This is a genomic window from Streptomyces sp. NPDC090022 (assembly GCF_044748145.1).
GTDB lineage: Bacteria > Actinomycetota > Actinomycetes > Streptomycetales > Streptomycetaceae > Streptomyces.
Map to the genome: position 1 here is coordinate 1 of NZ_JBIVFN010000008.1, position 57,230 is coordinate 57,230.

At 73.1% G+C, this 57,230-nt stretch carries 49 protein-coding genes and 1 pseudogene (1 of these 50 running past the window's edge); 29 read left to right on the forward strand and 21 right to left on the reverse strand.

The window, feature by feature from the left end:
- The 6 genes from ACIPXB_RS17150 to ACIPXB_RS17175 all read left to right on the forward strand — a co-directional run.
- On the forward strand, positions 1-234 hold a 234-nt coding region (locus tag ACIPXB_RS17150; protein WP_401450228.1), incomplete at its 5' end, for a potassium-transporting ATPase subunit KdpA.
- Positions 231-2,342 (forward strand): potassium-transporting ATPase subunit KdpB, encoded by a 2,112-nt coding sequence (gene kdpB, locus ACIPXB_RS17155; RefSeq protein ID WP_401450230.1) that lies wholly within the window; start codon positions 231-233, stop codon positions 2,340-2,342. The genes ACIPXB_RS17150 and kdpB, both read left to right, overlap by 4 nt.
- A gap of 6 nt (positions 2,343-2,348) precedes the next feature.
- Positions 2,349-3,065: a potassium-transporting ATPase subunit C gene (locus ACIPXB_RS17160; RefSeq protein ID WP_401450233.1), complete on the forward strand. Its 717-nt coding sequence runs from the start codon at positions 2,349-2,351 to the stop codon at positions 3,063-3,065.
- 67 nt (positions 3,066-3,132) lie between these two features.
- On the forward strand, positions 3,133-3,840 hold the full coding sequence (locus ACIPXB_RS17165; RefSeq protein WP_401450235.1) for a response regulator: 708 nt from the start codon (positions 3,133-3,135) through the stop codon (positions 3,838-3,840).
- A gap of 54 nt (positions 3,841-3,894) precedes the next feature.
- Complete coding sequence (locus tag ACIPXB_RS17170) at positions 3,895-6,438, forward strand: ATP-binding protein (RefSeq protein WP_401450238.1); 2,544 nt, start codon at positions 3,895-3,897, stop codon at positions 6,436-6,438.
- 59 nt (positions 6,439-6,497) lie between these two features.
- Positions 6,498-7,034, forward strand: coding sequence for a DUF4240 domain-containing protein (locus tag ACIPXB_RS17175; protein ID WP_401450240.1), 537 nt, complete (start codon positions 6,498-6,500; stop codon positions 7,032-7,034).
- A gap of 66 nt (positions 7,035-7,100) precedes the next feature.
- Here the strand turns inward: ACIPXB_RS17175 and ACIPXB_RS17180 are convergent, their stop codons facing one another.
- Positions 7,101-7,574, reverse strand: a complete 474-nt coding sequence (locus ACIPXB_RS17180) for a phospholipase (RefSeq protein ID WP_401450243.1) — start codon at positions 7,572-7,574, stop codon at positions 7,101-7,103.
- Between the two features lie 328 nt (positions 7,575-7,902).
- Between ACIPXB_RS17180 and ACIPXB_RS17185 the strand changes: the two genes are divergently transcribed.
- From ACIPXB_RS17185 to ACIPXB_RS17210, 6 genes are all read left to right on the forward strand, one after another.
- Entirely contained in the window at positions 7,903-8,397 is a 495-nt protein-coding gene (locus tag ACIPXB_RS17185; RefSeq protein WP_401450246.1) for a hypothetical protein, read from the forward strand.
- 115 nt (positions 8,398-8,512) lie between these two features.
- Positions 8,513-9,214, forward strand: coding sequence for a 4'-phosphopantetheinyl transferase family protein (locus ACIPXB_RS17190; RefSeq protein WP_401450247.1), 702 nt, complete (start codon positions 8,513-8,515; stop codon positions 9,212-9,214).
- Positions 9,215-9,242: 28 nt separating this feature from the next.
- Entirely contained in the window at positions 9,243-9,395 is a 153-nt protein-coding gene (locus ACIPXB_RS17195; protein ID WP_401450250.1) for a hypothetical protein, read from the forward strand.
- Between the two features lie 154 nt (positions 9,396-9,549).
- Entirely contained in the window at positions 9,550-10,818 is a 1,269-nt protein-coding gene (locus tag ACIPXB_RS17200) for a S8 family serine peptidase (RefSeq protein ID WP_401450253.1), read from the forward strand.
- 234 nt (positions 10,819-11,052) lie between these two features.
- Positions 11,053-12,348: a hypothetical protein gene (locus ACIPXB_RS17205; RefSeq protein WP_401450256.1), complete on the forward strand. Its 1,296-nt coding sequence runs from the start codon at positions 11,053-11,055 to the stop codon at positions 12,346-12,348.
- A 380-nt stretch (positions 12,349-12,728) separates the two neighbouring features.
- Complete coding sequence (locus ACIPXB_RS17210; RefSeq protein ID WP_401450259.1) at positions 12,729-13,775, forward strand: WxL protein peptidoglycan domain-containing protein; 1,047 nt, start codon at positions 12,729-12,731, stop codon at positions 13,773-13,775.
- A gap of 190 nt (positions 13,776-13,965) precedes the next feature.
- On the opposite strand, the gene ACIPXB_RS17215 is transcribed toward ACIPXB_RS17210, so the two are convergent.
- The 4 genes from ACIPXB_RS17215 to iolC are packed head-to-tail and all read right to left on the reverse strand — an operon-like array spanning position 13,966 to position 19,121.
- Entirely contained in the window at positions 13,966-15,465 is a 1,500-nt protein-coding gene (locus ACIPXB_RS17215; protein ID WP_401450261.1) for a CoA-acylating methylmalonate-semialdehyde dehydrogenase, read from the reverse strand.
- A gap of 10 nt (positions 15,466-15,475) precedes the next feature.
- A complete protein-coding gene (iolD, locus tag ACIPXB_RS17220; RefSeq protein WP_401450263.1) occupies positions 15,476-17,335 on the reverse strand; it encodes a 3D-(3,5/4)-trihydroxycyclohexane-1,2-dione acylhydrolase (decyclizing) in 1,860 nt (619 codons plus the stop codon).
- A complete protein-coding gene (iolB, locus tag ACIPXB_RS17225) occupies positions 17,323-18,186 on the reverse strand; it encodes a 5-deoxy-glucuronate isomerase (protein WP_401450265.1) in 864 nt (287 codons plus the stop codon). Before iolB ends, iolD begins: the two co-directional genes overlap by 13 nt.
- Positions 18,177-19,121: a 5-dehydro-2-deoxygluconokinase gene (gene iolC / locus ACIPXB_RS17230; RefSeq protein ID WP_401450777.1), complete on the reverse strand. Its 945-nt coding sequence runs from the start codon at positions 19,119-19,121 to the stop codon at positions 18,177-18,179. The genes iolB and iolC overlap by 10 nt, the downstream gene beginning before the upstream one ends.
- A gap of 78 nt (positions 19,122-19,199) precedes the next feature.
- Between iolC and ACIPXB_RS17235 the strand changes: the two genes are divergently transcribed.
- From ACIPXB_RS17235 to ACIPXB_RS17245, 3 genes are all read left to right on the forward strand, one after another.
- A complete protein-coding gene (locus ACIPXB_RS17235) occupies positions 19,200-20,111 on the forward strand; it encodes a sugar phosphate isomerase/epimerase family protein (protein ID WP_401450267.1) in 912 nt (303 codons plus the stop codon).
- Positions 20,112-20,189: 78 nt separating this feature from the next.
- The gene (locus ACIPXB_RS17240; protein WP_401450269.1) at positions 20,190-21,203 is read left to right on the forward strand and encodes a Gfo/Idh/MocA family protein; all 1,014 of its coding nucleotides are present in this window, start codon (positions 20,190-20,192) and stop codon (positions 21,201-21,203) included.
- Positions 21,204-21,420: 217 nt separating this feature from the next.
- On the forward strand, positions 21,421-21,621 hold the full coding sequence (locus ACIPXB_RS17245; protein ID WP_401450272.1) for a helix-turn-helix transcriptional regulator: 201 nt from the start codon (positions 21,421-21,423) through the stop codon (positions 21,619-21,621).
- 26 nt (positions 21,622-21,647) lie between these two features.
- On the opposite strand, the gene ACIPXB_RS17250 is transcribed toward ACIPXB_RS17245, so the two are convergent.
- Positions 21,648-24,002: an MMPL family transporter gene (locus tag ACIPXB_RS17250; protein WP_401450275.1), complete on the reverse strand. Its 2,355-nt coding sequence runs from the start codon at positions 24,000-24,002 to the stop codon at positions 21,648-21,650.
- 229 nt (positions 24,003-24,231) lie between these two features.
- Between ACIPXB_RS17250 and ACIPXB_RS17255 the strand changes: the two genes are divergently transcribed.
- The 3 genes from ACIPXB_RS17255 (at position 24,232) to ACIPXB_RS17265 (ending at position 27,617) form a co-directional block, all read left to right on the forward strand.
- Entirely contained in the window at positions 24,232-24,900 is a 669-nt protein-coding gene (locus ACIPXB_RS17255) for a TetR/AcrR family transcriptional regulator (RefSeq protein WP_401450780.1), read from the forward strand.
- Between the two features lie 102 nt (positions 24,901-25,002).
- Positions 25,003-25,236, forward strand: coding sequence for a heavy-metal-associated domain-containing protein (locus ACIPXB_RS17260; protein ID WP_401450278.1), 234 nt, complete (start codon positions 25,003-25,005; stop codon positions 25,234-25,236).
- A gap of 92 nt (positions 25,237-25,328) precedes the next feature.
- Entirely contained in the window at positions 25,329-27,617 is a 2,289-nt protein-coding gene (locus ACIPXB_RS17265; RefSeq protein WP_401450281.1) for a heavy metal translocating P-type ATPase, read from the forward strand.
- 341 nt (positions 27,618-27,958) lie between these two features.
- Here the strand turns inward: ACIPXB_RS17265 and ACIPXB_RS17270 are convergent, their stop codons facing one another.
- Both ACIPXB_RS17270 and ACIPXB_RS17275 read right to left on the reverse strand, forming a co-directional pair.
- Positions 27,959-29,248, reverse strand: a complete 1,290-nt coding sequence (locus ACIPXB_RS17270) for a citrate synthase (protein ID WP_401450783.1) — start codon at positions 29,246-29,248, stop codon at positions 27,959-27,961.
- A gap of 182 nt (positions 29,249-29,430) precedes the next feature.
- Positions 29,431-31,674, reverse strand: coding sequence for an ATP-dependent RecD-like DNA helicase (locus ACIPXB_RS17275; RefSeq protein ID WP_401450284.1), 2,244 nt, complete (start codon positions 31,672-31,674; stop codon positions 29,431-29,433).
- Positions 31,675-31,964: 290 nt separating this feature from the next.
- Here ACIPXB_RS17275 and ACIPXB_RS17280 point away from each other — a divergent pair, with 290 nt between their 5' ends.
- Both ACIPXB_RS17280 and ACIPXB_RS17285 read left to right on the forward strand, forming a co-directional pair.
- Entirely contained in the window at positions 31,965-32,504 is a 540-nt protein-coding gene (locus ACIPXB_RS17280; RefSeq protein ID WP_401450286.1) for a DUF937 domain-containing protein, read from the forward strand.
- 96 nt (positions 32,505-32,600) lie between these two features.
- Positions 32,601-33,104 (forward strand): annotated as a pseudogene (locus ACIPXB_RS17285) (GNAT family N-acetyltransferase); the annotation flags it as partial.
- Here ACIPXB_RS17285 and ACIPXB_RS17290 read toward each other — a convergent pair.
- The gene (locus tag ACIPXB_RS17290) at positions 33,010-33,990 is read right to left on the reverse strand and encodes an EamA family transporter (protein WP_401450287.1); all 981 of its coding nucleotides are present in this window, start codon (positions 33,988-33,990) and stop codon (positions 33,010-33,012) included. The pseudogene ACIPXB_RS17285 and the gene ACIPXB_RS17290 overlap by 95 nt on opposite strands.
- An 82-nt stretch (positions 33,991-34,072) precedes the next feature.
- On the opposite strand from ACIPXB_RS17290, the gene ACIPXB_RS17295 reads away from it, so the two are divergent.
- Both ACIPXB_RS17295 and ACIPXB_RS17300 read left to right on the forward strand, forming a co-directional pair.
- Positions 34,073-35,023 carry a LysR family transcriptional regulator gene (locus tag ACIPXB_RS17295; protein WP_401450290.1) on the forward strand — a complete coding sequence of 317 codons (951 nt, stop codon included), beginning with the start codon at positions 34,073-34,075 and terminating at the stop codon, positions 35,021-35,023.
- Between the two features lie 9 nt (positions 35,024-35,032).
- Complete coding sequence (locus tag ACIPXB_RS17300) at positions 35,033-36,829, forward strand: glycoside hydrolase family 3 protein (protein ID WP_401450292.1); 1,797 nt, start codon at positions 35,033-35,035, stop codon at positions 36,827-36,829.
- A gap of 115 nt (positions 36,830-36,944) precedes the next feature.
- Here ACIPXB_RS17300 and ACIPXB_RS17305 read toward each other — a convergent pair whose 3' ends face one another.
- The 3 genes from ACIPXB_RS17305 to ACIPXB_RS17315 all read right to left on the reverse strand — a co-directional run bounded on the left by ACIPXB_RS17305 (position 36,945) and on the right by ACIPXB_RS17315 (position 43,012).
- Positions 36,945-38,378 carry a S28 family serine protease gene (locus ACIPXB_RS17305; RefSeq protein ID WP_401450295.1) on the reverse strand — a complete coding sequence of 478 codons (1,434 nt, stop codon included), beginning with the start codon at positions 38,376-38,378 and terminating at the stop codon, positions 36,945-36,947.
- Positions 38,379-38,497: 119 nt separating this feature from the next.
- Positions 38,498-38,878 (reverse strand): hypothetical protein, encoded by a 381-nt coding sequence (locus tag ACIPXB_RS17310; RefSeq protein WP_401450297.1) that lies wholly within the window; start codon positions 38,876-38,878, stop codon positions 38,498-38,500.
- 264 nt (positions 38,879-39,142) lie between these two features.
- A complete protein-coding gene (locus tag ACIPXB_RS17315) occupies positions 39,143-43,012 on the reverse strand; it encodes an ABC transporter ATP-binding protein (RefSeq protein WP_401450299.1) in 3,870 nt (1,289 codons plus the stop codon).
- A 245-nt stretch (positions 43,013-43,257) separates the two neighbouring features.
- On the opposite strand from ACIPXB_RS17315, the gene ACIPXB_RS17320 reads away from it, so the two are divergent.
- Positions 43,258-43,413 carry a hypothetical protein gene (locus tag ACIPXB_RS17320; RefSeq protein ID WP_401450302.1) on the forward strand — a complete coding sequence of 52 codons (156 nt, stop codon included), beginning with the start codon at positions 43,258-43,260 and terminating at the stop codon, positions 43,411-43,413.
- On the opposite strand, the gene ACIPXB_RS17325 is transcribed toward ACIPXB_RS17320, so the two are convergent.
- Positions 43,410-44,171 carry a GntR family transcriptional regulator gene (locus ACIPXB_RS17325; protein WP_401450305.1) on the reverse strand — a complete coding sequence of 254 codons (762 nt, stop codon included), beginning with the start codon at positions 44,169-44,171 and terminating at the stop codon, positions 43,410-43,412. The two genes, ACIPXB_RS17320 and ACIPXB_RS17325, sit on opposite strands and share 4 nt — an antisense overlap.
- 172 nt (positions 44,172-44,343) lie before the next feature.
- Between ACIPXB_RS17325 and ACIPXB_RS17330 the strand changes: the two genes are divergently transcribed.
- A complete protein-coding gene (locus tag ACIPXB_RS17330) occupies positions 44,344-44,745 on the forward strand; it encodes an ATP-binding protein (RefSeq protein WP_401450785.1) in 402 nt (133 codons plus the stop codon).
- A 15-nt stretch (positions 44,746-44,760) separates the two neighbouring features.
- On the opposite strand, the gene ACIPXB_RS17335 is transcribed toward ACIPXB_RS17330, so the two are convergent.
- Genes ACIPXB_RS17335 through speB form a run of 4 tightly spaced genes read right to left on the reverse strand, consistent with a single transcriptional unit; the run spans position 44,761 to position 48,100 of the window.
- On the reverse strand, positions 44,761-45,180 hold the full coding sequence (locus tag ACIPXB_RS17335; RefSeq protein ID WP_401450307.1) for a PIN domain nuclease: 420 nt from the start codon (positions 45,178-45,180) through the stop codon (positions 44,761-44,763).
- Positions 45,177-45,386, reverse strand: a complete 210-nt coding sequence (locus tag ACIPXB_RS17340; protein ID WP_401450310.1) for a type II toxin-antitoxin system VapB family antitoxin — start codon at positions 45,384-45,386, stop codon at positions 45,177-45,179. Before ACIPXB_RS17340 ends, ACIPXB_RS17335 begins: the two co-directional genes overlap by 4 nt.
- A 56-nt stretch (positions 45,387-45,442) precedes the next feature.
- Positions 45,443-47,113: a thiamine pyrophosphate-binding protein gene (locus tag ACIPXB_RS17345; protein WP_401450313.1), complete on the reverse strand. Its 1,671-nt coding sequence runs from the start codon at positions 47,111-47,113 to the stop codon at positions 45,443-45,445.
- A 6-nt stretch (positions 47,114-47,119) separates the two neighbouring features.
- Positions 47,120-48,100, reverse strand: a complete 981-nt coding sequence (gene speB / locus ACIPXB_RS17350) for an agmatinase (RefSeq protein WP_401450316.1) — start codon at positions 48,098-48,100, stop codon at positions 47,120-47,122.
- 113 nt (positions 48,101-48,213) lie between these two features.
- On the opposite strand from speB, the gene ACIPXB_RS17355 reads away from it, so the two are divergent.
- Positions 48,214-49,674, forward strand: coding sequence for a helix-turn-helix domain-containing protein (locus tag ACIPXB_RS17355; RefSeq protein WP_401450318.1), 1,461 nt, complete (start codon positions 48,214-48,216; stop codon positions 49,672-49,674).
- A gap of 325 nt (positions 49,675-49,999) precedes the next feature.
- On the forward strand, positions 50,000-50,614 hold the full coding sequence (locus ACIPXB_RS17360; protein WP_401450321.1) for a hypothetical protein: 615 nt from the start codon (positions 50,000-50,002) through the stop codon (positions 50,612-50,614).
- 26 nt (positions 50,615-50,640) lie between these two features.
- Here ACIPXB_RS17360 and ACIPXB_RS17365 read toward each other — a convergent pair whose 3' ends face one another.
- Both ACIPXB_RS17365 and ACIPXB_RS17370 read right to left on the reverse strand, forming a co-directional pair.
- Positions 50,641-51,450, reverse strand: a complete 810-nt coding sequence (locus tag ACIPXB_RS17365) for an IS5 family transposase (RefSeq protein ID WP_401450323.1) — start codon at positions 51,448-51,450, stop codon at positions 50,641-50,643.
- Between the two features lie 378 nt (positions 51,451-51,828).
- Positions 51,829-53,022, reverse strand: a complete 1,194-nt coding sequence (locus tag ACIPXB_RS17370; RefSeq protein ID WP_401450326.1) for a serine hydrolase domain-containing protein — start codon at positions 53,020-53,022, stop codon at positions 51,829-51,831.
- Positions 53,023-53,299: 277 nt separating this feature from the next.
- Here ACIPXB_RS17370 and ACIPXB_RS17375 point away from each other — a divergent pair, with 277 nt between their 5' ends.
- Both ACIPXB_RS17375 and ACIPXB_RS17380 read left to right on the forward strand, forming a co-directional pair.
- The gene (locus tag ACIPXB_RS17375; RefSeq protein WP_401450329.1) at positions 53,300-54,457 is read left to right on the forward strand and encodes an acyl-CoA dehydrogenase family protein; all 1,158 of its coding nucleotides are present in this window, start codon (positions 53,300-53,302) and stop codon (positions 54,455-54,457) included.
- 6 nt (positions 54,458-54,463) lie between these two features.
- A complete protein-coding gene (locus ACIPXB_RS17380; RefSeq protein ID WP_401450331.1) occupies positions 54,464-55,339 on the forward strand; it encodes an acyl-CoA thioesterase in 876 nt (291 codons plus the stop codon).
- A 34-nt stretch (positions 55,340-55,373) separates the two neighbouring features.
- On the opposite strand, the gene ACIPXB_RS17385 is transcribed toward ACIPXB_RS17380, so the two are convergent.
- Both ACIPXB_RS17385 and ACIPXB_RS17390 read right to left on the reverse strand, forming a co-directional pair.
- Entirely contained in the window at positions 55,374-56,234 is an 861-nt protein-coding gene (locus ACIPXB_RS17385) for a DUF4253 domain-containing protein (RefSeq protein ID WP_401450334.1), read from the reverse strand.
- A gap of 100 nt (positions 56,235-56,334) precedes the next feature.
- A complete protein-coding gene (locus tag ACIPXB_RS17390) occupies positions 56,335-56,796 on the reverse strand; it encodes a MarR family winged helix-turn-helix transcriptional regulator (protein WP_401450337.1) in 462 nt (153 codons plus the stop codon).
- A 78-nt stretch (positions 56,797-56,874) separates the two neighbouring features.
- On the opposite strand from ACIPXB_RS17390, the gene ACIPXB_RS17395 reads away from it, so the two are divergent.
- A protein-coding gene (locus tag ACIPXB_RS17395; RefSeq protein WP_401450340.1) for an SDR family NAD(P)-dependent oxidoreductase crosses the window boundary here: on the forward strand, positions 56,875-57,230 show its 5' end (the start). The gene runs 511 nt beyond the window's last position; only the first 356 of its 867 coding nucleotides appear in the window; it begins with the start codon at positions 56,875-56,877; its stop codon lies off the right edge, out of view.

The following is a 57,230-nucleotide window of genomic DNA, read 5'->3' on the forward strand; positions in this document are numbered from 1 at the left end:
AACAGCACCATCGGCATCGCCATGCTGCTGGGCCGCTTCCTGCCCATGGTGTTCGTCCTCGCGCTGGCCGGCTCGCTGGCCGAGCAGAAGCCCGTTCCCGAGACCGCGGGCACGCTGCGCACCGACAAGCCGCTCTACACCGGCCTGCTCGTCGGCACCATCCTCATCGTCACCGGTCTGACCTACTTCCCCGCCCTCGCGCTGGGCCCGCTTGCCGAAGGGCTCGCCTCATGAGCACCATCACCCCCACCCGTGCTCCGCACGACGACCTGCCCACCGGGCACAAGCCCCCGGCCGGGCGTGTCGGCGGAGGGCTCTTCGACCCCAAGCAGCTCATCAAGTCCTTCCCCGACGCGATCCGCAAGCTCGACCCGCGCATCATGATCAAGTCGCCGGTCATGTTCGTGGTCCTCGTCGGCTCCGTGGTCACGACCGTGCTGGCCTGTCTGGACCCGACGGACTGGTTCGGCTGGGCGATCACCGCCTGGCTGTGGCTGACCACGATCTTCGCCAACCTGGCCGAGGCCGTCGCCGAGGGCCGCGGCAAGGCGCAGGCCGACACCCTGCGCAAGGCCAAGACCGATTCCGTCGCCCGCCGCCTGACCAAGGACGGCAAGGGTGAGGAGCAGGTCCCCGGCACCGACCTCAGGATCGGTGACCTGGTGGTCTGCGAGGCCGGCGACATCATCCCCGGCGACGGTGACGTCGTCGAGGGTGTCGCCTCCGTGGACGAGTCCGCGATCACCGGCGAGTCCGCCCCGGTGATCCGCGAGTCCGGCGGCGACCGCAGCGCGGTCACCGGCGGTACGAAGGTCCTCTCCGACCGGATCGTCATCAAGATCACGACGAAGCCCGGTGAGACCTTCATCGACCGGATGATCAGCCTGGTCGAGGGCGCGGCCCGGCAGAAGACCCCGAACGAGATCGCCCTCAACATCCTGCTGGCGTCCCTCACCATCGTCTTCCTGCTGGCCGTCGTCACCCTCAAGCCGTTCGCGATCTACGCGGGCGCCGACGACCAGACCTCGCTCATCGTCCTGGCGGCCCTGCTGGTCTGCCTGATCCCGACCACGATCGGCGCGCTGCTCTCCGCGATCGGCATCGCCGGCATGGACCGCCTGGTCCAGCGCAACGTCCTGGCCATGTCCGGCCGGGCCGTCGAGGCCGCCGGTGACGTCTCCACGCTGCTGCTCGACAAGACCGGCACCATCACCCTCGGCAACCGCCAGGCCGCCGAGTTCCTCCCCGTCAAGGGCACCACGGAGGCCGAGGTCGCCAACGCCGCCCAGCTCTCCTCCCTGGCCGACGAGACCCCCGAGGGCCGTTCCATCGTCGTCCTGGCGAAGGAGAAGTACGGGCTGCGCGAACGCCACCAGGGCGAGCTCGAGCATGCCACCTGGGTCGCCTTCACCGCCCAGACCCGCATGTCGGGCGTGGACGTCGACGGCAGGAAGATCCGCAAGGGCGCGGCCGGATCCGTCATCACCTGGGTCGAGGAGCAGGGCGGCCAGGTCTCCGACGACGCCGACCTCCTCGCCAACAAGATCTCCGAGGCCGGCGGCACGCCGCTGCTGGTCGCGGTCGAGGACGCCAAGGGTGCGCGCGTCCTGGGTGTCATCCACCTCAAGGACGTCGTCAAGGAGGGCATGCGGGAGCGGTTCGACGAGCTGCGCCGCATGGGCATCAAGACGGTCATGATCACGGGTGACAACCCGCTGACCGCCAAGGCGATCGCCGAGGAGGCGGGCGTCGACGACTTCCTCGCCGAGGCCACCCCCGAGGACAAGATGGCCCTCATCAAGCGGGAGCAGGCCGGCGGCAAGCTGGTCGCGATGACCGGTGACGGCACCAACGACGCCCCCGCCCTGGCCCAGGCCGACGTGGGCGTGGCCATGAACACCGGCACCTCGGCCGCCAAGGAGGCCGGGAACATGGTGGACCTGGACTCCAACCCCACCAAGCTCATCGAGATCGTCGAGATCGGCAAGCAGCTCCTCATCACCCGGGGCGCGCTCACCACCTTCTCGATCGCCAACGACGTCGCGAAGTACTTCGCGATCATCCCGGCGATGTTCGCGGTGGCGTACCCGGGCCTGGACAAGCTCAACATCATGGCGCTGTCCTCGCCGGAGTCCGCGATCCTCTCCGCCGTCATCTTCAACGCGCTGATCATCATCGCGCTCGTACCGCTCGCCCTCAAGGGCGTCCAGTACAAGCCGTCCAGCGCCGACAAGATGCTGCGCCGCAACCTCGGCCTCTACGGACTGGGCGGCCTGATCGCCCCGTTCATCGGCATCAAGCTCATCGACATGATCATCTCCCTCATCCCCGGAATCGGCTGATCGCCAGTGAACACTTCCGTATCCAGCACCTTGCGTCTGATCGGCGCGGGCCTGCGAGCCCTCCTCGTTCTGACCGTGATCTGCGGGGTCCTCTACCCGCTCGCCGTCACCGGGATCGCCCAGGCCCTGTTCAACGACAAGGCCAACGGGTCCGAGATCAAGGACAAGAGCGGCCAGGTCGTCGGCTCCGAGCTGATCGGGCAGACGTACAACCTGCCCAAGCAGAACCCGGACGACGCGGAGGAGGCAGCCCGGCCGGACCTGAAGTGGTTCCAGCCGCGCCCCTCCAACGGCCTGGGCAGCAACAGCGTCAACACCCAGTACTCCCTGATCCTCTCCGGTGCCACCAACCGCTCCGGTGACAACGGCGCCGTGAACGGCCAGTGCACCAAGGACGCCGAGGAAGGCACCCTCTGCGCCCAGGTCATCGCCGCCAAGGACGCGGTCGTCGCCGACAACTCCACCGCGACCTACCAGGTCAAGCCCGAGGACGTACCGGCCGACGCCGTCACCTCCTCCGGCTCCGGCCTCGACCCGCACATCTCCCCCGAGTACGCCGAGCTCCAGGTCCACCGGGTCGCCGAGCAGAACGGCCTCGACGTCAAGCAGGTCGAGAAGCTCGTCGAGGACAGCACCGAGAGCCGCACGCTGGGCTTCATCGGCGAACCCCGCGTCAACGTCCTCAAGCTGAACACCGCTCTCAGGGACCTGGTCAAGGGGTGAACCCCGGGCTGTTACGCACCAGGCCGCCCTCTGTCGTGCCCCGCACCGAAGAAAGGCTGCACACCCCATGACCCGGGTGCTCGTGGTGGAAGACGACCATCAGCTCGTGCGCGCGCTCAGGATCAACCTGCAGGCGCGCAAGTTCGAGGTCGAGGAGGCCGCCGACGGCGGGGCGGCCCTGCGCAGCATCGTCGCCCGCAAGCCGGACGTCATCCTCCTCGACCTCGGCCTGCCGGACATGGACGGCGTCGATGTGATCAAAAGTGTGCGCGGCTGGAGCCGGGTACCGATCCTGGTCCTGTCCGCCCGGCACACCTCCGAGGAGAAGATCAGGGCGCTGGACGCCGGCGCGGACGACTACGTGACCAAGCCGTTCAGCATGGACGAGCTGCTGGCCCGGCTGCGCGCCGCCACCCGGCGCCAGGAGGAGCCGGTCCGCTCCGACGCCCCGCCCCTGATCACGACCGACGATTTCACCATCGACCTGGTCGCCAAGAAGGTGCTGCGCGGCAACCGCCCCGTACGTCTGACCCCGACCGAGTGGCATCTGCTGGAGATCCTGACCGCCGCCCCCGGACACCTGGTCAGCCAGCGCCGGCTGCTGCTGGAGGTCTGGGGTCCGACGTACGCGGAACACACCAACTACCTGCGGGTCTACATGGCCCAGCTGCGCCGCAAGCTGGAGCCCGACCCGTCCCGGCCGCGGTACCTGATCACCGAGCCGGGCATGGGATACCGCTTCGAGCTCTCACCGGGCCCGGCCGTCCCTGGCTGACGGACCCCGCTCCCCCCACACACGAACCCCCACGAAGGAAGAGAAGCCGGCGGCATGGGACGCGGAAAGCTCCGGATCTACCTCGGCGCGGCACCGGGCGTCGGCAAGACGTACGCCATGCTCTCCGAGGCGCACCGCAGGGTCGAGCGCGGCACGGACTGCGTCGTCGGCTTCGTCGAGCACCACAGCAGGCCGCGCACCGAGGTGATGCTGCACGGCCTGGAGCTCGTGGGGCGCCGGGAGATCGAGTACCGGGGCGGCACGTTCACCGAGATGGACGTGGACGCCCTGCTCGCCCGGCGTCCCGCCGTCGCGCTGGTGGACGAGCTGGCGCACACGAATGTGCCGGGCTCGCGCAACACCAAGCGCTGGCAGGACGTGGAGGAGCTGCTCCAGGCCGGTATCGACGTGGTGTCCACGGTCAACATCCAGCATCTGGAGTCGCTGGGGGACGTGGTCGAGACGATCACGGGGGTGCGTCAGCGCGAGACGGTGCCGGACGAGGTCGTACGGCGTGCCGACCAGATCGAGCTGGTGGACATGTCGCCGCAGGCGCTGCGTCGGCGGATGGCCCACGGCAACATCTACAAGCCGGACAAGGTCGACGCGGCCCTGTCGAACTACTTCCGCCCCGGCAACCTGACGGCCCTGCGCGAGCTGGCCCTGCTCTGGGTCGCCGACCGGGTCGACGAGTACCTCCAGGAGTACCGGGGCGAGCACAACATCCGCACCACCTGGCAGGCCCGCGAACGCATCGTGGTGGGCCTGACCGGCGGCCCCGAGGGCCGTACCCTCATCCGCCGGGCCGCGCGCCTGGCGGAGAAGGGCGCCGGCGGCGAGGTCCTGGCCGTCTACATCGCGGCGAGCGACGGACTCTCCTCCGCCTCGCCCAAGGAACTGGCCGTCCAGCGGACCCTGGTCGAGGACCTCGGCGGCACCTTCCACCACGTCATAGGCGATGACGTCTCGCACTCCCTGCTGGAGTTCGCGCGCGGGGTCAACGCCACCCAGATCGTCCTCGGCGTCAGCCGCCGCAAGAGCTGGCAGTACGCCTTCGGGCCCGGCGTGAGCGCGACCGTGGCCCGGGAGTCCGGCCCGGACCTCGACGTCCACATGGTCACCCACGACGCGGTGGCGAAGGGGCGCGGGCTGCCGATCGCTCGGGGCGCGCGGCTGGGGCGGTCGCGGATCATCTGGGGCTGGCTGACCGGAGTCGTCGGGCCGGGGCTGCTGACGCTGCTGCTCAGCCAGGTGGTGCCCGGCCTCGGGCTCGCAAACGACATGCTGCTCTTCCTGGCGCTGACGGTCGCCGCCGCCCTGCTGGGCGGGCTGCTGCCGGCGCTGGCGTCGGCGGCGGTCGGCTCGCTGGTGCTCAACTTCTTCTTCACGCCGCCCCTGTACCAGCTGACGATCTCCGATCCGCGCAACATGGTCGCCCTCGCCATCTTCGTGGGCGTGGCCGTCTCGGTGGCGTCGGTGGTGGACCTGGCGGCGCGCCGCACCCACCAGGCGGCCCGGCTGCGCGCCGAGTCGGAGATCCTCTCCTTCCTCGCGGGCAGCGTGCTGCGCGGCGAGAACTCCCTGGACGCCCTGCTGGAGCGGCTGCGCGAGACGTTCTCGATGGACTCGGTGGCGCTGCTGGAACGGGCGAGCGAGGTCGACGCCTGGAGCACGGCCGCGTCCGTGGGCCCGCACCCCGTGGGCCGGCCCGAGGACGCGGACGTCGACATGCCGATGGGCGACACCATGGCCCTCGCGCTCTCGGGGCGGGTGCTGCCCGCCGAGGACCGGCGCGTGCTGGGTGCCTTCGCCGCGCAGGCGGCGGTGGTCCTGGACCGCCAGCGCCTGGTGGACGAGGCGGAGAAGGCCCGCGAGCTCGCCGAGGGCAACCGGATCCGCACCGCCCTCCTCGCGGCCGTCAGCCACGATCTGCGGACCCCGCTCGCCGGGATCAAGGCGTCGGTGACCTCGCTGCGCTCCGACGACGTCGAGTGGTCCGAGACCGACCGCGCCGACCTGCTGGAGGGCATCGAGGAGGGCGCCGACCGGCTGGCCGCGCTGATCGGCAACCTGCTCGACATGTCCCGGCTGAACACGGGCACCGTCGTTCCGCTGATCCGCGAGACCGACCTCGACGAGGTCGTGCCCATGGCCCTGGGCGGGGTCCCCGAGGACAGCGTCGACCTCGACATTCCCGAGACCCTGCCGATGGTCGCCGTGGACCGGGGGCTGCTGGAGCGGGCGGTGGCCAACATCGTGGAGAACGCCGTCAAGTACAGCCCCGACGGCCAGTGCGTGCACGTGTCGGCCAGTGCTCTGCGCGACCGGGTGGAACTGCGGGTCGTGGACCGCGGGCCCGGCGTCCCCGACGAGGCCAAGGGGCGCATATTCGAACCGTTCCAGCGGTACGGCGACGCCCCGCGCGGCGCGGGCGTCGGCCTCGGCCTCGCGGTCGCCCGCGGGTTCACCGAGGCCATCGGCGGCACCCTCACCGCCGAGGACACCCCCGGTGGCGGCCTCACCATGGTCCTCACCCTGCCGACGGCGGGCGGCGCCGCTCCGGTGACGCCGGAACTGCCGACGTCGGCGGTCACGTGAGCGCGGCGGCGCCGCCGTCCTCGGCGGCACTGTCAGACCCCACTGCCACCATCTGGCGTATGGACACGCAGCAGTTCTGGCAGCTGATCGAGGACGCCCGCGCCGAGGCCGGGGGCGGGGCCGGCGGGGAGGAGATCGCCGAGCGCGCGAGCGCGCTGCTCGCGGGGCGGACGGTGCCGGAGATACTCGGGGCCCAGCAGGTGCTGTGGGACCTGCTGGCCGTCTCCTACACCCACCCGCTGTGGGCCGCCGCCCACCTGGTCAACGGCGGCTGTTCGGACGACGGCTTCGACTACTTCCGGGGCTGGCTGATCACCCAGGGGCGGGAGGTCTTCGAGCGGGCCGTGGCCGATCCGGATTCGCTGGCCGGGCTCGCGGGCGTGGTGGAGAGCCTTGCCGGGGGCGGCGAACTGGAGTGCGAGGACACCCTGGGGATCGCCTGGGCGGCGTACCGGTCGGCGACGGGGCAGCAGATACCCGACGGGGCGTTCGGCATCAGCTATCCGGCGCTCGACCCCGACTGGGGCTTCGACTTCGACGACGAGCGGGAGATGGCGCGGCGACTGCCCCGCCTGGCCGCGCTCGCGCACGGCTGAGGCGGGCGCGAGGGGGAGGCGGGCGGGCGGGGCAGCAGGGACAGCCGCGGCGGGGGCCGCCGGCCGTCAGCCGGCCGGGGCGTTCTCCGGGGAGACGCCGAGGACGCGCACGGCCTGGTAGTAGGTCCAGGCGGTGGCGTCGCAGGAGCTCTTCTTCGCGCCCGAGTACTGCGCGCAGATCCGCTTGAGGTCGGCGTAGAAGGCGTCGTCGAGGCGGTTCTTGTGGGCGCTGAAGGTGCCCGCCGCCTTGTAGTTGCGGTAGCCGAAGTCGTGGCGGGCGCAGGAGGTCTGGAAGGGGAACCCGAACGGGTTGTCCGGGGAGCTGGAGCAGTAGTCGGTGCTCCAGTTGAAGTGGTAGGCGGCCCAGCGGGCCTGGTTCCCCCGCGCGGCGGCCCAGGCGTTGAAGCTGGCGGAGCTGGTCTGCGTCCAGCTGCTCAGCACCGTCGGTTTGTCCGCGGGGACCGCCGACGCCGGGGTGGCGAGGGCGAGGACACCGGCCATGGCGGCGGCCGTCAGTGCGGGGGCCAGATGGCGACGCATCGAGTTCCTCCTCGTGTCGGGTGAGTGCTCACCGTCGGAGGAAGGGATATCGCGGATCGACAGCGCAGTTGTATGGCCCGGCTAAAGCATCGGTTACGGCTGCGTGACCCCTCGGCTCGATGGCTACGAGCCGTCAACTCATGCAGGGGTATGGGCTGTTGATGGGTCACTGATGGATCCGGGCGCGAGGCCGGACGCTGCCGGGGCCGGACGGGGGCGGCCGGCCGGCGTCCACCTGTAGGGGGATCCGTGTGCTACTTGAGGCAGAGTTCGGGTTGGCTCCGTGGAGCGATGCGCCGGAGGGGGCCCGCGGGTCACTCTGGGAGACATGAAGCGTCCTTTCGTCATCGCAGCCGCCACCGTCGGGGTCCTCGCGACCGCCGGGTTCGCCCTGCCCAACCTGCCGCCGAACGCACTGACGCAGACCGTCCACGACCGCCTGTTCCAGGAGAAGGAGCGGTCCTTCGCCTCCGCTGCCGACGCGCACGGCCGCGGCGACGGGGCGTTCGCGCTGCCGGAGTGGATACCCGAGGACGCCAAGAACGTGAAGGTGAAGGTCCGTACGAGCGGCGAGGGCAAGCTGATCCGCTTCACGCTCGGCAGGACCCCGCTGGAGGCGCCGCACTGCGCCGCGCGGCCCAAGCCGGTCGGGGCGCCGGAGCTCGCCGCGAAGTGGTGGCCGTCCGACGCCCGGCACGACGGGCGGGCGGAGTGCCGGGACGCCCTGCAGTACCAGGTGGTCGTCAAGGGCCGGCGGGTCTACGCGTGGACGAACGGCGACGCGTCCCCCGACGCACCGCCCGGCGCGAAGTTCCGGGGCTAGGGTCTGTCGGTGTCCCGGCGGTCTTGGGGCACGTGGGGCACGTGGGGCACGTGGGCCCCATGGGGCACCTGGGCCCCGCGGGCCCGTTGCGGACCGGCTCCACTACGCTCGTCGGATGATCGAGTACGTGAACCAACTCGGCGCCGCTGCCCCGCGATCCGGTGCGCTCCCCGCCGGCCGGGCCGTGTCCGTGTGGTCGCTGGACACCACGCTCGACGTCGTCGGCGGGCACCCGGTCGCCGACGCCCTGCCGCTGCTGGACGGCGCCGAACGCACCCGGGCCGGGAAGCTGCTGCGCGTCGGTGACCGGCACCGTTACCTGGCCTCGCACCTGGGCCTGCGACTGCTGCTCGGCGGTTTCCTGGGCCTGGCCCCCGAGCGGGTGGAACTGACCCGCGAGGACTGCCCGTGCTGCGGCGAGCCGCACGGCCGCCCCGCCGTCGTCGGCGGCGCGGCCCACTTCTCGCTCTCGCACAGCGGGGACCTCGCCTACCTCGCCTTCGCCCGGGTGCCGGTCGGGGTCGACGTGGAGGCCGTACCGGGCCCGGACGCCGTCGCGGACGTCCTGACCAGCCTGCACCCGGACGAGAGCGCCGAACTGCGGGCGCTGTCCGACGCCGACAGGCCTGCCGCCCTGGCCCGCCTGTGGTCCCGCAAGGAGGCCTACCTCAAGGGCACCGGCACGGGCCTCGCCCTGGGGCTGGCCGATCCGTACGTCGGCTCCGCGCCCGACCCGGCGCCGGTCACCGGCTGGACCCTGTCGGACCTGCCCGCCCCGGCGGGCTACGCGGCGGCTCTGGCGGTTCGCGACGCCTGAGGGCCCCGCGCGGCCTACGCCGGCCGCCATGGACGTCCGCCCCGCGCGCACACCCGCCGAACTCGCGGCGGCATGGGTGGGCGTCGACACGGGCAACGAGGCGGCGCTGGCCACGTACGCGGCGGCCGGGGCACAGGACGAGGGCGAGTTCACGATGCGGGGCTGGCCCCTGGCACCGTAGGCCGGGCACGGCCGATCGCCGCCGTTCGGGGCCTCCGACCGGGGTGGATCGGGGCCGGGGCGGCTCCTCGGGAAACCACCCCCCGGCCGCGTGTCGTGCGGCCACTCGGCGCACCCTCCGCGCGCCCGGACGGACGCTCGCCGAGCATCTCGGCATGACCTCACTCACCGCACTGCTCCCCGCTGCCGCCCTGCTGGCGACGGCCGCCCTGGGCACCGCCCCGGGCCTGTCCCCCGGCCGTCCGGACGACGGCCGGCCGGCGGCCGGGAAGGACACCGCGCCGTACGTCGTCGTGCTCAAGGAGACCGTCGCCCCGCGCGCCCTCACCCGGGCGCTCGCGACCGAGGCCGCCGAGGCGGGCGACGACGTCGGGCACGTCTACCGGACCGTGCTCGACGGCTTCGCGGTCCGCACCACTGCCGCCCGGGCCGCCGAACTCGCCGCCGATCCACGGGTGGCGTACGTCGAGCCGGACACCGAGTACCGGATCAGCGACACCCAGCCGACCGCGCCCTGGCCGCTGGACCGGCTGGACCAGCGGGGGCTCCCGCTCGACTCGGCCTACACGTACGGGCAGACGGGCACGGGCGTCACCGTGTACGTCGTGGACACCGGGATCAACACCTACCACCGGGAGTTCGGCGGCCGGGCCCGGGCGGGCGCGAACGCCGTGTTCCTGGAGGGCCCGGACGACTGCAACGGGCACGGCACGCACGTCGCGGGAAGCGTCGGCGGCGCGACGTACGGCGTGGCCAAGGGGGTACAGCTGGTCGGCGTGAAGGTGGCCGACTGCCGTGGTTCGGCGCGCCTTTCGTCGATCCTGCGGGGCCTGGACTGGATGGTCGACGACGCGACCGCCCGCCGCGCGCTGCCGGCGGTGGCCAACATGAGCCTGGGCGGCGACCGCAGCCAGAGCATGGACAGCGCGGTGCAGCGGGCGATCCGGGCCGGTTTCACCGTGACGGCGGCCGCCGGGAACGCCGGTACCGACGCGTGCGGGTCCTCGCCGGGGCGGGTCGCGGAGGTGGTCACGGTGGGCGCGAGCGACCGCGAGGACCGGCGGGCCGCGTACTCCAACCACGGGCCGTGCGTGGACCTCTTCGCCCCGGGGAGCCGGGTCACCTCGGCGTGGATGGGGCTGCCGAGCGCGGTCCGGTCGATGTCCGGGACCTCGATGGCCGCCCCGCACGTGGCGGGCGTGGCGGCCCTGCTGCTGGCCGCGCACCCGGGCGCCACGCCGGCCCAGGTGAGCGGGGGGCTGCTGCGTGACGCCCTGCCGGACGCGCTGACCGGCGTCCCGGCGAACACCCGCAACCTCCTCCTCCACCACCCGGCTCCGGCCCCGGCCCCGCTCCCGGCCACGGACCCGACTCCGGCCCCGACTCCGACTCCGACTCCGGCCCCGGCCCCGGCAACCCCGTAGCCACCCCGCTCGGGCGCGGCGCCCGGGTTCACCGACCGGTCGGTATTCATGGGGATACACCCCTGTAACCGCCCCGGCCTGATGGGACATCAATTTCTGTGTGCTTCGGGCGAAAGGAAGTCATTGACTTCTCATCACGGCGACGCGTCAATGGCCGCCACCGCACCGGCTCGGCCGTCCCCGCACACACGGGTGGGGGGAGGGGATTCGTCATGACGAAGGAGTCGCGACCCAGTGAGTACCAGAACGTTCCGACGAAGAGTGCTGGCCGGGGCGGGAGCCCTCTCCCTGGCCCTGACGGGTGGCGTGGTGGGCCTGGCGGGGACGGCGCAGGCGGCGACCAGGACCACTCCGGTCTACGTGAAGTGCGATGCCCCCGCTCCCCAGCCGGACGCGGAGGGCAGCCAGGACTTCACGGTCACGCTGCCGGACGGCGCCAAGGCCGGTGACACGGTACCGATCACGATCGACCCCGGTCTGTCGCCGATCGTGCCGATCCTGACCATCGACAGCGTCAACGTCATGAAGGCCAAGCTGCTGGTCGGCGGCGCCGCCCAGACCGTCACGAGCGCGGCGATACCCAGCCACCAGGAGGGCGGCGTCAAGGCCGATCCGCCCGCGTTCAGCGGCACCATCACGATCCCGGACGGCACCGAGGGCACCACGGTGCAGGTGGCGCTCGACCAGTTCATCACCGACGCGGACATCGGCGGAGCCGTCTACACCACGACGTGCACCCCCTCTCCGCGGCCCAGCGCCTCGATCGGCTCGGTGGCGGTCGAGGCCCTGCCCAAGGACCCGGTCACCACGAAGGTGACGCCCAACAGCGGCAAGGCGGGCACCGCCGTCGTCGCCACCGGCGCCAACTTCCCGGCCGGCCCCGTCACCTGCTCCGCGCTGCTGGCGGGTGCGGCGACCGGTGACACCGGATCCGGCAGCGCCGACGCCTCCGGCGCCGCCAACTGCTCCCTCACGGTCACCAAGAAGGCCGACGAGATCAAGATCAACGGATCGGCCGGCGCCGGCCGCGCCTTCGTCTTCGTCGAGGACGTGCCGGGCGTGAAGAACCCGGTCGACGTCGAGGTCCTCCCCGGCCCGCTCGGGATCGGCCCGCAGGCCGGCAACCCTCCGGTGGACTTCGGCAAGGTCACCATCAACGGCAAGCCGCAGTCGGTCGTCGGGCAGTTCAACGCCATGGCCGTGCACGACTTCCGCGGCGGCTCGCTCGGCTGGGACGTGACGGCGACCCGTACCCCGTTCCTGAACGAGACCACCGGGCACGCGATGACCACGGCGCAGATCGGCATCCAGCCGGCCTGCACGGTCACCAACGCGGACAGCCCGAGCACCTGCACCGCCGGTGCGCCCGGTGCGATCACGGACACCCCGATGAAGATCGCCTCCCAGGCGGCCGGCGGGGACCAGCTGACGGGCGGCGAGTTCGCGATCGGCGGCGCGGGGATGATCCAGCTCCCGCCGTTCATGTTCGCCGACACGTACCAGTCGGTCGTCACCTTCTCGATCGCCTGACCGACCGACCCGGCCGGAGCCGGTCCCGGTTCCGGCCGGTCCGGTTCCGGTTCTGCCGGAGCCTGTCCCGGTTCCGGCCGGTCCCGGTTCCGCCGGTCCCCGGGGTGGGGGGGGGGGGGCCCGGGGCCCCCCCCCCCCCCCCCCCCCCCCCCCCCGCCCCCCCCCCCCCCCCCCCCCCCCCCCCCAACCCCCCCCCCGCCCCCCCCGGGGCCCCCCGGGGCCCGCCCCCCNNNNCGGCGGGGGGGGGGGGGGGGGGGGGGGGGGGGGGGGGGGGGGGGGGGGGGGGGGGGGGGGGGGGGGGGGGGGGGGGGGGGGGGGGGGGGGGGGGGGCCGGCCCCCCCCCCCCCCCCACCCCTCCCGCCTTCCCTGGAGACCCGCCCATGCGCACGCGCACGCGACTGTACGGCCCGCTGTCCGTTCTGCTCGGCCTGCTGGCCCTGGCCGGCGCGGGGCTGCTGCCCGCCGGCAGCGCGGCCGCCGCCGACAACGGGACCTGGGGGGTGTTCCCGACGCCTCCGGCGGGGGCCGCCATGACCGACCGCGCGTACTTCTTCCACCAGGGCGCGGCCGGGACCGCCGTCGCCGACAGCGTCACCCTCCTGAACTCCTCCGACCGGGAGCTGACGTTCCGGGTCTTCGCCACCGACGCCGTGAACACGCCGGCGGGCGGGGCGTTCGCCCTGCTGCCGGTGGACCAGAAGCCCAGGGACGTCGGTACGTGGATCCAGTTGCCGCCGGAGACCGCGCAGGTCGTGAAGGTCCCGCCCAAGGGGCGCAAGGACGTGCCGTTCACCGTGAAGGTGCCCGAGGACGCGGCCCCCGGTGACCACGTCGGGGGGATCGTCGCGCTGGGCACCGAGGTGGAGGGCGTCCAGCAGGAGGGAAAGGTCCAGGTCGGGGTACGGCGCCAGGTCGGCGCGCGGCTGTACTTCCGGGTACCGGGGCCGCTGACGCCCGCGGTGAGCGTGGAGGAGGTGAAGGTGAACCGGCGCGCGCCGCTGCTGCCGTGGCTGCGGGACGCGTCCGCGACGATCTCGTACACGCTGGTCAACCGGGGCAACGTGGTGGTCGAGCCGAAGGTGGCGGTGGACGCGCGCGGGCTGTTCGGCCGTCAGGTGCTGGACCGTCCGGCGCGCGAGACGAAGCTGGTCCTGCTGCCGGGCCAGCGGGTACGGCTGACCGAGCCGTGGCCCGACGCGCCGCAGTCGGACTGGGTGACCGTACGGCTGACGGCGACGGCCACGGCGTACCCGGAGGTGGTCTCCCGGGCGGAGCGGGACTTCGTCGCCGTCCCGTGGCCGGCCGTGGGCGCGCTGCTGGTCCTGGCGGGCGGGGCCGTGGGCGTGCGGATCGTACGGCGCCGCCGGCGCGCGCCGCGGGAGGCGGAACCGGCCGCCGGCGCCCGGGACCTGGCCGGCACCCGCTGACACAGCCGGCACCCGCTGACACGGCCAGCACCCGCTGGCACGGCTAGCACCCGCCGGCACGGCTAGCACCCGCTGACACGGGCGCGCCCCCCGCGGTGAGGGTGCGGGGGGCGCGCCGGTCCGCCCGCGGCCCGGGGGCGGGCCGTGGGAGGGGCCGGGGTGCCGCCGCTCGGGGCGGCGGCGGGCCGGGTCAGTGGTTGCGGGGGAAGCCCAGGTCCACGCCGGCCGGGGCCTCGGACGGGTCCGGCCAGCGGGTCGTGACGACCTTGCCGCGGGTGTAGAAGTGGATGCCGTCGTTGCCGTAGATGTGGTGGTCGCCGAAGAGCGAGTCCTTCCAGCCGCCGAAGGAGTGGTAGCCCACCGGGACCGGGATCGGGACGTTGACGCCGACCATGCCGGCCTCGATCTCCAGCTGGAAGCGGCGGGCGGCGCCGCCGTCGCGGGTGAAGATCGCGGTTCCGTTGCCGAACGGCGAGGCGTTGATGAGGGCCACGCCCTCCTCGTAGGTGTCGGCGCGCAGCACGCACAGCACCGGGCCGAAGATCTCGTCGCGGTAGGCGTCGGAGTCGGTCTTGACGCGGTCCAGGAGGGACAGGCCGATCCAGTGGCCGTTCTCGAAGCCGTCGACGGTGTAGCCCGTACCGTCCAGGACCACGTCCGCGCCCTGGTCGGCGGCGCCCTTGACGTACGAGGCGACCTTGTCGCGGTGGGCGGCGGTGATCAGCGGGCCCATCTCGGAGGTGGGGTCGTTGCCGGGGCCGATCTTGATCTTCTCGGCGCGCTCGCGGATCTTCTCCACCAGTTCGTCGCCGATCGAGCCGACCGCGACGACGGCAGAGATCGCCATGCAGCGCTCGCCGGCCGAGCCGTACGCGGCGGAGACGGCGGCGTCGGCGGCGGCGTCGAGGTCGGCGTCCGGCAGCACCAGCATGTGGTTCTTGGCGCCGCCCAGCGCCTGGACGCGCTTGCCGTTGGCGGAGGCGGTGGTGTGGATGTGGCGGGCGATGGGGGTGGAGCCGACGAAGGAGACCGCCGCGATGCCCGGGTGGGCCAGGAGGGCGTCGACCGCCACCTTGTCGCCGTGGACGACGTTCAGCACGCCGTCGGGCAGACCGGCCTCCTTCGCCAGCTCGGCCAGCTTCAGGGAGGCGGAGGGGTCCTTCTCGCTCGGCTTGAGGATGAAGGTGTTGCCGCAGGCGATGGCGAGGGGGAACATCCACATCGGGACCATCGCCGGGAAGTTGAACGGGGTGATGCCCGCGACCACGCCGAGCGGCTGGCGGATGGCGGACACGTCCACGCGGTGGGAGACGGACGTGGACAGCTCGCCCTTGAGCTGGGTGGTGATCCCGCAGGCCAGCTCGACGATCTCCAGGCCGCGCGCGACCTCGCCGAGAGCGTCGGAGTGCACCTTGCCGTGCTCGGCGGTGATCAGCTCGGCGATCTCGTCGCGGTGGGCGTCCAGCAGGGCGCGGTAGGCGAAGAGCACCTTGGTGCGGGCGGCCAGCGAGGACTGGCCCCAGGAGAGGAACGCGTCCCGGGCGACCTGTACCGCCGCGTCGACCTCCTCGGCGGAGGCGAGCGCGACCTGGGTGGTGACCTCGCCGGTGGCCGGGTCGGTGACCGGGCCGTAGTTGCCCGACGCGCCCTCGACGGTCTTGCCACCGATCCAGTGGTTGACGGTCTTCATGCTTGCTCCTTCACAGATGGCGACGTCGCTGCGCGGTGTGCCGGGCGTACTCTTCGCGGGCCGCCGACGCCGACGCACGGGTCGCGGTCTCGGCCACAGGAACATCCCACCACGCCGTCGCAGGGGGTGGGCCCGACACAGTGTCGGGCGTTCGGGTCTGTGTGTAGACACATGTGGGACGGTCCGCGGCCCGCGCCCGGGAGAGGGCTTCTCGCAGGTCACGGATGGTGTGGGCGCGGATGACGGCCATCCCGAGGGAGGCCGCGTTGGCCGCGAGGTCCACAGGGAGCGCGTCGCCGTCGTAGGCCCCGTCCGGGCCCCGGAAGCGGTACGCGGTGCCGAAGCCCTCGCCGCCGGTGGCGGCGGACAGGCCGCCGATGGAGGCGTAGCCGTGGTTGTCGAGGATGACCACCTTGACCGGGACGCCCTCCTGGACGGCGGTGACCAGCTCGGTGGGGTTCATCAGGTACGTCCCGTCGCCGACCAGGGCCCACACCGGGCGGCCCGGCTCGGCGAGGGCGGCGCCGAGGGCGGCGGGGATCTCATAGCCCATGCAGGAGTAGCCGTATTCGACGTGGTACTGGCCGGGTCCGCGGGTCCGCCACAGCTTGTGCAGGTCGCCGGGGAGCGAGCCGGCGGCGTTGATGATCACGTCGTCGGCGGTGACGATCTCGTCGAGCAGGCCCAGGACCTGGACCTGGGTGGGAACGGCGTCGGGGTCGGGGGTGGCGTACGCCCGGTCCACGCGCCGCTCCCAGGCGGCCTTGGCCTCGGCATGGCGGCTGTCGCCGTGGTGCCCGGCGAGCTCGGCGCGCAGCAGGTCCAGGGTCTCGCGGGCGTCGCCGACCAGTGGGTGCGCGGCCAGCTTGTGGGCGTCGTACGGGTCGAGGTTGAGGCCGACGAAACGGACGCCGGGGTGCTGGAAGAGGGTCCCCGAGGCGGTGGTGAAGTCCGTCAGCCGGGTCCCGGCCGCGATCACCAGGTCGGCGCCGCGGGCCAGGCCGTTGGCGGGCGCGGTGCCGGTGTGGCCGATGCCGCCGACGTCGGCCGGGTGGTCGTACGGCAGGGCGCCCTTGCCGGCCTGGGTGGCGGCCACCGGGATCCCGGTGGCCTCGGCGAACGCGGCCAGCGCGGCCTCGGCCCCGCTGTGCCGGATGCCGCCGCCGGCGATGATCAGCGGGCGGGCGGCGGCCCGTACGGCCGTGGCGGCCGCGGCGAGCTCGGCGGCGTCGGGGCGGGGCCGGCGGACGTGCCAGACGCGGTCGGCGAAGAACTCCTCCGGCCAGTCGTACGCCTCGGCCTGGACGTCCTGCGGCAGCGCGAGGGTGACGGCGCCGGTGGCGACGGGGTCGGCGAGCACCCGCATGGCCTGGAGCGCGGCGGGGATCAGGGCCTCGGGACGGGTGACGCGGTCGAAGTAGCGGGAGACGGGGCGCAGGGTGTCGTTGACGGAGACGTCCCCGGCGTGGGGCACCTCCAGCTGCTGCAGGACGGGGTCGGCGGGCCGGGTGGCGAACGCGTCGCCCGGCAGCAGCAGGACGGGCAGCCGGTTGACGGTGGCCAGCGCCGCCCCGGTGACGAGGTTGGTGGCGCCCGGACCGATGGAGGTGGTCACGGCGTGCGCGGAGAGCCGTCCGCTCTGGCGGGCGTAGCCGACGGCGGCGTGCACCATGGCCTGCTCGTTGCGGCCCTGGAGGAACGGCATCTCCTTGGCGCCCGTCTCCAGCAGGGCCTGCCCGATGCCCGCGACGTTGCCGTGCCCGAAGATCCCCCAGGTGGCGGCGATCAGCCGGTGCCGCCGCCCGTCGCGCTCGGTGAACTGGCGGGCCAGGAACTCCACGAGCGCCTGCGCCACGGTCAGCCTTCGCATGCCTGCTCCTCCTCCTGCGCCCGGTAGAAGGGCAGCCGCGGGTCGAGGTCCTGCGCGGCCCAGGTGTCGCGGATCCAGCCGTGGTCGGGGTGGTCGCGGATGAGCCACTCCCGGACCGGGCCGGGGCCCGCCATCACGTTCAGGTAGTACATGTCGTGGCCGGGCGCGGCGATGGCCGGACCGTGCCAGCCGTCGGGGATGAGCACGGCGTCACCGCTGCGCACCTCGGTGAGGATGTCGGTCTTCCCCGCCGGGGAGGGCGTGACACGCTGGTATCCCACGCCGGGCGTGGCGCCGTGCGGGGCGATCTCGTAGTAGTAGATCTCCTCCAGCTCCGACTCCTGGCCCACATGGTGCTCGTCGTGCTTGTGCGGCGGGTACGAGGACCAGTTGCCGCCGGGGGTGAGCACTTCGACGGCGATCAGCCGGTCGCATTCGAAGGCGTCGGCGGCGGCGAAGTTGTTGACCTGCCGCGAACAGCTGCCGCGCCCGCGCATCTCGATGCCGACGTCCGCCGCCGGCCCGTACCGGGCGGGCAGCCGCCGCCCGCACGCGGCCCCGACGACGGCGAACCGGCCGCCGCCGTCCGAGCGGACCTCGGCGTCGGCGTCCCGCGGCAGGTAGGCGAAGTCGGTGGCCCGGTGGAACACACTGTCGCGGCCACGGAGGGTGAACCGCTCGGTCCGCTGCTCCTGGGAGGAGGCGGCTGTGCAGGCGACCGTGCAGGCGCCCGCCAGCGGCAGGACGATCCACTCGTACGTGCCGGTGGCGTACGCGTACGTCTCCCCCGGCGCCAGCTCCAGCACCCGCAGCCGGGTCCGTGCCAGCCCGTGTTCGGCGATCAGCGGCACGACGCGAGCACCTCCTCCACCTCGTCGGGGCGCGGCATCGCCGTCGAGCACGCCAGCCGGGAGGCGACGATCGCGCCCGCCGCGTTCGCGTACCGCAGGACGCGGGGCAGTTCCCAGCCTGCCAGCAGGCCGTGGCAGAGGGCACCCCCGAAGGCGTCGCCGGCCCCGAGACCGTTGACCACCTCGACCGGCACCGGCGGCACCTGCGCCTGCGTGCCGTCCCGGTGGACGGCCAGGACCCCCTCCGGGCCGAGTTTGACCACGGCCAGCGCCGGTCCGGCCGCCAGCAGGGCGCGCGCCGCCTCCCGCGGGTCGCGGCAGCCGGTGGCGATCTCGCACTCCTCGGCGTTGCCGACGGCGACGCCCGCCAGGGCAAGCGCCCGCTCGTAGTACGGCTGCGGCTTCTCGTCCCACAGCATCGGACGCCAGTCCAGGTCGAAGACGGTCAGGCCGCCGGCGCGGCCGGCGGCGCGGTCTGCGGCTTCGGCCCGCGCCGACAGCGCCGCGAACGTCGCCTCCCGCGAGGGCTCCGCGCTCAGTCCCGTCCCGGTCATCCAGAACACGCGCGCCGCGCGCACCGCGTCCAGGTCCAGGTCCCCGGCCCGGATCTCCAGATCGGGCGCCTTCGGCAGGCGGTAGAAGTACAGCGGGAACCGGTCGGGCGGGAAGATCTCGCAGAACGCCAGCGGCGTCGGGTACGCGGCGACCTCCGCCACCCACCGGTCGTCCACCCCGAATCCCCGCAGCTCCGACCGCAGATACGCGCCGAACGGGTCCGCCCCGGTCCGGGTGATCACGGCGGTACGCCGCCCCAGCCGGGCCGCCGCGACGGCCACGTTCGCGGCCGAGCCGCCGAGGAACTTGCCGAAGGTGTCGGCCTCGGCGAGCGGTACCCCGGTTCTGAGAGGGTAGAGATCCACCCCGATCCGGCCCATCGTGATCAGATCGAACGGGTCGGTGGTCACAAGCAGTCCTCCCAGTCTCTGCGAACGAAGCGACCTAAGGTGGCCGTTATGACGTCCTCCCCTTCCGCGCTGACCCGTATCCGCATCGGCTCGGCACCGGACTCCTGGGGTGTGTGGTTCCCGGAGGATCCGCGCCAGACCGGCTGGGAACGCTTCCTCGACGAGGTCGCGGACGCCGGCTACGCGTGGATCGAGCTCGGCCCGTACGGCTATCTGCCCACCGACCCGGCCCGGCTGCTCGCGGAGACGGAGCGGCGCGGGCTGAGGGTGTCGGCCGGCACGGTCTTCACCGGACTCCATCACGGTCCCGCCGTGTGGGAGGACACCTGGGCGCACGTGTCGCGGGTCGCGGAGCTGACGCGGGCGGCGGGCGCGGCGCACCTGGTCGTCATCCCCTCCTTCTGGCGGGACGACAAGACCGGCGCGGTCCTGGAGGAGCGGACGCTGGACGCCGGCCAGTGGCGCGAACTCGCCCGGCAGACCGAGCGGCTGGGACGTGAGGTGCAGGACCGCTACGGGCTGCGGATCGTGGTGCACCCGCACGCGGACACCCACATCGACACCCCCGAGAACGTGGCCCGGTTCCTGGACGCCACCGATCCCGGCCTGGTCTCCCTCTGCCTGGACACCGGGCACTACGCCTACTGCGGCGGCGACAGCGTGGAGCTGATCGAGACCTTCGGCGAGCGGATCGGCTACCTCCACCTCAAGCAGGTGGATCCGCGGATCCTGGCCGAGGTCGTCGCCGGGGAGGTGCCCTTCGGGCCGGCCGTGGCCCGCGGGGTGATGTGCGAGCCGCCGGCCGGGGTGCCCGCGCTGGAGCCGGTGCTGACCGCGGCGCAGAAGCTCGGCGTGGAGCTGTTCGCCATCGTGGAGCAGGACATGTACCCCTGTTCCCCGGACCGGCCGCTGCCGATCGCCCGGCGGACCCGGGCCTACCTGCGCTCGTGCGGTGCCTGAGGGGCGGGCGCCACTGCGTTCCACACCGCGAAGTTCCACACCGCGAAGATCTGGACCAGGGGAGAAGGGGGAGTCGGTATGAGCAGTGTGCTCGGGATCGCCGTCATCGGTACGGGGAGGATGGGCGCCGACCACGTCCGGCGGATCGGCAGGACGGTCGGCGGCGCCCGGGTGGTGGCCGTGGCCGATCCGGACGGGGACCGGGTCAAGGAGGTGGCGGCGGGCCTGGACGGGGTGAGCGCGCACACCGATCCGGCCGCCGCGGTCGCCGCACCCGGGGTGGCGGCGGTGCTGATCGCTTCACCCGGTCCGGCGCACGAGGAGGCCATCGGGCTGGCCCTGGCCCGGGATCTGCCGGTGCTGTGCGAGAAGCCGCTGACGCCGGACCCGGCGGGCGCGCTGCGGGTGATGGAGGCCGAGCAGCGGCTGGGCCGGCGACGGATCCAGGTGGGGTTCATGCGGCGGTACGACGCCGAGTACGAGCGGCTCAAGGAGCTGCTGGACGGGGACGGGATCGGGCGGCCGCTGTTCCTGCACTGCCGCCACCGCAACGCGTCCTCGCCGTCCTTCTTCACCAGCGACATGCTGATCAGCGACTCGGTGGTGCACGAGGTGGACGCGGCGCGCTGGCTGCTGGGGCAGGAGATCACCGCGGTGTCGGTCATGGCGCCGCGGCCGTCGGGCGCGGCTCCCGAGGGGCTGCGCGATCCCCAGCTGGTGCTGCTGGAGACCTCCGGCGGGGCCCTGGTCGACGTGGAGATCTTCGTCAACTGCGGCTTCGGCTACCAGGTGACCTGCGAGGCGGTCGGCGAGCGGGGCAGCGCCCGCATCGGGGACGGCGCCGCGATGGTCGTGCAGTCCGCGGGCCGCTGGGGCGGGGAGATCGTGCAGGACTACACGGTCCGGTTCGCCGACGCGTACGACCGCCAGCTGCGCCGCTGGGTCGCGGCGACCCTGCGCGGGCGCGTCGAGGGGCCCGACGCGTGGGACGGCTACGCGGCGGCCGCGGTCTCCGAGGCGGGCCTCACGGCCGGGCGCACCGGCACCCGGACCCCGGTGGACCTGGTGGAACGGCCGCCCCTGTACCGCTGACGGCCGTGTGCCACATCCGTCACAGAAGTTCGCCGTCTGTGACATGTGTCCGCATCACGCGGGTTTTCCGTCACAGGCGTTCAACAGCTCCTCCCCCGCCTTCACCGAGCGTCGTTCTCCGGGCACAACTCGACTGATCGTCAGCGTCAGCGCCCACGCCCCGGCTCCCCCGACGGCCTCCCGGCCGCCCCTGGGGCGTGGACACAGGAGGTGTGCCATGACCGACCGAAAGCTGTGGTCGTACAAGGAGATCGCCGCCCACATCCGGGTACAGCCGGACACGGTCCGCTCCTATCGCAAGCACGGACTGCTGCCCCCGCCCGACCATGTGGAGGGCGGCAAGCCCTACTGGTACGCCGACACCGTCCGCGCCTGGGTGGCCCGCCGCCCGGGCAACCGCGGCCGCCGCGAGGACTGACCCCGCGGCGGCCCCCGCGGGCCGCCCTAACGGCTGCCGGCCGTCACCTTCCCCGGGTCCGGGTCCGGGTCCGGACCCGGGTCCGGACCCGGCTTCGGCTTCGGCTTCGGTTCCGTCCCGGCGGGGGCGGGGGCCGCGGCCGGTGCCGTGGCCGGCGGCGCGGCCGCCGCGGTGGCCGACTCGCCCTCGCTCAGCCCGAACCGGTCATGCAGCCGGCGCAGCGGACCGGGTGCCCACCAGGTGGCCCGCCCGGTCAGCTTCATCACGGCCGGGACGAGCAGGCTGCGCACGACCATCGCGTCCATCAGCACTGCCAGGGCGATGCCCAGCCCGAGCATCTTGGTGTTGGTGACCCGCGAGGTGCCGATGGCCACCATCACCACCGCCAGGATCACGGCCGCCGCGGTGATCAGTCCGCCGGTGCGGGCCAGCCCGGTCCGCACCGCCCCCTCGTGGTCGCCGGTGCGGTCGTACTCCTCCTTGATGCGGGATATGAGGAACACCCCGTAGTCCATGGAGAGTCCGAAGGCGATACAGAACATCAGCACCGGCAGGGTGGTCTCGATGTCTCCGGTGGCGGTGAAGGAGAGCAGGCCCGAGAGGTTGCCGTCCTGGAAGACCCACACCACCGCGCCGAACATCGCGGTCAGGCTCAGCGCGTTGAGCAGCACCGCCTGGAGGGGTATGAGCACACTCCCGGTGAGCAGGAAGACCAGGACGAGGGTCGCGACCACGATCAGCGCCAGGGCCCGGGGCAGCTGCTCGGCTATCGCGTCCTGCGCGTCGACCAGTTGCGCCGCCTGCCCGGTCACCGCCGTGCGGAACGGGGCGTCCACCGCGCGCACCTCGCCGACCAGGTCCTGGGCCCGCTGACCCACGGCCTCGCCCTCGCCGAGGACGCTGAAGTACGCGTACGTCCCCGGCTGCCGCGCGGTCACCGGGCCGTCGACGCGGACCACGCCGTCCAGCGCCCGGAGCCGGTCGCGGTACGCGCCGTACTCCGCCTCGGTCGCCGGGCCCTCGGCGAGCACCACCAGGGCGGCACCGGGGCTGCCGGGGAAGCCGTCCCGGATCTGCTGCTGGACCACATGCGACTCTGCCGTGCTCGGCAGCTGCCGGTCGTCGACCGTGCCGAACTTCACCCCGAGGAAGGGCAGTCCGAGCAGCAGCAGACCGGCCGTCGTGGCCACGGCGAACAGCGGGGCCCGGCGCATCACCAGCGTCGCCGAGCGCGCCCAGCCCCGCCCGGGCTCCACCGCGCCGGTCCGCTCGCCCCCGGCGACCGCCCCCTCGGCCGGCCGTCCGCCCCGCCGCCACAGCCGCCGCAGGTCCAGCGCGTCGACCCGGTCCCCGAGGAGCACCAGCGCGGCCGGGAGCAGGATCAGCGCCGCGGCCGCCGCGATCAGGACGACCGCCATCCCGGCGTACGCGAAGGAGCGCAGGAAGTACATCGGGAAGAAGAGCATCGCCGAGAGCGCGACCGCGACGGTGAGCGCCGAGAAGAGCACGGTGCGCCCGGCGGTGCGCAGGGTGATCCCGACCGCCGTCACCGGATCCCGCCCGGCGGCGCTCTCCTCGCGGAAGCGGCGCACGATGAACAGCGCGTAGTCGATGGCGAGACCGAGCCCCAGGGCGGTGGTGAGGTTCTGGGCGAACACCGAGACGTCGGTGAACTCGGTGAGCACGCGCAGCACCGCGTTGGTGCCGAGGATCGCGACGATGCCGACGCCGAGCGGCAGCAGGGCCGCCACCGCGCTGCCGAAGACGAGGACGAGCAGCACCAGGGTGACCGGCAGGGCGATCAGCTCGGCCCGCAGCAGGTCCTCCTGGATGGTGGTGGTCACCTCGCGCTGTACGGCGACGGGCCCGCCGAGGGAGACCGTCACCGGTCCCTGCGTGCCCCGGTAGGCGGGGGCTATCCGGTCGAGCACCTCGGCGGTGGTCTTCTCGTCGCCCAGCACCCGGGCGGTGATCAGTGCCTGGTGCCCGTCCTCGGAGCGGAGCGCGGGCAGGCGGGTGCGCCAGTACGACCCCGCGGCGGTGATCCCCGGCTCGGTGCCGAGCGCGGCGGTGAGCCGCTCCGCCTCGGCGGCGACGGCGGGGTCGTCCACGTCGGCCCGGCCGGCGTCGACGAGCAGCAGCAGGTTGGGCTGGGAGTCCGGGAACTCCCGCTCCAGGGCCTCGGCGGCGAGCGTGGACCGGGCGTCGGGATCCTCCCAGCCGCCGCCGGCCATCCGGTCGGCGACACCGCCTCCCGCGAACACGGCCAGGGCCGTGACGACCAGGGCGAGCAGCAGCGACAGCCGCGGCCGGGCGGTGACGAGACGGGCCCAGCGACCCCCCGGTGGCTTGATGTCCAGCGTCTTCTTGACTGCGGGCATGGCGCAGTGTCCCCCTATGACCGGCATGGCCCTCTAGACTGGCAAATACGAGCTACTGCTCGCGTTTCTCAAGAATGCGAGTGGTTCCTCGTGTTTGTCAATCACCCACAGGACCCAAGGGGTTGAAGTGCAGTCGGAGACGACCGACCAGCCGGAGCGCGAGCCGGAACCGGAGCGCACGACGGAGCAGCAGGCCGAGCGGGCGACCGGGCGGAAGACGGCGAAGGCGGTGAAGACCGCGAAGACCGCGAAGACGGCCGCCGCGCCGCGCCGCCGCCAGGCCCGCGGCGAGCGCCGGATCGAGCAGCTCCTGAGCGCCGCGGCGGGCGTGTTCTGCCGCAGCGGATACGCCGCCTCCAGCACCAACGCGATCGCGCGCGAGGCCGGCGTGTCACCCGGCACGCTGTACCAGTTCTTCCCGAACAAGGAGGCCATCGCCATCGAGCTGGGCGGCCAGCTGCTGCGGCGCGCCCACGAGATGCACGGCCAGGTCTTCCTTCCGGAGAACCTCGACAAGCCGCTCCCGGAGCTGATCGACGCCGTCCTCGACCCGGTGATCGCCTTCAACTGCGAGAACCCGGCCTTCTGGGCCCTCATGCACGGCTCCGGCATTCCCGGCATCACCCAGGAGCACGACGAGCTGCACGCCGGCCTGGTGTCCCGTATCGAGGTGATCCTGCGCCGCTTCCGCCCGGACGCCGGGCCGGCCGAGCTCACCCGGGTCTCCCTCATGATCCTGGGGATCTTCAAGTCGTCCCTGGACCTGATCCTGGCCAGCGAGGGGGCCGAGCGCGACGCGTACGCCGCCGAACTGAAGACGGTCCTGCGGCTCTACATGGAGCCCGCGCCCACCACGACCCCCCTGGCGCCCGGCCACGCTCGCATCCATACCCCCTAGGGGTATATAGTCGGGAGTGGCGGGAGGACGGTGGCCCGGCAGGTGTCCCCTGCGCGCCCCGCCCCGACGCCGACCGGACACTTTCCCGAAGAGGAGAACGAGATGACCGCCGAGACGGAATCCCAGACCACCACCGTCTACCGGGTGACCGGCATGACCTGCGGGCACTGCGAGGGCGCGGTGACCGCCGAGCTCGCGGAGCTGCCCGGCGTCAGCTCGGTCAAGGCCGTCGCCGCCACCGGCGAGGTCACGGTGGTCTCCGCGCACCCGCTCACCGAGGCCGACGTCCGCGCCGCGGTGGACGAGGCGGGCTACGAGCTCGCCGGCCAGGCGTAGCACCGGCACCCGCCCCCTCCTCGCCCGCCGGGCCGCACCCGGCCAGCCGCCGCTGGTCCCGTACGGCCCGGCCCACCCCGACGGAACGTGACATGAGCAGCAGCACAGTGCACGACGGCGGACCCATAGCTGCCGAGGTAGAACTGACGATCGGCGGGATGACCTGCGCCTCCTGCGCGGCCCGCATCGAGAAGAAGCTCAACCGGATGGACGGGGTCACCGCCTCGGTGAACTACGCCACCGAGAAGGCGAAGGTGTCCTACGCCGGCGGCGTCGAGGTCGCCGACCTCATCGCCACCGTCGTCCGCACCGGCTACACCGCCGCGGAACCCCCGCCCCCGGCCCCCGCCCCCGAGCCCGGCCCGGAGCGGGAGCCGCAGGCCGGCGGCCGGGCCGCCGCGGCCGGGCGCGACCCCGAACTGGCCGCGCTGCGCGAACGGCTGCTGGTCAGCGCCGTGCTCGCGGCCCCCGTCGTCCTGCTCGCGATGATCCCCGCCCTGCAGTTCGACAACTGGCAGTGGCTCTCGCTCACCCTCGCCGCCCCCGTCGTCGTCTGGGGCGGCCTGCCCTTCCACCGGGCCGCGTGGACCAACGCCCGGCACGGCGCCGCCACCATGGACACCCTGGTCTCGGTCGGCACCCTGGCCGCGTTCGGGTGGTCCCTGTGGGCGCTGTTCTTCGGCCACGCCGGCATGGCCGGCATGCGGCACGGCTTCGACCTCACCACCCGGCGCGGCGACGGCTCCTCCGCCCTCTACCTCGAAGTCGCCGCCGGCGTCGTCACCTTCCTCCTGCTCGGCCGCTACCTGGAGGCCCGGGCCAAGCGGAAGGCGGGCGCCGCGCTGCGGGCGCTGCTGGAACTGGGCGCCAAGGACGTGACCGTCCTGCGGGCCGGCGCCGAGGTGCGGATCCCGGTCTCCGCGCTGGCCGTCGGCGACCGCTTCGTCGTACGCCCCGGCGAGAAGATCGCCACCGACGGCACGGTCGTCCAGGGCAGTTCCGCCGTCGACGCCGCCATGCTGACCGGCGAGTCCGTACCCGTCGACGTCACCGCCGGGGACACCGTCACCGGCGCCACCGTCAACACGTCCGGACGGCTGGTCGTCGAGGCCACCCGGGTCGGTGCCGACACCCAGCTCGCGCGGATGGCCCAGCTGGTCGAGGACGCCCAGAACGGCAAGGCCGAGGCCCAGCGGCTCGCCGACCGGATCTCCGCCGTCTTCGTCCCCGTCGTCCTGCTCCTGGCCCTGGGCACCTGGGTGGTCTGGCTGCTGGCCACCGACGACGCCACCGCCGCCTTCACCGCCGCCGTGGCCGTCCTGATCATCGCCTGCCCCTGCGCCCTGGGGCTGGCCACACCGACCGCGCTGATGGTCGGCACCGGGCGCGGCGCCCAGCTGGGCATCCTGATCAAGGGCCCGGAGGTACTGGAGTCCACCCGGCGCGTGGACACCGTCGTCCTCGACAAGACCGGTACGGTCACCACCGGCCGGATGACCCTCGCCGGTGTCCACCCCGTACCGGGCGTGACCGAGGCCGAACTGCTGCGCCTGGCGGGCTCCCTGGAGCACGCCTCCGAGCACCCCGTCGCCCGCGCGGTGGCCGCCGGCGCCGCCGAGCGGGTCGGCGCCCTGCCGGTCCCCGAGGGCTTCGAGAACGTCCCCGGCCTCGGCGTCCGCGGCCATGTCGACGGGCACACCGTCCTGGTGGGCCGCGAACGGCTGCTGACGGACGCGGGGATCGCCCTTCCCGAGGACCTGACGGCCTCTCTGAAGGCCGCCGAGACCTCCGGCGCCACGGCGGTCCTGGCCGCCTGGGACGGCACGGCACGCGGGCTGCTGACGGTCGCCGACGCGGTCAAGGAGACCAGCGCCGAGGCGGTGGCCCGGCTGCGCGCCCTCGGCCTCACCCCGGTCCTGCTCACGGGCGACAACCGGGCCGTGGCCGAGACCGTGGCGCGCGAGGTCGGCATCGACGAGGTGATCGCCGAGGTGCTCCCGCAGGACAAGGTGGCCGTCGTACGCCGCCTGCAGGAGCAGGGCCGTACGGTCGCCATGGTCGGCGACGGGGTCAACGACGCGGCGGCGCTGGCGCGGGCCGATCTGGGGCTGGCCATGGGCACCGGCACGGACGCCGCCATCGAGGCGGGCGACCTGACCCTGGTCCGCGGCGACCTGCGGGTCGCGGCGGACGCGATCCGGCTCTCCCGGCGGACCCTGGCCACCATCAAGGGCAACCTGTTCTGGGCCTTCGGATACAACGTGGCGGCGCTGCCCCTGGCGGCCGCCGGACTGCTCAACCCGATGATCGCTGGGGCGGCGATGGCCTTCTCATCGGTGTTCGTCGTGACGAACAGCCTGCGGTTGAGGTCGTTCCGGTAGGGGTTCACCTTCTCTATCCATCCACATCTCCTTCACAGGAGACGCAGATCACAGTGATGGGAACGTAACCATCCGGGGCCGGTATGGGTCTAATGGGTCGATGCCAGGAAGTCTTGGGGGACGTCTGGCACCGCAGGCCGGGGCACGTGCCCGAGGGGAAGCTTTGAGCGGCCTTCCCGATCCGTACGGGTCCCGGCAGACACCGACGCCCTGGTCCGGGTCCCGTGGGGGGAATCCGTTCCGGGGAAAGGAAAGCGCCCCGTCCGTCGACCCGTGGGGGGATCGACGGCGGGGCGCTTTTCGCTGGCCTCAGCCGCTCAGCGGGGCTCGACCGGGACGGATCAGCGGGCCTCTACGGGCACGAAGTCGCGCAGGACCTCGCCGGTGTAGATCTGGCGCGGACGGCCGATGCGGGAACCCGGCTCCTTGATCATCTCGTGCCACTGGGCGATCCAGCCGGGCAGCCGGCCGAGCGCGAAGAGCACGGTGAACATCTCGGTGGGGAAGCCCATGGCCCGGTAGATCAGGCCGGTGTAGAAGTCCACGTTCGGGTAGAGGTTGCGCTCGACGAAGTAGTCGTCGGCCAGCGCGTGCTCCTCCAGCTTGAGCGCGATGTCCAGCAGCTCGTCGCTCTTGCCGAGCTGCGAGAGGACGTCGTGCGCCGCCGCCTTGATGATCTTCGCCCGGGGGTCGAAGCTCTTGTAGACGCGGTGCCCGAAGCCCATCAGGCGGACGCCGTCCTCCTTGTTCTTCACCTTGCGGATGAAGGAGTCGACGTCGCCGCCGGTGGCCTGGATGCCCTCGAGCATCTCCAGCACCGACTGGTTGGCGCCACCGTGCAGCGGGCCCCACAGGGCGCTGATGCCGGCGGAGATCGAGGCGAACATGTTCGCCTGCGAGGAACCGACCAGACGCACGGTGGAGGTCGAGCAGTTCTGCTCGTGGTCCGCGTGCAGGATCAGCAGCTTGTCGAGCGCGGAGACGACCACCGGGTCGAGCTCGTACTCCTGGGCCGGCACGGAGAAGGTCATGCGCAGGAAGTTCTCGACGTAGCCGAGGTCGTTGCGCGGGTAGACCACCGGGTGGCCGACCGACTTCTTGTACGCGTACGCGGCGATCGTCGGGAGCTTGGCCAGCAGCCGGATCGTCGAGAGGTGGCGCTGCTTCTCGTCGAACGGGTTGTGGCTGTCCTGGTAGAACGTCGACAGCGCGCTGACCACGGAGGACAGCATCGCCATCGGGTGCGCGTCGCGCGGGAAGCCGTCGTAGAAGCGCTTGACGTCCTCGTGCAGCAGCGTGTGCTGGGTGATCTCGTTGCGGAACGACGCGAGCTGGTCGACGGTCGGCAGCTCCCCGTTGATCAGCAGGTACGCGACCTCGATGAAGGTCGAGCGCTCCGCCAGCTGCTCGATCGGGTAACCGCGGTAGCGCAGGATGCCCTGCTCACCGTCGAGGTAGGTAATGGCGGACTTGTAGGCCGCGGTGTTCCCGTAGCCGCTGTCCAGGGTGACCAGACCGGTCTGGGCCCGCAGCTTCGCGATGTCGAAGCCCTTGTCGCCTACGGTGCTCTCGACCACCGGGTAGGTGTATTCACCGTCCGCGTACCGGAGTACTACAGAGTTGTCGCTCACGTCATCCCTCACCGACGTAGTGCCTCTTCTTCGAGGTGCCCTGACTGCCTCTACCTTCCCCCATTTGGCGCAGGAGAGTGCACTCGGGGTCGGCCTTTGGTTCTTCTGACGGCACTGAGTGCCGCCAACCTGCTCATCCTGCCCCCTCCGCACCGGTGCAGGAACCCAAAATGATCGATCATCTAGGTGATGTTTCCCACCGGTATGCGGCCGGAGAGCCTGGCCGCGACCGCCGTGTGCCTCCTGCCTGCGGAAACGGTACGCACCGCCTGACCGAGTGCCTTGCGGGACCCGACCAGCACGACCAGTTTCTTCGCCCTGGTCACGGCGGTGTAGAGCAGATTCCGCTGGAGCATCATCCAAGCCCCGGTGGTGACCGGGATCACTACCGCCGGGTATTCACTCCCCTGGGAACGGTGGATGGTGACGGCGTACGCGTGCGCCAGCTCGTCGAGCTCCGCGAAGTCGTAGCCGATCTCCTCGTCCTCCTCCGTACGCACCGTCAGGCGCTGTTCGACCAGGTCGAGACCGGTGACCACGCCCACGGTGCCGTTGAAGACACCATTGGCACCCTTGTCATAGTTGTTACGGATCTGGGTGACCTTGTCCCCCACCCTGAACACCCGGCCGCCGAACCGCTTCTCGGGCAGGTCCGGCCGGGCCGGGGTGATGGCCTGCTGGAGCAGCCCGTTGAGATTTCCGGCACCGGCCGGCCCGCGGTGCATGGGGGCGAGCACCTGGACGTCCCGGCGCGGGTCGAGGCCGAATCTGGCCGGAATACGCCGGGCGGCGACGTCCACGGCGAGCCGGCCGGCCGCCTCGGTGTCCTCCTCGGGGAAGAGGAAGAAGTCCGGCAGGCCGTCCGTGATCGGCGGCACCCCGGTGTTGATCCGGTGGGCGTTGGTGACCACGCCGGACTGCTGCGCCTGCCGGAAGATCCGGGTGAGCCGGACGGCGGGCACCGGCCCGCCCTCGGCCAGCAGGTCCCGCAGCACCTCCCCGGCACCGACCGACGGCAGCTGGTCCACGTCCCCGACCAGCAGCAGGTGGGCGCCCGGTGCCACCGCTTTGACCAGCTTGTTCGCCAGCAGCAGGTCGAGCATCGAGGCCTCGTCGACGACCACCAGGTCGGCGTCGAGCGGCCGGTCGCGGTCGTACGCCGCGTCCCCGCCCGGTTTGAGCTCCAGCAGCCGGTGCACGGTGGACGCCTCGGCACCCGTCAGCTCCGCGAGCCGCTTGGCGGCCCGGCCGGTGGGCGCGGCGAGCACCACCTTGGCCTTCTTGGCCCGCGCGAGCTCCACGATGGAGCGCACCGTGAAGGACTTGCCGCAGCCCGGACCGCCGGTCAGGACCGCCACCTTGCGGGTCAGCGCCAGCCGCACCGCGTCCCGCTGCTCGCGGGCGAGGTCGGCCCCGGTCCGGCCGGCCAGCCAGGTCAGCGCCTTGTCCCAGTCCACGTCCTGGAAGGACGGCAGCCGGTCCTCCTCGGCGTGCAGCAGCCGCCGCAGCTGTCCCGTCAGGGACAGCTCGGCCCGGTGGAAGGGCACCAGGTAGACGGCCGTGACCGGATCGCCGCCGTCGGGGTCGGGCACCTGCTCGCGCACGACCCCCTCCGGGTCGGCGGCGAGCTCCGCCAGGCATTCGATGACCAGGCCCGTGTCCACCTGGAGCAGTTTGACCCCGTCGGCGATGAGCCGCTCCTCGGGCAGGTAGCAGTGCCCCTGGTCGGTGGACTGCGACAGCGCGTACTGCAGCCCGGCCTTGACCCGTTCGGGGCTGTCGTGCGGGATGCCGACGGCCTGGGCGATCCGGTCGGCGGTCAGGAAGCCGATGCCCCACACGTCGGCGGCGAGCCGGTAGGGCTGGTTCCTGACCACCGAGATGGAGGCGTCGGCGTACTTCTTGTAGATGCGCACGGCGATGGAGGTGGAGACGCCGACGCCCTGGAGGAAGACCATGACCTCCTTGATGGCCTTCTGCTCCTCCCAGGCGGCCCCGATCAGCTTGGTGCGCTTGGGGCCCAGGCCCGGCACCTCGACCAGCCGCTTGGGCTCGCTCTCGATGACGTCGAGGGTGTCGGTGCCGAAGTGCTCCACGATGCGGTCGGCGATCCGCGGGCCGATGCCCTTGATCAGTCCCGAGCCGAGGTAGCGGCGGATGCCCTGGATCGTGGCCGGCAGCACCGTCGTGTAGTTCTCGCACATGAACTGGCGGCCGTACTGCGGGTGGGAGCCCCAGCGGCCCTGCATGCGCAGCGATTCGCCGGGCTGCGCGCCGAGCAGCGAGCCGACGACCGTCAGGAGATCGCCGGCGCCGCGGCCGGTGTCGACGCGCGCGACGGTGTAGCCGCTCTCCTCATTGGCGTAGGTGATCCGCTCCAGGACCCCTTCGACCACCGCGAGACTGACTGTGCCTTCCAAGGACATGCCCCGACGTTACCGTCGTGCTCCGACAGCCGGTCGGCCCTGTGGACAACTCCGCGAAACGGGCGCGGGAGCACGATGAAGGGGGCCCGGCCTCGCAGCCGGACCCCCTCACGGTTACCCCTCCCTCGTCGGACTTCCCGATCCCCCCAGATCCCCTCCCGGAAGTACCGACGCCCCATACGACCCGCGACCCCCGCGGACGGTTGCACGCCGGAGCCGGACTTTATCTTTCTGTTACCAAAGCGGAGTCCGAGGTGCCGACACACCTCCCGGGCCTTAGCGTTCCGGGCATGAGCGAATCCTCCTTCCAGGACGACGTGCTGGGCGAACTCGGCGACGACAGGCTGGGCGAGATCGCCTCGCTCCTGGGCACCGACGAAGCCGGTGCCCGCGACACCGTCGCCACCACCGTCGGCGCCATGGCCGGCGGCCTCCAGCAGAAGGCCGACGCCGACGACGCCGACGGCGAAGAGGTCCGTCAGGCCCTCTCGGCGGCGGCCGAGCCGCCCCCGCAGGGAATCGCCACGCTCGGCGGCGGGCTGCTGGGCGGCGGGCTGCTCGCCGGGGTGCTCGCCAAGGTGAGCAAGCCCGTGGCCACGGCCGTCGCGAAGAAGACCGGCATCCCCGCGCCCACCGTCTCCCGCGTGATCGAGATGGTGATCCCGGTGGTGCTGGCCGTCGTCGCCAAGCGCGCGGCCGCCCGCAAGACGGGCGCCGCCGCCCCGGGGACCCAGGGCGGCCCGGGTGCCCAGAACGGCCAGGGCGGCCAGGGCGGCCAGGGCGGTCTGGGCGACCTGCTGGGCGACATCCTCGGCGGCGCCAGGAAATAGCCCCCCGAAGCCAACCCCCCACCGGCGGCGGGAAGTCGGCGGTACGGGTGCCGGGACCGCCCGCGGTCGGCCTACACTGCGGCCATGGCGGGCCTGGAGAACGTACGACTGCGCGATCCCGAGCCGGGCGGCCTGGGCTGGATCGTCCAGCGCCACGGCGCCCTGTACGCCGCCGAGTACGGCTGGAACACCGACTTCGAGGGCCTGGTGGCCCGGGTCGTCGCCGACTTCGCACAGGACCACGACCCGTACCTGGAACGCGTGTGGATCGCCGAGCTCGACGGCCGGCCGGTCGGCTCGGTGATGTGCGTACGCGAGGAGGGCGCGCCGGGCACCGCCCGGCTGCGGCTGCTGCTGGTCGAGCCGGAGGTCCGGGGCCTGGGCATCGGCGCCCTCCTCGTGGACGCGGTGGTGGAGTTCGCCCGCTCCGTCGGCTACCGCGAACTGGTGCTGTGGACCAACGACGTGCTGGAGTCCGCCCGCGCGGTCTACCAGCGGGCCGGGTTCATCCTGGTCGCCGAGCGGCAGCACCGCTCGTTCGGAGCGAGCCTGACCGGGCAGGACTGGCGGCTCCCGCTCCAGGAGGACTCACCGCGCTGACCGGGCCGCCCCCGTCGGCCGTACGGGCGCCGCGCGCCGGTGCCAGCGAGGTCACCGCGACCCCGCCGACCAGCAGCACGGCCGCCACCCAGCGCAGCCCCGAGACCTGCTCCCCCAGCAGCAGCGCCGCCGAGGACATCCCGAAGACCGGCACCAGCAGGCTGAACGGCGCCACCGAGGACGCCGGGTAACGGCGCAGCAGATAACCCCAGGCCGCGAAGCCGAACACGGTGGAGACCCAGGCGACGTAGCCGATGACGGCCGCCCCCGACCAGTCCAGGGCGCGCAGCGCGGCCAGGTCCCGCTCGGGGCCCTCCAGCACCAGCGAGAGCAGCAGCAGCGGCACCACCGGCACCGTGCACACCCACACCATGAAGTTGAGCGCGTCGGGCGGGGCGGCCTTGCGGGTCAGCACGTTGGACACGCCCCAGCAGGCGGCGGCCGCGACCACCAGGGCGAAGCCGAGCACCGGCCCGGACGCGCCGCCGTCCACGGCGGCCACCGCGATCCCGGCGAGCGCCAGCGCCATGCCCGCCAGCCGGACCGGACCGGGGCGCTCGCGCAGCGCCCACGCCGCGAACAGGGCCGTGAAGACGGCCTGGACCTGGAGCACCAGCGAGGACAGTCCGGCCGGCATGCCTGCGGCCATGCCGGTGAACAGCAGTCCGAACTTGGCGACCCCGAGGGCGAGCCCCACCCCGATGATCCACTTCCAGGCCACCTTGGGCCGTCCGACGAAGAACACCGCGGGCAGGGCCGCGACCAGGAAGCGCAGGGCGGACAGCAGCAGCGGCGGGAAGTGGTCGAGCCCGATCTCGATGACGACGAAGTTGACGCCCCAGACGGCGGCGACGAGAACGGCGAGTGCGGTGTGTGCGGGACGCATGCTCCGAGCATCGGCCCGCCGACCATGTAGCACCAGCGCGGATCTCTTCCGTGTTGGATGAAGCGGTGCTTACGATTGGGCCATGCTCGACCTGTCCCGGCTGCGCGCTCTGCACGCCGTCGCCGTCCACGGTTCGGTCGCGGGCGCGGCGGCCGCCCTCGGCTACACCCCCTCGGCCGTCTCCCAGCAGATCGCCAAGCTGGAACGCGAGACCCGCACCACGTTGCTGGAGCGGCGCGGGCGCGGGGTCCAGCTCACCGAGGAGGCCCGCCACCTCGCCGGGGCCGCCCAGGAGTTGCTGGCGATCGTGGAGCGGGCCGAGACCACCCTGGAGGAGCGGCGCGGGCGGCCCAGCGGGCTGCTGACGGTGGCCGCGTTCGCCTCCGCCGCCCGCGGACTGCTGCCCGGCGTCCTGGCGGAGCTGGCCCGCGAGCACCCCGCGCTGGACGTCCGGCTGACCGAGGTGGACCCGCACCTGTCGGTGGACCTCGTGGCCAAGGGCGTCACCGACCTCGCCGTCGCCCACGACTGGGACATCGCCCCGCTGCCGGCCCCCGAGGGCATCGAACAGGCCGTCATCGGCGACGACCTGTGCGACCTCCTGGTCCCCGCCGGGCACCCCTTCACCGCCCGGCCGGTCGTCCGCCGCGCGGACCTGGGCGGCCAGCGCTGGGTGTGCCAGCCGCCCGGGCGGGTCTGCCACGACTGGCTGATGCGCACCCTGCGCGCCGCCGGCCACGAACCCGACATCGCGCACGTCGCCGAGGAGAACCACACGATCGTCGCCCTGGTCGCGGCCGGGCTCGGGGTGGCGGTCGTACCGCGGCTGGGCACCGGCGCGCTGCCGCCGGGGGTGACCGCCGTACGCCTCGAACCGGCGCCCGTACGCCGCCTGTACGCCCTGTGGCGCACCGGCGCCGCCCGCCGGCCGGCGATCACCGAGGCCGTCCGTATCCTCCGGGCGCACTGGCCGCAGCCTCGTACGGGGGACCCGGCGAGTGTCCCCGGAGCCGCGGCGGGCGGCGCGCAGTAGCGTGCCCGGATGCCGACTCCCGCATCCCGCCGCACCCTGCTGACCGCGGCCGCCGTGGCCGCCGTATCGGCCGTCGGCGCCTCCGCCGCGGCCCTGCGGCACCATGTGCACGGCTCCGCGCACCCCCCGGACGCGCGGTCCCGCACCCGGGACCTGGTGGCCCGGATGAGCCTGGAGGAGAAGGTCGGGCAGCTCTTCGTCAGCCGGGTGTACGGGCATGCGGCGACCGCTCCGGACCCGGCCGACGCGCAGTCGAACCTGACCCACTTCGGGGTCCGCACGGCCGCCGAGCTCATCGGCCGCTACCACCTCGGCGGGATCATCTACTTCGCCTGGGCCCACAACACCCGCTCCCCGCTCCAGATCGCCGAGCTGTCCAACGGGCTCCAGCGGGCGGCCGCGAGCGCCGGCGCCGGGATCCCGCTGCTGCTCTCCACCGACCAGGAGCACGGGATCATCGCCCGGATCGGCAAGCCGGCCACCCTGTTCCCCGGCGCGATGGCGCTGGGCGCGCAGGCCCGCGGCGCCGGGTCCACGGCCGCCGCCGGCCGGGCCGCGCGGATCGCGGGCGCGGAGCTGGCGGCCATGGGCATCCGGCAGGACTACGCGCCGGTCGCCGACGTGAACGTGAACCCGGCGAACCCCGTGATCGGCGTCCGGTCCTTCGGCTCCGACCCGCGGGCCGTCGCCGCGCTGGTGGCGGCCCAGGTGGCGGGCTATCAGGGGGCCGGGATCGCCGCCACGGCCAAGCACTTCCCCGGGCACGGGGACACCGAGACCGACAGCCACGTCGGGCTGCCGGTGATGCGGCACAGCCGCGCGCAGTGGGAGGAGCTGGACGAGCCGCCCTTCCGGGCGGCGGTCGAGGCGGGCGTCGACGTCGTCATGACCGCCCACATGGTCGTCCCCGCGCTGGATCCGTCCGGGGACCCCGCCACCCTGTCGCGGCCGGTCATCACGGGCGTGCTGCGCGAACGGCTGGGCTTCCGCGGGGTGGTGGTCACCGACGCGCTCGACATGGCCGGCGTACGCCAGAAGTACGGGGACGACCGGGTGCCGGTGCTGGCGCTGCTGGCCGGCTGCGACCAGCTGCTGAACCCGCCGGACCTGCCGCTGGCGTACCGCAGCGTGCTGGCGGCGGTGCGGTCGGGGGAGCTGACGGAGCGGCGGATCGAGGAATCGGTGACGCGGATCCTGCTGCTGAAGGCCCGCCGGGGCCTGTTCGAGGACGCCTCCACGACGGCGGAACGGGTCGCGGCCACCGTCGGGACCCCGCAGCACCTGGCCGCCGCCGACGAGATCGCGGCCGGCACCACCACCGTGCTGGCCAACCCGCTGGGGCTGCTGCCGCTGGACCCGTCCGGGAGCCCGAAGCTGCTGGTCACCGGAGCCGACCCGGTCTCCCCCAGCGGCACGACGGGGCCGCCGACGGCCGTCCTGGCCCGGGAACTCGCGGCACTGGGCTGCGCGGCGACGGCCGTGCCGCCGGGCCGGGCGGTGGCCGCGGCGCCGGACTGCGAGGCGGTGCTCGTGTGCACGTACAACGTCCCGGAGGGCGCGAGTCCGCAGCGCACGCTGGTGGCGGACCTGGTCGCGACCGGCGTCCCGGTGGTGGTCGTGGCCGTGCGCAACCCGTACGACCCGGCCCGGCTGCCGGTGTGCGCGGCCGAGGTGGCGACGTACGCCTGGACGGACGTGGAGATGCGGGCGGCGGCCCGGGTCCTGACGGGCACGGTCCGCCCCACGGGCCGCCTCCCCGTCCCGGTCCCGGGGCGCTACGCGCTGGACCACGGCCTGGACTACTGAGCGGCCTCGGCCGGGCTCCAGGACGGTCTCACCGCCCTGCTGCAAGGCGGGCCCCGCCGGGCCCCCGTCGCCGTGCGCGGCGCGCGGGGGCCCGGGGGGGGCAGGAACGCCGGGACTACGGCCGCAGTTGCCGCTCCTGCCTGAGGTCCTGCTGGTCCAGGACGGCGTCCGGCGCCGCCAGCGGCGCCGCCCCGGCCGGGTCCAGCCGGGCGGCCGCCGGGGCGACCCCCGCCCACTGCTGGATCTTCGCGGTGGCCAGTGCCCTCTCGCCCTCCATCAGCCTGGCGACGTTCGCCCCGTGGTTGGCGCCCGGCGCGGTCATCACGTAGCTGTCGCGGGCGTTGTAGCCGATCCGGAACGGCTCGGCGCCCCACGGGTCGTTCTGCCCGTACACGAACAGCATCCGGTCGGCGTTGTCACGGACCCACCGGTCCACGTCGGCCATGGCCCACGGCTGGAAGGTCATGGGGATGTCGCGGGGCACGAAGTTGCGCGGCGGCTGGTAGCCGTAGCGGCTCAGGTCGCCCAGGTGCGGCTGCTTGATGTCGGGCGCGCCGAGCTGGGTGCCCGCCTGGTAGTAGTACGGCGTGTACGTCGCGAGCCCCTGGTCGGTGTAGGCGGAGAAGCCGGAGATCGCGTCGACCGAGTCCCAGATCTGCTGGTCGGTCGCGGTCGCGGCGACCGGGATCGAACCGCAGTCGGCGACCAGGCTGTACTGCCAGAAGGCCCACACGTAGTCCAGGACGACCGCCTCGTAGGCCCTGTCCAGGTCGCCGACGGTGGTGAAGGTGTAGCCATTGTCGGCCGCGTAGGCCGCGTACCTGGCCTCCAGCGGTTCACGGCGCACCAGCGCCTCGCGCTGCACCGCGTTCAGCTTGTCGCGGCACTCCTTGGTGCCGACCTTCTTGAAGAACCGGTCGTACGCCGAGTCCTCCTGGTTGACGACGTCGTTGGGCGCGACGTACGCGACGACCCCGTCCATGTCGTCCGGGTAGAAGCGCTCGTAGTAGGTGGCCGTCATGCCGCCCTTGCTGCCGCCGGTGGCCAGCCAGTTCGCGGGGTAGATCTGCTTCAGGGCGGTGAAGAGGCGGTGCTGGTCGCTGGCGGCCTGCCAGATGTCGAGGTGGGCCCAGTTGGCCGGATCGGGCCGCGAGGGCGTGAAGAACCGGTACTCCAGGGACACCTGGTTGCCGTCGACGATGGTCGTCGGCTCGCTGCGGCGCGGGTTGGTGTTGACGTTGTAGCCGGAGGTGAAGAACACCGTGGGCCGGGACGTGTCCTTGTGCAGCAGGGTGAGCCGCTGCCGGAAGGTGCCCTTCCACGGCTGCCGGTGGTCGACCGGCTGCTCGTAGTTCAGTACGAAGAACCGGTAGCCGGTGTACGGCTTCTCCTCGATCAGGCTCATCCCCGGAACGGCGAGGATCTGGTCCTTGATGTCCGGGCCGGCGGCGGGACCGGCGGCGGTAGCCGCCTGTGCCGACGCACCTGCCGCGCCCATGGTGCCGATGAGCACCACGAGCGCCAGCAGCCATCTGAACGCCTTGCGCATGCACCCTCCCCTGGAGTTCACTGCGGTCGCCGTGAACCTAGCGGTGCCAACACGCTGGTGAACAGAGGAAGTTGGGCCGGAAATCGGCCACACAACCGGTCAGGGGCGCCCTGCGGGGATCAGCACAGGACCCAGCCCGAGGAGACCGGCTCCGCCCCCACGTGCCCCCGCACGAACACGCAGCGGCTGATCGCGTGCACGGTGACGGGGCCCGCGAACCGCCCGACGGGGCGCCGGCGGCCGTCCGCGCGGAACCCGGCCGAGGCCTGGACGGGCACGCCACCGCGCGGCTGGATGCTCACGCCCAGCTGGCCGCGCGGGAGCGGCCGGTGCGCAATCGTCACTGCACAGGCGTGGGTCCGGGTCTTGTACAGCCGCACCTCACCGGCGGAGACGGTCATGGTGTGCACCAGCCGGCCCTCGCAGCCGCGGCGCGCGGCCTGGGCCGACGGTGCCGTCAGCAGGCCCACCAGGGCCAGGGCCAGGCCGGCCGCGCACACCCCGAGGAACCGGCCCGCGCGCCGGCCGGGCCGCCGACCAGCCCACCGGCCCGCCCATCGGTCCGCCCATCGGTCCGCCCATCGGCCCGCCCGCCGGCCCGCCCTCCCGCACCTGTGCACCACGATTCCCCCGCTGTCGGTCGTACGAACACCGTCGTACGTACGTCCGTACGACGCGCCAGTCCCCGGGAAGGTTGCGTTCCGCGACGGCCGCCGGGTGCCACCGGCCCCGCCCGGGATTCCGCCGGGGGGGGGCGGGCCGGGTCAGGCCGCCGCCCGCTCGTCCTCGCCGACGAACGTGCGCCACAGCTCGGCGTACCGGCCGCCCCGGGCCAGCAGCTCGGCGTGCGTGCCGTCCTCGACGACCCGGCCGCGGTCCATGACCACGACCCGGTCGGCGCGGGCGGCGGTGGTCAGCCGGTGCGCGACGACGAGGGTGGTGCGCTTGCCCACGAGCCGCTCGGTGGCCTGGGTCACCTGGGCCTCGGTGGCCAGGTCCAGGGCGGCGGTGGCCTCGTCGAGCAGCAGCACGTCCGGGTCGACGAGCTCGGCGCGGGCCAGCGCGATCAGCTGGCGCTGGCCGGCCGAGAGGTTGCGGCCGCGCTCGGTGACGGCGTGCAGGTAACCGCCGTCGAGGGTGGCGATCATGTCGTGGGCGCCGACCGCGCGGGCGGCCGCCTCCACCTCCGCGTCGCTCGCGCCGGGGCGCCCGTACGCGATGGCGTCGCGCACCGTCCCCGGGAAGAGGTACGCCTCCTGGGGGACGACGCCCAGCCGGTGGCGGTACCCCGTCAGGTCCAGTTCGCGCAGGTCGGTGCCGTCGGCGGTGACCCGGCCGGCGGTGGGGTCGTAGAACCGGGCGACCAGCTTGACCAGGGTGGACTTGCCCGCTCCGGTCTCGCCGACGAAGGCGACGGTCTGGCCCGCCGGTATCCGCAGGTCGATGCCGGCCAGCGCCTCGCCCTTCTCCCCGCGTTCGGCGGCGGTGCCGTACGCGAAGTGGACGTCCTCGAAGGCGATCTCGCCGCGCAGTGCGCCGGCCTCGCGGGGACGGGCCGCCGGCGGGGTGCTGGTCGGCTCGCGCAGCAGGTCCTGGATGCGGCCGAGGGAGACGGTGGCCTGCTGGTAGCCGTCGAAGACCTGGGAGAGCTGCTGGACGGGCGCGAAGAACAGGTCGATGTAGAGCAGGTACGCCACCAGCGCGCCGGTGGTCAGCGTGCCCGCCTCGACCCGGCCCGCGCCGACGACGAGCACGGCGGCCGCGGCGAGGGAGGACAGCAGCTGGACGAAGGGGAAGTAGACCGAGATCAGCCACTGGCCGCGCACGCGGGCCTCGCGGTACGAGGAGCTGCGCGCCGCGAACCGCTCGGCGCCGGAGCGCTCGCGCCGGAAGGCCTGGACGATGCGCAGGCCCGCGACGGACTCCTGGAGGTCGGCGTTGACCACGCTGACGCGGTCGCGCGCCAGTTCGTACGCGGCGACGGACTTGCGGCGGAACACGATCGTGCCGATGACCAGCACGGGCAGGGTCGCGAAAACGATCAGCGCGAGCTCGACGTCGAGGACGAGCAGCGCGACGAGGATGCCGAGGAAGGTGAAAACGGAGACGACGGCGGTGACCAGACCGGTCTGGAGGAAGGTCGACAAGGAGTCCACGTCCGTGGTCATCCGAGTCATGATCTTGCCGGTCAGTTCGCGCTCGTAGTAGTCGAGTCCGAGCCGCTGGAGCTGGGCGAAGATCTTCACGCGCAGGGCGTAGAGCACGCGCTCGCCGGTGCGGCCGGTCATGCGGGTCTCGGCGAACTGCGCCGCCCACTGGGCGACGACCACGGCCAGCGCGAGGCCGGCCGCGACCCAGACCGCGGCGAGCAGGCCGCGCTCCACGCCCTGGTCGATGCCGTTGCGGATCAGGATCGGCAGCAGCAGCCCGGCGGCCGCGTCGACCGCGACCAGGCCGAGGCTGATGGCGAGCGGGGCCCAGAAGCCGCGCAGGAGGTGGCGCAGCGTGTAGTTCTTCTCGGCGGCCGCGGCCCGGTCCTCGTCGACGTCGGGGGTGTCGGTGGCGGGCGGCAGCGCGGCCACCTGGGCCAGGAGTTCGGGGGTGGCTGGCATGCCGGCCACCGCGCCGGCCATGGAGGGCGGCCCGCCCGCGGGGGCGCCGGTGCCGGCGGCGGGGGCCAGGACCGTGTCCTGTTCCTGGCGCCGCCACAGCTCGGGGGTGACGCCGTCGACGGCCCGGCGCTTGGCGCTGACCGGCTCGGAGTCGATCTCGGCCTCGATCTCCATGTCCCGTTCGAGGTCGCGTTCGCGGTCGAGCTCCCGGTCGAGCTCGCGGTCGAGCTCGGCGAGGGCCTCGGCGTCCGCCTCGGGCAGCCGGGGCGAGCCCGAGGCCAGCGCGTCGGGGTCGGTCAGCAGCCGCCGGAAGAGCGCGGAGCCGCGCTCCAGCTCCTCGTACGTACCGACGGCGGCGAGCCGGCCGTGTTCGAGGACGGCAATCCGGTCGGCGAGGGCCAGGGTGGAGCGGCGGTGGGCGATCAGCAGGGTGGTCCGCCCGGCCATCACCGATCGCAGGGCCTCGTGGATCTCGTGCTCGACGCGGGCGTCGACGGCGGAGGTGGCGTCGTCGAGGAGCAGCAGCCGGGGGTCGGTGAGGATGGCGCGGGCGAGCGCGATGCGCTGGCGCTGACCGCCGGAGAGGGTGAGGCCGTGCTCGCCGACCTTGGTGTCGTAGCCGGCGGGCAGGGCCTCGATGAAGCCCTCGGCCTGGGCGGCGCGGGCGGCGGCGCGGATCTCCTCCTCGGTGGCGCCGGGGCGGCCGTAGGCGATGTTGGCGCGTATGGACTCGGAGAAGAGGAACGAATCCTCCGGTACGAGTCCGATGGCCGCGCGCAGCGAGTCGAAGGTCAGCTCGCGCACGTCGTGGCCGCCGACGCGGACGGTGCCGCCGGTGGCGTCGTAGAAGCGGGGCAGGAGGAGGGAGACGGTGGACTTGCCGCTGCCGGAGGCGCCGACGACGGCGACGGTCTCGCCGGGCGCGATGCTCAGGCTGAAGCCGTCGAGGACCGGCCGGGCGGGGTCGTAGCCGAAGGAGACGTCGTCGAACTCGACGGTGGCGGGCGCGTCGGCCGGCAGCTCGGTGGTGCCCTCCTCGATCACCGGTTCGGTGTCGATGAGCTCCAGCACGCGCTCGACGCCGGCACGGGCCTGCTGGCCGACGGTGAGGACCATGGCGAGCATGCGCACCGGGCCGACGAGCTGCGCGAGGTACGTCGAGAAGGCGACGAACGTGCCGAGGGTGACCCGGCCGTTGGCGGCCATCCAGCCGCCGAGGGCGAGCATGGCGACCTGGGCGAGGGCCGGTACGGCCTGGAGGGCGGGGGTGTAGCGGGAGTTCAGCCGGATGGTGCGCATCCGGCCGGCGAAGAGCCGGCGGCCGGTCTCGCGGAGCTTGCCGGTCTCCTGCTCCTCCTGGCCGAAGCCCTTGACCACGCGGACGCCGGTGACGGCTCCGTCGACGACGGTCGCGACGGCGGCGGCCTGGCCCTGCGCGTACCAGGTGGCGGGGAAGAGCTTGATCCGGCTGCGCTGGGCGATGAACCACAGGGCCGGGGCCATGAGGAGGGCGACCAGCGTCAGCAGCGGCGACAGCCACAGCATGATGCCCAGCGAGATGCCGAAGAGCAGGAAGTTCCCGATGGTCATCGGGAGCATGAAGAGCAGGCCCTGGATGAGCTGGAGGTCGCTGGTGGCGCGGCCGACGACCTGGCCGGTGGACAGCTCGTCCTGGCGGCGGCCGTCGAGGCGGGCGACGGTGTCGTACATCTCGGTGCGCAGGTCGTGCTGCACGTCGAGGGCGAGGCGTCCGCCGTAGTACCGGCGTATGTACGTCAGCACGTACACGGCCGCCGCCGCGCCTATGAGCAGGCCGGCCCAGACCGCCATGCTCTTCGAGTGGTCCCCGATGACATCGTCGATGATCACCTTGGTGACCAGCGGCACGAGGGCCATGACGGCCATCCCGCCGAGCGACGACCCGAGCGCGAGCAGCACGTTGGCCTTGTACCGCCAGGCGTAGCCCGCGAGCCTCCTGGCCCAGCCCTGTTTCCCGCCCGTCTTCGCCCCAGCCGCAGCCACGTGGGCCTCCCCGTCCGTCTGTGTCGTCCGTGCGTCCTGCCGGAAGCCCCAACGCTCCGACCGGCGGTTTTCATCCCGCTGACACAATCGAACGATTTGCCGTCCCTCCGGGCGAGCGGCGGGCGGCCGTCTGGGTACGCCACCTCACCGCGTCTGAGTACGCGGCCGGATCCGGGCCGGGCGCCCGCGTGCGAGAGTGCTCGCGAGGGGGAGCCGGGGGGCTCCCCGGCGACGTGGGGGGACACGTGGACCTGTTCGACGGCGAACTGGGCGGCCGCGACGAACCGGGCGCGGGCCCGGGAGGCGGCTGTTCCTGGTTCTCGGTGGTCATCGTGGGAATCTTCGTACTGCTGGCGGTGCTGGTCCACCAGTTCTGGAACTGGGTGGGCGACCTGTTCTAGCGGGCCTCGAAGTCGTACTCCAGGACGTAGGCGGAGGAGTCGAGCACCATCTCGTTGACCTCGACGACGCGGCCGTCCTCGGCGAAGGCGGTCCGGACGACGAGCACGACGGGCGTCCCGGCGCCGAGCCCGAGCCGGGCGGCCTCGTCGGCGTTCGGCATCCGCGACCGCACCTCCTCCCGGAACCGGGCGGGCCCCTGCCCCAGCTCGGCGAGCCGGGCATAGATCCCACCGGGCCCGGTGTCCGGCTCGGTGACGGGCGTCCCGGCGACGAGGGCGGCATCGAGGTAGGAGGTGGCGAGCATGACGGGCTTCCCGTCGAGCAGGAACCGTCGGCGGCGAACGCACGCGGGCGCACCCGGCGCGAGTCCGAGCAGGGCGCCGACCGCATCGGGGACCACCTCTTCGGTCACCGAGACGAGCTCGACCTCGGGGTCGCGGTCCTGGGTGTCCGCGGCCCAGATGGATCGCCCTTCGCCCCACACGTCCGCGGCGAGCCGCTGGATCCCGCGCCGCCGGATGAGCCGGAACTCGCGCACGAAGACCCCGGCCCCCTTGCGGGCCTCGGTCAGTCCCTCGGCCTGGAGGACACCGAGCGCCTGCCGTGCGGTCATCCGTGCGACGTCATACGTGGCCATGAGGTCGTTCTCACCGGGCAGCCGGTCGCCGGGCCCGTACTCGCCTGCCTCGATGGCGGCCTTCAGTGCGGCAGCGATCCGCTGGTACTTGGGCTGCCGTGCGGCGCCATTCCTGGGCATGCGGTCCTCCCTGATCATCTCTAGTCATCCTAGGCACCCCCTCGCCCAGACGCGTTGGCACGCGCGTCCGACCCTTGATGACGGGTGACATCTCTAGAGAAACGCTTGACTGCGACACAGACTGACCGCTTCACTTGACGAACTATCTCTAGAGAGGTGATTCGGCGTGGCGATGTCACAGTGCGACGAGATCTTCTGGCTCATTCCACGCAGTGGTCGCGCTCCGGGCCGGGCCAGGGCCCTCGTGCGCGGACAACTCACCCACTGGGCCGTGGACGAGGACACGGCCGACACGGCCGAGCTGTTGCTCTCCGAGCTGGTCACCAACGCCGTCCGGCACAGCCGCTCCCCGCAGGGGCGGGACCTTGGAGTACGGCTCGCGCGGTACGACGGCGTGCTGCGCGTGGAGGTGGCCGACGCCGGGCCGCTGGTCAAGCTCACGCCGCAGGTGGTGGCCGACTGGGACGAGCGGGGACGGGGGCTCGCGATCGTGGCCGCGCTGGCCGAGCGGTGGGGGCAGTGTCCCCGGCTGCACGGGATCGGGAAGGCCGTCTGGGCCGAGGTCAGAGCGTGACCGGGCTGCCGGGCCTCAGGGTGACGGCCGGCCTACCCAGGCCACCGGTTGGCCCGTGGTGCGGGCGATGGTTTCGAAGTCCTTGTCGCGGTGGAGCAGGGTCAGGCCGCTCAGCTCGGCGGTCGCCGCCACGATCAGGTCCACCGGACCCGCGCTGCGGTGCTCGCCCCGGTCGGTGAGCATCCGCTGGACGGCGCGGGCCCGGTGGTACACGCCGTCGGGGACGGGGGCCCAGTTGAACAGCTCCGCCAGCAGGTCTTCCTTCTCCAGGCGGTCGCCCAGGGAGCGGGCCGAGTAGAGGATCTCCAGCTCGGTGACCTCACAGATGGCCACCACGCCCTCGATCAGGTGCTGGCCGAGGGCCTTGCGGACGGCCGGATCGGTCAGGACGCGGACCACGGCCGACGTGTCGATCAGGTGGGTCACCGGACTCACCGCCGGTAGTTCTCCTTGTCCAGGAGGAGGTCGAAGTCTCCCCGCTCGCCCATCTCGGCGAGCCGCTCCAGCGCCCGGAGGCGACGGTGCCGCTTGGCGACCTCCAGAAGGGCCGCGTTGACCGTGTCCTTCTTGGTCCTGGTGCCCAGTATCGAAGCCGCTTCGGCCAGCGCGTCGTCGTCCACGTCCACGAACAGGTTGGACATATATGCCCCCTAGGGACTGAACCTATGGAACCTATGGACTTCGCAGCATAGCGCGACTACGGCAGGTGGGTCGGGGCGAACATCTTGAGGGTGGCCGGGAGGACGACCACCGAGGGGCCGGGGGTGGTCAGGGCCTTCTTCAGGTCCGCCGTCAGCGACTCGGGCGTGGTCGTGGTCGACGGGATGCCGAAGGACGCGGCCAGGGCCGCGAAGTCCGGGCGGGTGAGATCGGTGCCCGTCGCGCAGCCGTACTCGCGCAGGATGCCGTAGCCGCCGTCGTCCACGATCAGCCAGGTGACGTCCAGGTCGTGCTGGCGGGCGGTGGCCAGTTCGGCGATCGAGTACATCGCGCCGCCGTCGCCCGAGACGGCCAGGACCGGGGTGCCCGGTTCGGCGACGCACGCGCCCAGCGCCGCCGGGAAGGCGTAGCCCAGGCCGCCGGCGCCCTGGGCCGAGTGCATCGTGTTGGGGTGGCGGGCGTCGAAGGCGGACCAGGCCCAGTACGACAGGACCGTCATGTCCCAGAAGGACGGCGAGCGGGCCGGCAGGGCCGCGCGGACCGAGGCCAGCAGGGACCGCTCCAGGGCGACGTCCTGCGTGGCCAGGCGCTCCGCGATCTCCGCGAGGACCGCCGCGACGCGCGCCGGCGCGTCGGGGTCCCGGCGCTCGGCAACCGTCTCCAGCAGGGCCTGGAGCGCCAGACGGGCGTCCGCGTGGATGCCGAGCGCCGCGTGGTTGGACTCCAGCTTGCCGAGGTCGGCCTCGATCTGGACGACCCGGCCCCCGGGGAAGAACGTGTGGTAGTTCGAGGAGAGTTCACCCAGACCGCTGCCGACGACCAGCAGGACGTCCGCGTCCTCCAGGAAGTCGGTCATGTGGCGGTCCTCCAGCCAGGACTGGAGGGAGAGCGGGTGCGTCCAGGGGAAGGCGCCCTTGCCGCCGAAGGTGGTGACCACCGGCGCGTCCAGGCGTTCGGCGAGCTGCCTGAGCTTGCCCGCCGCGTCCGCGCGGACCACGCCACCGCCCGCGATGATCACCGGGCGGGCGGCGTTCTCCAGCCAGTGCGCGGCGAGCGCGGTGAGCTCCGGGCGCGGCGCCAGCTCGTGCGGGGTCGCATCCACCCCCGTGACCTGCGGAATCACGGTCTCGGCGCGGAGCACGTCCTCCGGGATCTCCACCCACACCGGGCCGTGCGGGGCCGTGAGGGCCGACTCCCAGGCCTGCGCGACCGCCGTGGGGATCTGGGACGGCGTACGGGCGACGTGGACGGACTTGACCACGTCGCGGAAGGAGGCGGCCTGGTCGCGCAGCTCGTGCAGGTGGCCGCGCCGGCCACCGCCGAGACCGGCGGTCGGCACCTGGGAGGCGATGGCGAGGACCGGGGCGGAGGCGGCCGCCGCCTCCATCAGGGCCGGCAGGGCGGTCAGGGCGCCCGGGCCGGTGGACAGCAGCAGCGGGGTCGCCTCGCCGGTCATCCGGCCGTACGCGTCGGCGGCGAAGCCCGCGTTGTTCTCGACGCGGAGCCCGACCAGGCGCAGGTCGGAACGGCCGACCGCGTCGAACAGGGCGAGCGCGTGCTGCCCCGGCAGACCGAAGACGGTGGTCGCGCCGAGGCCGCGCAGCGTCTCCACGACCAGGTCCCCGCCCGTACGGCCCGGTGGCGGCGCCAGGGCGGCCGCCGTCTGGGCCTCGGTGGGACGGAGTACCAGGTCGTGGTCGTGCGTCACGTGCGCCTACTCGCCCTTCGGGTTCGCCTTCGCCGCCGCGATCTGGCGGCTCATGATCGTGGTCAGCTCGTACGCGGTGTGCGAGGCCGCGACCGAGGTGATCTCGGCGTGATCGTACGCCGGGGCGACCTCGACCACGTCGGCGGAGACGAGGTTGCAGGAGGAGAGCCCGCGGATGATCTCCAGCAGCTCGCGGGAGGTCATGCCGCCCGCCTCGGGGGTGCCGGTGCCGGGCGCGTGGGCCGGGTCGAGCACGTCGATGTCGATGGAGATGTACAGCGGGCGGTCGCCGATGCGCTGGCGCAGCTGGTCGGCGATCTCGTCGGCGCCGCGGCGGTAGACGTCGGCGGAGGTCACGATGCCGAAGCCCATCTTGGCGTCGTCGTCGAGGTCCTGCTTGCCGTAGAGGGGGCCGCGGGTGCCGACGTGGGAGAGCGCCTCGGTGTCGAGGATGCCCTCCTCGACGGCGCGGCGGAACGGCGTGCCGTGGGTGTACTCGGCGCCGAAGTAGGTGTCCCAGGTGTCCAGGTGCGCGTCGAAGTGGAGGAGCGCGACCGGGCCGTGCTTCTTGGCGACCGAGCGGAGGAGCGGGAGGGCGATGGTGTGGTCGCCACCGAGGGTCATGAGGCGGGAGCCGGCGGAGAGGAGCTCGTCGGCGGCGGCCTCGACCGTCTCGACGGCCTCGTTGATGTTGAAGGGGTTCACGGCGATGTCACCGGCGTCGGCGACCTGCGCGAGGGCGAAGGGGGAGGCGTCCTGCGCGGGGTTGTACGGGCGCAGCAGGCGCGAGGCCTCACGGATGGCGTTGCCGCCGAAGCGGGCGCCGGGGCGGTAGGACACACCGGAGTCGAAGGGCACGCCGACGACGGCGACGTCGGCGGAACCGACCTCGTCGAGGCGGGGCAGCCGCGCGAACGTCGCGGGGCCCGCGTAGCGCGGGATGCGGGAGGAGTCGACCGGTCCGCGCGGCGTCTGCTCGGTGCTCATGGGGTGCCCTTCGTGAGGTCCTACTGTGCGGTCCTTCGAGCGTACGGCGCGGCCAGGAGGGCGCGAAGTGTACGTTTCCTCCATACAGACCTGCTCGCATGTCCGGAGTATCCATGGACGAATCCCGCATACGGGATGTTCCGGCCCCCGCCGGGAGCCCGGCCTCGCCGGTGCCGCCCGTGCCGCTGGGGGCGCTGCTCGCCGACCGGGAGCTGGGGCTGCGGCACCTGGCGGGGCCCGCCGAGGCGGCGGTGCACGGGGTGCACGCCTCGGAGATGGCCGATCCGGCGCCGTACCTGCTCGGCGGGGAGCTGCTCCTGACGGCCGGGGCCGCTGACGCGGCGGGGGCGCACTCCGAGGCCGCCGAGGGCCTCGCCGCGGCCGGCGGGTACGACCGGTACGCGGCCCGGCTCGCGGCGGCGGGGGCCGCCGCGCTCGGCTTCGGCGTGGCGCCGCTGCACGCGGAGGTCCCGCCGGCGCTGGCCGAGGCGTGCGCGCGGCACGGGCTGCCGCTGCTGGAGGTCCCGCCGCGCACCCCGTTCACCGCGGTCGCCCGGGCCGTGTGGCGGCTGATGGCCGAGGCCCGGACCCGCGAGCTGCGCCGGGTGACCGAGGCCCAGCAGGCCCTCGCCGCCGCGGCGGCCCGCCCCGACCCCGTCCCGGCGGTGCTGTCGCGGCTCGCCGCCGGCCTCGGCGGGTACGTCGTGCTGTGGCCGGACGGCCGCACGGCGGGCGGCCCTCCGCCGGCCGCGGCGGGGGCCCGGGAGGCACTGGACGCGCTGCTGGCCCGGGTGGGGCGGCCCGGCGGCCCGGCCACCGCCACGGACCAGGCGGGCGGCTGGCACCTGGCGGCCCACGCCCTGGGCCGGCACGCGGACCGGCAGGCCGCCCTGGGGACCGCCGCCCCGGTCCGGACCCCGGGGGACCACACGATCGCCTCGGTCGCGGCGGTCCTGCTGACGCTGCTCACCGCCGAGCGGCCGGCCGGGGAGCAGGCCGCGGCGCTGACCCGGCTGCTGCTGGGCGGCTCTCCCGCCGCGGCGCTGGGCGGCCCGGGCCCCTGGTATGCCGTCCACGCCCGCGGCGGCACGGACCCGCGGGGCCTGGCCGCCGCGCTGGGCACCGTACTGGCCGATCCGGACGGGCCGGCCGTACGGCTCCTCACCGACCGGGATCCGGCCCCGCAGCCCGGGTGGCGGCTCGGGGTCAGCGCCCCGGCCGCGCCGGACGCCCTGGCCGTGGCCGACGCGCAGGCGCACCGCGCCCTGGCCCGCGCCGAGGCGGCCCGTACGGCCCTGGCCCGGCACACCGAGCCGGGCCTGGCGGGCCTGGTCGGCGAGGCCGAGGCCCGCGCCCACGCCGAGGCCCTGCTCGGGCCGCTCTCCCCCGCCCTGAGGGAAACCCTGCGCGCCTGGCTGGCCCACCACGGCAGCTGGGACCGCACGGCCGCGGCGCTGGGGGTCCACCGGAACACGGTCCGTCAGCGGATCGCCCGCGCCGCGGCGCTCCTGGACCGAGACCTCGACGACACCGACGTGAGGATGGAGCTGTGGTTCGCCCTCAGGGCCCTGTAACTGATCGTTTCAGAATGGGTTGGGCTGGGCTTCTTGCGCTTGGCGATGAACCTGGTGGTGCAGCATCTGCCTGGCGGCGGTGTTCGGGGTGTCCATCCCTCTCTCGTTCCTGCCTGTGGGCTCCGGCGCGCACTTGTGCCGGCTCACGGCACGGGTGGTGCTTGCCACGGCCCGCCGGATCGAGCACCGCGCGCTCGTCCGGTAACCGACCGTCTCGACGGTGTCGGCCGGCGGACACGGCTCTGCGGCGCTCGCAAGGCGCACCCTTCCGGTCCCACCAGGGACAATGGCGGGGAACGCACACTTCCTCGTCAGAAAGTCCGGCATGAACGACTCCGCCTTCAACATTCGCGAATGGGGCGAGGAGATGGCACCGCTGGCCGTCGCATTCGCCGACGGCTTCGAGGAGGTGCATTCGTATACGCCGGGCGAGTACAGGGTGGAGACCGTCACGGCGCAGGACGGCGCCCGGGCCGTCGCGCTGCTCGCCGGGGAAGGCGTCACCGGTGCGCTCCTGGAGTACTACGCGACACTCGGCGCCGTCGAGCTGCCGGACCTGCACATCGGCATCTGGATCGCCGACGCCGAGCGGGTCGCCGAGGGCATCCTCGCCGGCGCCCTCATGCCGGTGACCGGAGCGGTCGACGACACGGTGACGGTGTTCGCCACCGACGGCGGCGGGAACCTGTACGCGGTCAGCCCCTCCACCGGATCCGTCTGCCACCTCATCGGAGGGGCCTGGGACGGCACCAGCCTCGACGTGAGCGAGACCGGCTACCGCGTCGTCGCCCCTGACCTGTGGGCCTTCCTCGACCAACTCCGCCAGGACCTCCGGCAGGCCCTCGCGGAACGGCCGGCCCTGAAGGCAAAGGTGACGTGCTGCGACAACAGCGAAAGCCATGTCGTCAGCGACGCCTGGTCACCGGAGTACCTCCGCTGAGAGCTCCGCCGGCCGCACCGGTCGAATCAGAGGGACTTTCGAAGGCGCCGGAGGCAGATGATGCCGCAGGCGAGGTGGAGCAGGCCCTGGTGGAGGTCGGCGCGTTGCTCGTAGCGGGTGCGCAGGCGCTTGAACTGGCGGAGCCAGGCGAAGGCGCGCTCCGCGACCCAGCGCACTTTGCCGAGGCCGGAGCCGTGGGCGTGGCCGCGTCGGGCGATCATCGGCTTGATGCCGCGCTTCCAGAGTAGGCGGCGGTACTTGGCGAAGTCGTAGCCCCGGTCGGCGTACAGGCGCCGGGGCCTGTGCCGCGGGTGTCCTCGCAGTCCGCGGATTGGCGGTATCGCGTCCAGTAGGGGCAGCAGCTGGGTGATGTCATGTCCGTTGCCGCCGGTGAGCGTCACGGCGAACGGAGTGCCCCAACGGTCCACGATCACATGGTGCTTGGAGCCCGGGCGAGCGCGGTCGACGGGCGAGGGGCCGACATGATGGCCCCCTTTGAGGGCCCGGACGTGCGAGCCGTCCACGGCACAGGCGTCCAGGTCCAGCAGGTCCGCGCGGCGCAGTTCGGTCAGCAGCGCGGTGTGCAGGCGGGGCCAGACGCCGGCCTCGGTCCAGCCCCGCAGCCGGCGCCAGGCCGTCACGCCGGAGCAGCCCACGGCCTGCGCGGGGACATCGCGCCAGGCGACACCGGTCCGCAGCACGGAGACGATGTCAGCCAGGGCCGCCCGGTCCGGAACCCGCAGCCGCCCGGGGTGGCGGTGACGCCGTCGGGGAGCGGGCGGCAGCAATGGAGCCACCCGCTCCCACAGACCATCCGGAACAAGATCTACACGCACCCGGACAGCCTGCCGACCAAGATCGCCAAGCACGGGCGGGTCGTGGGAGGTGAAGACGAGCTGTGCACCCTTGGGGTTGGCCTGGGGTCGTGGACCCGCCGCCGGGGCGCAGGCCCCGGCGCGTCCTGGCCCGCGCCGAGGCGGCCCGTACCCCGCTCGCCCGCCACACGGATTGCGGCGTCACGGGTCTCGTCGGCGCGGCGGGGGCCCGCGCCGGCCCCCTCCCTCTCCCCCGCCCGCCGGCGCGCCTGGCTGGCCCACCCACTGCAGCCGGGACCGCACGGCGGCGGCGCACCGGGTCGGGTCCCGTACCGGCCGGTCGCCGGTACGGGGATAAGAAGCGCGGGTCCCGGAAAGGACGCGCCACGCCCGCGCGGCTCAGCGGTTGAAGGCGGGGAACGCGAAGCGCTGGGCTATCTTCAGGCCGTCGCCCTTGGCGTCGGTGCTGTTGACCGAGTAGACGAGGGTCCTGGACAGGTCGCGGGTGGCGGCGACGACCGTGTGGTAGCCGGGGCGGGCACCGGTCTTGCCCCAGATCTCCTTGCCGTTCACCTCCAGGCGCTGCAGGCCCGCGCCGCGCGTGGCGCCCGGGACGTCGGGGACCGTGAACATCTCCTGGAGCTGCGGTCCGGGGACGATCCGGCCGCGGAAGAGGGCGACGAGGAAGTGTTCGAGGTCGCGGGTCGTGGAGATCATGTCGCCGGCGGCGAAGCGGTCGGACATGTTCCATTCGGTGACGTCGACGGTCTTGCCGCCGATCAACTGGTAGCCGCGGTTGTGGGGGCCGTGGATGCGCGGATCGGTGCCCCGCGGGAAGGAGGTGCCGGTCATGCCGACGGGGCGGAAGATCCGTACCTCGGCCTGGTGGGCGTACGTGTCGCCGGTGACCTTCTCGATCAGCATGCCCAGGATCGTGTAGTTGATGTTGTTGTAGTCCTGCTGCGTGCCCGGGGCGAAGGCCGGGCCCTTGGCCACCCCCGCGGCGACCGACTGCTCGGGCGTGATCGTCTCGAAGCGGTGCGGGAACTCCTCCTCCACGGTGTCGCCGAAGGTGAGCCCGCCCTGGATGCCGCTGGTGAAGTTGAGCAGGTTCCGGACGGTGACCGGCTCGGTGAACGAGGCCGGGAGCAGGCCGGGAAGGTAGGCGCCGACGGGGGCGTTCAGGTCGACCTTCCCCTCGGCGGCGAGCTGGAGGACGAGGGCGGACGTGACCATCTTGGTGGTCGAGCCGGCCCGGAAGCGGGCGTCGGACAGGGCCGGGGCAGCGGTCCGCAGGTCGCGTACGCCTGCGCTGCCCGTCCAGCGGCCCTCCCCGCCGACCCGGATCAGCGCGGCGGTCGCGTCCTGGTCCGGCAGCCCGGCGATGGCGGCGCGCAGCGCGGCGACGTCGGGCCCGCGCCGGGCGTCGACGACCGCCCCGGCAGCGGAACCGGCAACGGCACCGGCACCGGCACCGGCGACGGTCGCGGCCGGCGCGGGTCCGGTCGCGGCCAGCGCGGTGGCGGTCATGGGCCCTGCCGTCAGGCCGAGCAGGAGGACGGCGGCCAGGGCGGTACGGGTACGGCGGTTCACGGGCGGCTCCCGGTGATCGGTACGCGGAGTTCGACGATCCGGCGACAATGGCGCGGTCGTCGTGGACACCTTCCATCGTGGTGATCACCGAAGGCCTGCGGATCCTCCGCGCAGACGACCCGCGCGGGCCCCGTCCCCTGGGGGTCGCCCGGCCCCGGCTCTCAGGGGTTCCCCTGACCTCCGACTCTGGACAGTGGCCATAACTCGCCGGTAACTTGTATATGAGCAAGCGCTTAGACATGGGCGGCGGAGCGCCGCGACCGAAGGGAGTCCGGCCGTGCGCCGTACCGTTTTCAACGAGGACCACGAGGCGTTCCGCGAGACGATCCGCGCCTTCATCGAGGCCGAGGTCGTCCCCGTCTACGACGAGTGGTTCGCCGCCGGCCAGGCGCCGCGCGACTTCTACCACCAGCTCGGCGAGCTGGGCGTCTTCGGCATCAACGTCCCCGAGGAGTTCGGCGGCGCGGGCCTGGACACCCACAAGTTCGAGGCCGTCCTCTACGAGGAGACCTCCCGCGCGGGCGTGAACTTCGGCGGCTCCGGCGTGCACGTGCTGCTCGCCCTGCCCTACATCAAGATGCTCGCCACCGATGAGCAGAAGAAGCGTTTCCTCCCGAAGTTCGTCTCCGGCGAGGAGATGTGGGCGCTGGCGATGACCGAGCCGGGCACCGGCTCCGACGTCGCGGGCATGAAGACCACCGCCAAGCTCTCCGAGGACGGCACGCACTACGTCCTCAACGGCGCCAAGACCTTCATCACCGGCGGTGTGCACGCCGACCGCGTCATCGTCTGCGCCCGCACCTCGGCCCCGAGCGAGGACGACCGCCGCTTCGGCATCTCCCTGTTCGCCGTGGACACCAAGTCCGAGGGCTACTCCATCGGCCGCAAGCTCGACAAGCTGGGCCTGAAGACCTCCGACACCGCCGAGCTGGCGTTCGTCGACGTCAAGGTCCCCGTCGAGGACCTGCTCGGCGAGGAGGGCAAGGGCTTCTACTACCTCGGCCACAACCTGGCCTCCGAGCGCTGGGGCATCGCCTTCGGCGCGTACGCCCAGGCCGCCGCCGCCGTCCGCTTCGCGCAGCAGTACGTGACGGAGCGCACCGTCTTCGGCAAGCCGGTCGCCCACTTCCAGAACACCAAGTTCGAGCTGGCCGCCTGCCAGGCCGAGGTGGACGCCGCCCAGGCCGTCGCCGACCGCGCCCTGGAGGCCCTGGACGCCGGCGAGCTGACCCCGGCCGAGGCCGCCTCCGCGAAGCTGTTCTGCACCGAGGTCGCCCACCGCGTCATCGACCGCTGCCTCCAGCTGCACGGCGGCTACGGCTACATGAACGAGTACCCGATCGCCCGCCTGTACGCCGACAACCGCGTCAACCGCATCTACGGCGGCACCAGCGAGATCATGAAGTCGATCATCGCCAAGTCGATGGGGCTGTAAGTCGCCTTGAGCGAGGCACTCACCGATCTCCTCGATCTGCTCGACCTGGAGCAGATCGAGGAGAACATCTTCCGCGGCACCAGCAGGACCTCCCTGGTGCCGCGCGTGTTCGGCGGGCAGGTCGCAGCGCAGGCCATGGTCGCGGCCGGCCGGACCGTACCCGCCGACCGCACGGCGCACTCGCTGCACTCGTACTTCCTGCGGGCCGGTGACCCCGGCGCGCCGATCGTCTACTCGGTCGACCGGATCCGCGACGGGCGGTCCTTCACCACCCGCCGGGTCGTCGCCGTGCAGCACGGACAGCCGATCTTCCACCTCTCGGCGTCGTTCCAGACGTACGAGGAGGGGCTGGACCACCAGGCGTCCATGCCGCCGGCCCCGAACCCGGAGACCCTGCCGACGGCCGCCAAGTCGCTCCCGCACTACCGGGACATCTTCCGCGACCCGGGCACGGTCGAGCGGCTCATCGACGCGCGCGGCGCGGTGGACCTGCGCTACGCCACGACGCCGCCGTGGGGCAGCGTCGGCGAACCCCTTCCGCCGCGCTCGCAGGTGTGGTTCCGTACGGCGGGCAAGCTCGCCGACGACCCGATGCTGCACATCTGCCTGGCCACGTACGTGTCCGACATGACGCTGCTCGACGCGGTGCTGCTCGCGCACGGGCGCGGCGGCTGGGCGGTCGGGGACGTGGTCGGCGCCTCCCTGGACCACGCGATGTGGTTCCACCGCCCGTTCCGGGCCGACGAATGGCTGCTGTACGACCAGGAGTCACCCTCGGCCCACGGCGGCCGGGGGCTCGGCCAGGCCCGTATCTGGACCCAGGACGGCCGGCTGGCCGTGACCGTCATCCAGGAGGGCGTGGTGCGCGTCCCGCGCGCCTGACGCCCGACCCGTCCCCTCAGTCCCCTCAGCTCCCTCAGTCCCACCAGAAGCCCCAGTACCCGGAACCGGCGACGGCCTCGTCCGCGTACGCCCGCACGCTGCCGCAGCCCTGCCACACGTTGTCGGGGCAGAAGGCGAAGTGCTCGGCGGCGACCGGGAGCGCCCCGGCCGTCGTCCGGGGCGGGGCCGCCACCGACACGTGGAGTTCGTCGAAGCCGAGGGCGACGACGCGGGCGCCGAAGCGGTCCTCCCAGGACCGCAGGACGGTGCTGATCAGGGCCGTGTCGGCGACATGGTTCACCGGCCCGCGCCAGCCCATCGCGGTGGGTACGTCGGCGCCCCGGCCGGCGGGTATCAGCGCCAGCCGGGGGCTCGGCAGGGCGCCGTCGCGGATCAGCTCGTCGGCCAGGGCGAGCGCCGCCCCGTCCGGGTCCTCCTCCCCCGCGACCCCGTGCTCCGCGAGCCCGGGCCAGTCGCGGCCGAAGGGGGCTATGAGCCCCGCGCCGTCGGGCCCCTCGCCCTCCTCGGGGTCGGGCACGACCCCGGCCCACCACGTGCGCAGGACCGGCTCGACATGGTGGTCGCCGGGATCGGACATCGCGGCGGGGCTCAGCTCGTCGCGGGTCCACCAGCCCTCCAGGCCGCGCCGCTCCTGGAACAGCACCGCCTGGAGGCCGGCGGCCGCCAGGGCGGGGCTGCGGGCGGCGGCGAGCGCGCCGACACCCACGGGCGCGTCGGACACCCACAGCAGCGGCTCGCGGCGCCCGCGCGGCCACCGCCGACCGCCGGGGCGCGCCACGAGCGTGCCCGGCGGCAACTCCAGGTCCAGGGACCGGCCGTGCGGGTCGTCGGCCAGGACCGACAGCGGGTTCTGTTCCTTCGGCGGATTCGTCACGCCTTCGACGCTAACGGCCGCCACTGACAACGCCCGTGCGCCGCACGGACCGTGGCGACCGGGGCGGCGGGGCGGCGGGGCACCCCGGAAACCCGGGCGGCTACTGCCCGGGCTTCGCCTTGAGCTTGGCCCAGACCGCCTCCAGCGCGGCTATGTCCGCGTCGTCGAGACGGTCGTCGAACACCTCGGCCAGGGCCTCGCGGCGGGTGGCGTCGGCCTCGGCGAAGGCACGGCGGCCCGCCTCGGTGAGGGCGATCCCCACGGACCGGGCGTCCGTCGGGGAGGGGACCCGCTCGACCAGGCCGCGGGCCCGCAGGGCGTCGGCGACCCGGGAGACCTGGCTGCGGCTGAGCAGGGTCCTGGCACCCAGCTCGGAGGGGGCGACCGGCTCACGCCGGACGCTCAGCCACAGCATCACCTCGAACCACGACAACGGCAGGTCGTGGCGGCGCGTGAGGGCCTGGTCGACGCGTGCGGTGAGCGTGGTGCCGGCCCAGACCAGTCCGTAGAAGGCGTGATCGCGCGGGGTGAGGCCGTCCAGGTTGAGTTCGTCGTGCGCCATGACACGAGGATACCGGGTTGCGTGCACACGCACACAAAGTTAATGTGTGTGTGCACGCACAAATCTAAGGAGCCTTCCATGACCACCCCCAGCACCGGGACCACCAAGACCGTCCTCATCACCGGCACCTCCTCCGGCATCGGCCTGGCCGCCGCGGTCGCCGCCGCCGGGGCGGGCTGGCTGGCCGTCGCCACCATGCGCGACACCGGCCGGGCCGACGCCCTCCTCAAGGCCGCCGAGGAGGCCGGGGTCCGCGACCTCGTGCAGGTCAAACAGCTGGACGTGACCGACGCGGACTCCGTCGCCGCCTGCGTGGCCGAGGTCGTCGCCGAACACGGCCACCTCGACGCGGTCGTGAACAACGCGGGCGCCGGCTTCGTCGGCACCATCGAGCAGCACGGCATGGAGAAGCTGCGGGAGGTCATGGAGGTCAA

Coding starts and splice junctions, on each gene's coding strand:
- kdpB (WP_401450230.1), top strand. CDS start 231: ATGAGCACCATCACCCCCACCCGTGCTCCGCACGACGACCTGCCCACC.
- ACIPXB_RS17165 (WP_401450235.1), top strand. CDS start 3,133: ATGACCCGGGTGCTCGTGGTGGAAGACGACCATCAGCTCGTGCGCGCG.
- ACIPXB_RS17170 (WP_401450238.1), top strand. CDS start 3,895: ATGGGACGCGGAAAGCTCCGGATCTACCTCGGCGCGGCACCGGGCGTC.
- ACIPXB_RS17175 (WP_401450240.1), top strand. CDS start 6,498: ATGGACACGCAGCAGTTCTGGCAGCTGATCGAGGACGCCCGCGCCGAG.
- ACIPXB_RS17180 (WP_401450243.1), bottom strand. CDS start 7,574: ATGCGTCGCCATCTGGCCCCCGCACTGACGGCCGCCGCCATGGCCGGT.
- ACIPXB_RS17185 (WP_401450246.1), top strand. CDS start 7,903: ATGAAGCGTCCTTTCGTCATCGCAGCCGCCACCGTCGGGGTCCTCGCG.
- ACIPXB_RS17190 (WP_401450247.1), top strand. CDS start 8,513: ATGATCGAGTACGTGAACCAACTCGGCGCCGCTGCCCCGCGATCCGGT.
- ACIPXB_RS17195 (WP_401450250.1), top strand. CDS start 9,243: ATGGACGTCCGCCCCGCGCGCACACCCGCCGAACTCGCGGCGGCATGG.
- ACIPXB_RS17200 (WP_401450253.1), top strand. CDS start 9,550: ATGACCTCACTCACCGCACTGCTCCCCGCTGCCGCCCTGCTGGCGACG.
- ACIPXB_RS17210 (WP_401450259.1), top strand. CDS start 12,729: ATGCGCACGCGCACGCGACTGTACGGCCCGCTGTCCGTTCTGCTCGGC.
- ACIPXB_RS17215 (WP_401450261.1), bottom strand. CDS start 15,465: ATGAAGACCGTCAACCACTGGATCGGTGGCAAGACCGTCGAGGGCGCG.
- iolD (WP_401450263.1), bottom strand. CDS start 17,335: ATGCGAAGGCTGACCGTGGCGCAGGCGCTCGTGGAGTTCCTGGCCCGC.
- iolC (WP_401450777.1), bottom strand. CDS start 19,121: ATGGGCCGGATCGGGGTGGATCTCTACCCTCTCAGAACCGGGGTACCG.
- ACIPXB_RS17235 (WP_401450267.1), top strand. CDS start 19,200: ATGACGTCCTCCCCTTCCGCGCTGACCCGTATCCGCATCGGCTCGGCA.
- ACIPXB_RS17240 (WP_401450269.1), top strand. CDS start 20,190: ATGAGCAGTGTGCTCGGGATCGCCGTCATCGGTACGGGGAGGATGGGC.
- ACIPXB_RS17245 (WP_401450272.1), top strand. CDS start 21,421: ATGACCGACCGAAAGCTGTGGTCGTACAAGGAGATCGCCGCCCACATC.
- ACIPXB_RS17250 (WP_401450275.1), bottom strand. CDS start 24,002: ATGCCCGCAGTCAAGAAGACGCTGGACATCAAGCCACCGGGGGGTCGC.
- ACIPXB_RS17260 (WP_401450278.1), top strand. CDS start 25,003: ATGACCGCCGAGACGGAATCCCAGACCACCACCGTCTACCGGGTGACC.
- ACIPXB_RS17265 (WP_401450281.1), top strand. CDS start 25,329: ATGAGCAGCAGCACAGTGCACGACGGCGGACCCATAGCTGCCGAGGTA.
- ACIPXB_RS17275 (WP_401450284.1), bottom strand. CDS start 31,674: ATGTCCTTGGAAGGCACAGTCAGTCTCGCGGTGGTCGAAGGGGTCCTG.
- ACIPXB_RS17280 (WP_401450286.1), top strand. CDS start 31,965: ATGAGCGAATCCTCCTTCCAGGACGACGTGCTGGGCGAACTCGGCGAC.
- ACIPXB_RS17290 (WP_401450287.1), bottom strand. CDS start 33,990: ATGCGTCCCGCACACACCGCACTCGCCGTTCTCGTCGCCGCCGTCTGG.
- ACIPXB_RS17295 (WP_401450290.1), top strand. CDS start 34,073: ATGCTCGACCTGTCCCGGCTGCGCGCTCTGCACGCCGTCGCCGTCCAC.
- ACIPXB_RS17300 (WP_401450292.1), top strand. CDS start 35,033: ATGCCGACTCCCGCATCCCGCCGCACCCTGCTGACCGCGGCCGCCGTG.
- ACIPXB_RS17305 (WP_401450295.1), bottom strand. CDS start 38,378: ATGCGCAAGGCGTTCAGATGGCTGCTGGCGCTCGTGGTGCTCATCGGC.
- ACIPXB_RS17325 (WP_401450305.1), bottom strand. CDS start 44,171: ATGCCCAGGAATGGCGCCGCACGGCAGCCCAAGTACCAGCGGATCGCT.
- ACIPXB_RS17330 (WP_401450785.1), top strand. CDS start 44,344: ATGTCACAGTGCGACGAGATCTTCTGGCTCATTCCACGCAGTGGTCGC.
- ACIPXB_RS17340 (WP_401450310.1), bottom strand. CDS start 45,386: ATGTCCAACCTGTTCGTGGACGTGGACGACGACGCGCTGGCCGAAGCG.
- speB (WP_401450316.1), bottom strand. CDS start 48,100: ATGAGCACCGAGCAGACGCCGCGCGGACCGGTCGACTCCTCCCGCATC.
- ACIPXB_RS17355 (WP_401450318.1), top strand. CDS start 48,214: ATGGACGAATCCCGCATACGGGATGTTCCGGCCCCCGCCGGGAGCCCG.
- ACIPXB_RS17360 (WP_401450321.1), top strand. CDS start 50,000: ATGAACGACTCCGCCTTCAACATTCGCGAATGGGGCGAGGAGATGGCA.
- ACIPXB_RS17390 (WP_401450337.1), bottom strand. CDS start 56,796: ATGGCGCACGACGAACTCAACCTGGACGGCCTCACCCCGCGCGATCAC.